This is a genomic window from Pseudomonas ulcerans (assembly GCF_036324125.1).
Lineage (GTDB): Bacteria > Pseudomonadota > Gammaproteobacteria > Pseudomonadales > Pseudomonadaceae > Aquipseudomonas > Aquipseudomonas ulcerans.
In genome coordinates this window covers 1-57,671 of record NZ_JAZDQN010000033.1, presented here as the reverse complement: position 1 = coordinate 57,671, position 57,671 = coordinate 1, and the positions used below count along the sequence as shown (strand labels likewise).

Sequence of the window (57,671 nt, the reverse complement as noted above, 5' to 3'; positions counted from 1 at the left end):
CTGCGCACTCAGTTTCTTCACCCTGTCGCATGTCGACAGCGCCCTCGCCGTCGACGCCAGCGCGGGCACCTTCACCCTTTCGCAGCAGTGCGAAGCCTTCCAGTCGTTCAAGAACAGGACCAACCCCGACCAGCGCTCGGTCACGCCCGGGCAGGCCTTCGCCATCGCCGAGGTCAACCGCCAGCCGTACCAGTGGGTGCGGGTCGATGTCGGACGCGGCAAGAAGGACCTGCGCTGGATTGCCGCCGACTGCGGCAAGGTCGACGGGCTGGTGGTCGTCGAGGCCGGCAGCCAGGTCTGCCGCATGCCCGACCAGTACGATAGCCACGTCCTGGCGGTGACCTGGCAGCCCGGTTTCTGCGAACACGACCGCGGCGGCCCGGCCAAGCCGGAGTGCCAGGCGATGAAACAGGGCGAACTGACGGTCAACCACTTCACCCTCCACGGGCTATGGCCGAACCGCAAGGAATGCGGGATCGACTATGGCAAGTGCCAGGGCCCCGCACTGGACCTGAGCGCCGCCACCGTCGACTACATCAAGCCGTGGATGCCGAACTTCGGCTACAGCACCCAGTTCGGCAATCACGAGTGGAAGAAACACGGGGTGTGCCAGACGGCCATGGCCGATGACGACTACTTCCGCTTCGCCGTGGACCTGGTGAAGTCCTTCAACGACTCCTCGGCCGGCACCTATGTCCGCGATAACGCCGGTGGCGAGGTGTCGAAGACGCGCTTCTACGAGCACCTGGCCGACGACTTCGGCAGCAAGGCCGTGCAGAACAACGTGCTGCTGATCTGCAGCGGCGAATACCTGAAGGAAGTGCGGGTGGCGTTGCCTAAGGATTTCAAGGGGGAACGCTCGATCAAGGGGGTGATCGGCCAGGAGTTTCTGTCCAGCCGGGCCAGCGATCGCAGTGAGTGTCGTGGTGAGCGGATCCGGGTCGAGGCTAGCGGGTCGTAACGGAGCACTTCATAGCTAACTGATTCAACAAATATTTATTGAGCGACGCGGACCTTGTGGGAGCTGGCTTGCCAGCGATAGCCCCAGGTATCTACACAAACTACCCACGCAGCGCAGTCCAGGTAGGAGCTGCGTTAGCTGCGAAGGAGCGCGCAGCGGTCCCAACACCATCCCGCACGAGCCTCTTAACAAGCCGCATCATGGATTCACGGTGCCCGATCTGCCGCATTTCTCCAGGCTCATTGGATAGACAGTATCCGGGACCGCTGCGCGCTCCTTCGCAGCTAACGCAGCTCCTACCCTGACCGCGTCGACCATCGCGATAGCAGTGTTGAATTCACCGACGTAATCGCTGCGGTTCGGCGCCCCGACAAGCCAGCTCCCACAGGTTCTACGGCAGTCTCAGAATCTGTTCGCTACGCGGCAGCGCCGCGTGAGCGGCCGGCCGCTTCTCACCTAACCCGCCACCGGCACCCGATTCAACGCCGCATCCCCGGCTCCCCGAGCCCCACGAGAAAACAGGAGGGGATCGAAGAGCTGGATGCCTTGCAGAGAGCGAACTCGCTGGACAATTACCTTGCCGTCAACATATTCGATATCCACCAATACCTTGCTGCCTTTCTTCAATGCAGGTTGACGCGACTTCAGTGCTTGCCTTGAGCGCAGGAAAGGTTCAAGTTCACCTTCATCCATGATGACAAGGTGATGGCATGTTCGGTTTCCTGCGTAAACTGACCAGTCGAAAGAAACACAAGGAGGTTCGCCCTCCTGCCGCCGCGCCGGTGCAGCCGGCTGTGGTTGCGCCACCGGCACCGGCCGTTGCTCCTGCACCTGTGGCCCCGACCTTCGTCTTCACCCTCCCGCTGATGCGCCAGCTGTTCCGCAGCGTCCCCGAACCGCGCCATGCAGCTCTGGCGGAGATCGCCGCCGAACTCAATGCCCACCTGGCCTTCTACAAGCTCGACACACCGTTGCGGCGCACCCACTTCTTCGCCCAGATCCTCCAGGAAACCGGCGAACACCTGAAGATCGAGGAAGGCTTCCACTATTCCGCCACCCGTCTCACGCAGACCTACCGCTTTTTCCGCGACAACCCGGACAAGGCCGCCGCCCATGGCTACAAGGTCCAGCAAGGTGGGCTGAAGGCGGACGGCTGCGCCATGTGCCGCACGGACTACCAGGCGATCGCCAATTTCGCCTATGGCGGGCGGATGAACAACGGCCCGGCCGCCAGCGGTGATGGCTGGAAATATCGTGGACGCGGGCTCAAGCAACTGACCGGAAAAGCCAACTACCAGGACCTGCAGAAATGGCACGAGCTCAACCAGGCGCAATGGCCCGATGACCGTCACGACTTCCTCGAACAGCCCGACCTGCTATTGAGCATGAAGTACGCGGCACGCTCGGCGGCTTATTTCTGGCTGGTGAACGGGATGCACAAGATTGCCGACCAGGGCGAGCAACCCGAGGTGGTGGACAAGATCACGCGGGTGATCAACAAGATGACCGACAGTGATTCGAAGCGCCGGGAGCATTTCGAGCGTTTGTGGAAGGGGCAGATGCTCAAGTGAGCAACACGGTCGTGGGAACGGCTTGAGCCGCCCCCACACCGACAGCATCGCCTACCCCGCCGCCGGCACCCGATTCAACGCCGCATCCCCCGGCTCGCCCAGCACGCACGACGTCCCCCCCGGCGTATACATCATCGCCACGCAGCGATTGCACGCCGTGCACTTGTTGCTGCGCCCCTCGCCGTTGGCCAGCTTGTTCACATACCCCGGTTCGGCGATCAGCGCCCGCCCCATGGCGACCAGCTCGAAGCCTTCGCTCATCACCTGCTCGACACTGGCCAGGCTCTGCGCCCCGCCGAGGTAGGCCAGGGGCATCTGCACCGCCGCGCGCACCTTGCGCGCATGTTCCAGCAGGTACAGCTCACGGAATTGCACCACCGGGTCGGTCATGCGCTGGATGGCCATGGCCAGGGCGATCACCGGGTTCTTCTGCTGCACGCGGTTCTCCTTGGGGAACGACGAGCCGAACATGGTGGTGATGGACTCGGCGTTCATCCCGGCACTCAGCACCAGCAGGTGCGCGCCCTCCTCCTCCAGCATCCGCGCGATCCTGGCGCCGTCGTCCGAGCTGTTCCCGGCGCGGGTGCCCTCGGTGATGCTGTACTTGCAGATCACCGCCATCTCCTGCCCCACCGCGTCCAGCACCGCGCGCAGCACCCGGCGCGGGAAGCGCAGGCGGTTTTCCAGGCTGCCGCCGTATTGGTCGCGACGCTTGTTGTACAGCGGCGAGATGAACTGGCTGAGCAGGTAGCCATGGCCCATGTGGATCTCCACCGCATCGAAGCCGGCCTCGCGGGCCAGGCGCGCGCCCTGGGCGAAGTCGCAGACCACCTGCTGCATGTCCGCCTCGGTCATGGCCTGCTTGAAGAACATGCCGCTCATCATGCCGATCTTGTTGAAGCCGCCACTGGCGGACATCGGCCGCTTGGTCGAACGCTCGCGGATGAAGGTGAAGCAGCCGCCATGGGTGATCTGCGCGCTGGCCAGCCCACCGTTGGCGTGCACGGCATCGGTCAGCGCCTTGAAGTGCGGCAGGCTGGCCGGTTCCAGGATCAACTGGTTGGGCAAGGTGCGGCCATCCTTGCTCACCGCGCAATAGGCCACGGTGGTCAGGGCCACGCCGCCGCCCGCAAGGTTGCCGTGCAGTTGCGCCAGCTGCTTCGACGGTACGCCGCCGGCGCTCATGCCCTCGTTGGTGGCGGCCTTGATAAAGCGGTTTCTCAGGGTCAGCGGGCCGATGCGGACCGGGCTGAAAGGCGATTGGGTGGATTGCATGACAGGCCTCGACGGTATGGGCAAGGAATCCGGCCACGTCGGGAGGACGCGGCCGGTCTGCCTCAGAAGGTGTATTTGGCGTTGAACGACAGGTAGTCACGGTCGGCCATCAGCCGCCCCTGGGCGACATCCGGCGAACTCAGGTAGGCGACGTAGGTCAGGCCGACCTGGAAGTTGCCCAGGTACTTGAAGTCGCCGCCGACGGTCAGGCGCTTCTCGTCACGGCCAAGGCCCTGGTAGGCGCTGCCATCGACGTTCTGCGTCCAGACCACCTTGGTGGTCAGGTCCAGGCCGTTGGCGATGGACGGGTAGTCCATGTAGGCGCCGATGCCCAGCAGGGTCGAGCCGCGGGTCTGGGTCTTCGATTCGAAGTTGTCGTAGACCCCGTCCACGCCAGGCCCGCCGCCCGTCACCACGAGCTTGTCGACATCCTGGATGCGCTGGTGCACCACCTCGCCCATGAAGGTGGTCTGCTGGGCCAGGAAGCTCGGGCCGAGGATGTACGACGCGTTGAGGTTGCCCTGCCAGATCTTGCCGCGGGTCGGCGCGCCGTTGTCCAGGTATACCGAGGCACCGTCGCGCAGGCTGAGGTCGCCGGCGTATTGCACCGAATCGCCGACCTTGGAACTGAAGCTGATGCCGGTGAGCTTGACGTCCTCGAAGTAGCCGAGGCGGTACTGCGGCGCGGCATCCGCCGTGCTGTGCCGGGCCAGGCGCGGCAACGACGAGTACTGGGTGCTGCCGCTGAAGTCGAAGAACAGCGAGCCGATGCGCTCGTGATAGCGGTAGTGGAACAGGCCGACCTCGGTGTTCTCGGTGATCCGGTAGCGCACGCCGAGGCCCCACTGGCCGCTGTCCCGCGGTTTCAGCTCACCGGCGTAGTTGACGGCGGTGAAGCTCTGGTCCGGCAGGTTGGCGATCACCCCCGGTGCAAGGCGATAGAACTCGGCGCCGGGGCCGAAGGTGTCGCTGCCGAAGTAGTCGCCCACCGGGTTGAGCTGGGTCTTTTCCCACTCGTACTGGTAGTAGCCGACCAGGGCCAGGTCTTCGTTCAGCGACCACGACGCCGAGACCTGCCCCACCGGCAGGTAGGAATCCTTGGCCTCGGTGCCGGGCACGTTGAACTTGGTCGCGTCCACCGGGGCCTGGCCCTGGCTGATGTTGGCCCAGAACAGGCTCTCGCCCCAGGCCACCAGGTGGCGGCCGGCCTTGACCGAGAGGTACTGGGTCTCGCCGACATCGAAGTTGCCGTAGACATAGGCATCCAGCAGCCGCGCCTTGCTGCCGCTGAGGCGCCGGGTATCGTCGCTGAAACCGTCGGCGCGGCCGATCTTGTTTACCGTCCCGGGCGAATCGTTGTCGTTGCGCTGGTGATAGACGTCGTCGTAGAAGTGGCTGCCGCGCAGCACCGCGCCGAGGTTGTCGTGCTTGAGCAGCAGTTCACCGAACAGGCTGACGCGGTTGTTGATCAGCGCGCCGCGCTTGAAGTTGCGCGTGCCGTCGTCGTTGTTGAGGTCACCGAGGTACTGGTGAGCGGGCTTGGCGGTACGCATCGAGGCGGTGTAGTTGACCGTCAGCGAGGTATCCAGGGTGGTGTCTTCCCCTAGCTCGAAGCTCGGCCCGGCGCTGGCCGTGCCACTGGCCAGGGTGACGGCCAGGGCCAACGGCGTGTGGCGGGCGATCCGATGATGCAATGACATGCTCCTCTCCTTTCTTGTTGTTGTCCGGACTTGCCAGCGCAGAGTGGAACAGCGCTGGCAAGGGCACATCGTCCGTTTGGTGAAACTCAGCCGTTGGCCACCACGGCCCGCAGTTCGTTCTTCGCCACCTTGCTCGATGCGTTCAGGGGCAAGGCCGCGAACAGCCGCACCCGCCGCGGTACCTTGTAGTTGGCCATGCGCTCGCGGCTCCAGGCGATCAGCTCGCCCTCCTCCAGCGCCCGTCCTTCGCGCAGCACCACGCAGGCGCAGCCCACCTCGCCCATGCGCGCGTCGGGAATGCCGATCACCGCGACCTGGGCAATGGCCGGATGGGCGATGAGCGCCGCCTCGATCTCCGCCGGGTAGCAGTTGAAACCGCCGACGATGTACATGTCCTTGAGGCGGTCGGTGATCACCAGGTTGCCGTGCCCGTCGAGGCGACCGACGTCGCCGGTGTGCAGCCAGCCGTCGGCGTCGATGGCCTCGGCGGTGGCCTCGGGGTTCTCGAAGTAACCGCCCATGACGTGGAAGCCGCGCAGGCAGATTTCCCCGGTTTCACCGCCAGGCAAGGCATGGTTGTGCGGATCGCGGATGCTCACTTCGGTGCCCGGCAGCGGGCGACCGCTGGTCCCGGCGATGATTTCTGCAGAGTCTTCCGGGTCGCAGATGGTCGCCAGACCGCCGCATTCGGTCAGGCCGTAGGCGGTGGTGACCACGCTGAAGCCCAGCTCGTTGCGCATGCGCTCGATCAGGCTCGGCGGGATGCTCGCCGAGCCGGTGACGGCGATGCGCAGGCTGGACAGGTCGGTCTGCGCCAGGCGCGGATGGGACAGCAGCGACAGGTACAGGGTCGGCGCCCCCGGCAGCACGCTGATGCGCTCGCGGGCGATGCGCTGGAACACCGCCTCGGCATCGAACACCGCATGGGGCAGGATGGTCGCCCCGGCGATCAGGCAGGTCAGCCAGCCGGCCTTGTAGCCGAAGGCATGGAAGAACGGATTGACGATCAGGTAGCGGTCCCCGGGGCCCAGGCCGATCACCTTCACATACTCGCTGAACGCCCGCAGGTTCTGGCCGTGGGCGCTCATCACGCCCTTGGGCTTGCCGGTGGTGCCGGAGGTGAACAGCAGGTCGCACATCGCCTCGGGCCCGATGGACAGGGCACGGCGCTCGGCAGTGAGTTTCTCGATGGTCAGGGCGCCGGTGAGGAACTGGCGGTAGCCGAGGTCACGGGTGTCAGTGGCGCTGTCGGCATCGAGGATCACCTGGTGCTCCAGGCTGGCCGGCCGGTGCGGCTGCAGCAACTCGACATAGTCGACATCGAGAAAGCGGCGCTGCACGAACAGCACGCGGCAACCGCTGCGTTCGAGGATATCGGCGGCCTCCTGGCCCTTCATCCGCGTGTTCACCGGCACCAGCACGGCGCCGGCACAGTGGATGCCCAGCGCGGCGAGGATCCACTGGCGGCTGTTCGGCGCCCACAGGCCGACCCGGTCGCCGGCCTGGATGCCCAGGGCCATCAGGCCACGGGTGATGGTCATGACCTGCTCGGGCAGATCGGCGTAGTCCAGGCGCTGGCCATCTTCCTCGATAGCGGCATGTCCGGCGAAACGGCGGGCGCTGGCAAACAGCAGGCGGGCGATGCTGCCGGGCACTTCGGTGTGATTCAGGCTCGGATCGATCATGGGCTCGTTCATCATTCGGGGAAGCGGATACGCAGTTGCGCGCTGGTGGGCACGGCCTGGCAGGCAAGGATCCAGCCTTCGGCCAGCTCATCGGCGTCCAGGGCGTCGTTGATCAGCAACTCGACCTCGCCGCTTTCCAGGGTGCACATGCACGAGGCGCAGCCACCGACGCGGCAGGCGCTGGGCGGATTGAGGCCGGCGCGGTGGAGGGCGTCGAGCACGGTTTCGCCGCTGTCGACGGGCAGCACGTGGTCCTCGCCGTCGAGGCGTACGGCCAGTTGCGCGGCCACCGCCGCCTCGCTGGCCACCTGGGGCAATACGTCGCCTTCGCCCGGCAGGGACACGAAGCGTTCGACATGGACCCGGCCATGGGGCATGCCGAGGCTCTTCAGCGCGTCCACCGCAGCGTCCATGAACGGCCCCGGGCCGCAGATGAAGGCCTGGGCATCGACGAAGGGCCGTGCCAGTTCGGCCAGTTGCGCACTGGACGGCACGCCCTGGATCGCATCCAGCCAGTGGATCACCTGCAGGCGCCGGGGATGGGCGCTGGCCAGCTGGCGCAGCTCGTCACGGAAGATCACCGAGCGTTCGTCGCGGTTGGCGTACACCAGCAGGATCCGGCCCTGCCCGGCCAGCAGCGCCGAGCGCAGGATCGACAGCACCGGGGTCACGCCACTGCCGCCGCCGAACAGCAGCAGGTCGTCGTCCAGCGAGCGCGGGACGAACACGCCCGCTGGCGGCAGCACGTCCAGCTGCTGGCCTTCCTGCAGGTCCTCGCACAGCCAGTTGGACGCACGGCCATCGCGCACGCGCTTGACCGTCACCCGCAGCGGTTCGTCCAGCAGCGGCGTGCTCGACAGCGAATAGCAGCGCGGCAGCCAGCCGCCCTCGAAGGGCACGCGCAGGGTCAGGAACTGGCCCGGTCGATAGCGAAAGCGCTCGGCGAGATGCTCGGGCACCTCGAACACCAGCGAACGGGCATCGGCGGTTTCCTCGATCACCCGCGCCACGCGCAGGGCAAGATAGTCATTCATGGTTCGGTACTCGGTGCGGCCTGCCCGCGGCGACACCGGCAGGCGGATGGGCTCAGACGAACGGGTCCGGGTTGGGCAGGCCCAGTTGCACCGCGCCGAAGCTGCGCCCGTAGGCCATGAAGTTGTTGGCGATATGCCCGCGGGCCTGGTGCAGGTCACGGAAGATCCGCGCCACCGGGTTGCTGTTGTACAGACCGGAAGCAGCCATGCTGCGCAGCAGGTCGTTGACCCGGTCGGCGCAGACATTGGTCACGTAGGACGACTGGTAGCGGTACAGCAGGCGGGTCTCGGTGTCCGGGTATTCGCCGTTGCGGGCCAGGCTCATCAGGTGCTCGTAGTTGCGTTCCAGCACCAGCCTCAGGGCGTCGACGGTGATGGCCGCCTCGGCCACGGCGATCTGCGCCACCGGATCGTCGGCGGTGCGGGCGCCGTGCTTGCCGATATGCGCGGCGGCGTTGGCACGGAACTCGTTGATCGCTCCTTGCAAGGCACCGATGGCCGAGGTGGACACGGCGCGGGAGAATACCTGGGCGAAGGGAATGGCGTAGATCGGGTTGGTGTTGACCAGGCGACCCGGGGTGGCCTCGATGCGCCAGTTGTTGGTGCGCTGCACGCGGTGGGCCGGGACGAAGACATCGTCGACGACGATGTCGTGGCTGCCGGTGCCGCGCAGGCCGAGGACGTCCCAGTTGCGTTCGATGGTGTAGTCGCTGCGTGGCAGGAGGAAGGTACCGTGTTCGCTGGCGAAATCGCCGTCGGCCGGGAGGATGCCGCCGAGGAACACCCACTGGCAGTGCTCGCTGCCGCTGGAGAAGCCCCAGCGCCCGCTGATGCGGTAGCCGCCCTCGACCACGCTGACCTTGGCCGCCGGCATGTAGGTAGACGCGATCAGCGCGCCGTGGTCATTGGCCCAGACCTCGCGTTGTGCCTCGATCGGATAGCGCGCCAGTTGCCAGGGGTGGACGCCCATCACGCCGTAGATCCAGGCGGTGGACATGCAGCCCTCGGCGAGGGTCATCTGGATCTCGAAGAAGGTTCGCGGGTCCACTTCGTAGCCGCCGAAGGCGCGGGGTTGCAGGGCGCGCAAGAGGCCTGCGGCCTGCAGCTCGATGATGCTTTCATCCGGCACCCGCTGGTCGCGTTCGGCCTGGGCGGCGCGCTCCTTGAGCAACGGCACCAGGCGCCGGGCGCGTTCGAGCAGCTCGATTTCTTCTTCGTTCTTGTCGCGGGTGCTGTACATCGTCGGATTCTCCGGATTCGGTTGCAGGCTGGGGAGAATCATCGGGGCGGTGGTGGGGGGAATCATCGTCAAAGCGGACTAGGGCGTTTGCTGCAACGGCCTCATCGATGCAGGGGTATCTACACGCCTCAGCGAAGTTGAGAAACCAGAGGTTGAAAGAGCGACGCGCGCCTTGTGGGGGGCTTGCCAGCGATGAGGCCACCAGCCACACCACAGCCCGGACGGCTAGTCCATTGAGACGATGCCCCACCCGCCCCCGCCCGGCCATAGTGGTCCAACGCCCAACGGACCAAGGACACCCCCATGAGCATCCTCGAACGCTTCCACCTCGACGGCAGTGTCGCCCTCGTCACCGGCAGCGGCCGCGGTATCGGCCGGGCAATCGCCCTGGCCTATGCCGACGCCGGCGCCGATGTGGTCTGTTCCGCCCGTTCCCTGGCCGAGGTCGAGGCCGTCGCCGAGGAAGTCCGCGCCCGTGGCCGACGGGCCCTGGCCATCGCTTGCGACGTCACCGACAGCCAGCAACGCCGGGCCCTGGTCGAACAGAGCCGCGAACACATGGGCCGCCTCACCCACCTGGTCAACAACGTCGGCGGCGGTGGCCCCAACGATCCGTTGCAGATGTCGCCGGAGCAGTTCGACGAGATCCTGCGCTTCAACGTCTCCACCGCCTACGCCTTCTGCCAGCTCTCCGTCCCGCTGATGCGCGAGGCCGGCGGCGGCAATATCGTCAACGTAAGCTCGGTGGCCGCGCGCTACTCGCAGCGCCATTTCAGCGCCTACGGCAGCGCCAAGGCCGCCCTCAGCCACCTGACCCGCCTGCTGGCCCAGGACTTCGCCCCGCAGGTGCGGGTCAACGCGGTCGCCCCCGGCCCGACCCTGACCGACGCCCTCGCCGGGGTCATGCCGGCGGCCATGCGCCAGAGCATGGAGGCCAACACACCGCTGAAATGCCTCGGCACCCCGGAAGACATCGCCGCCGCCGCGCTGTACCTGGCCAGCCCCGCCTCGGCCTGGGTCAGCGGCAAGATCATCGACGTCGACGGCGGCGCCGACTCCACCGTGTGGGTCGGCTGACACTCGCTTCTCACCTTTGGCCGGCAACCTTGCGAACCCGTTGGGACCGGCCGTTTTTTTCCCAGCAAGAGCCCGTATCCCATGGACGCCACCCTGATCGATGCCCTCGGCGCCGAGCTGTTCCACGCCCTGCGCAGCCGCAAGACCCTCGCCCCGCTCAGCGAGCGCTACCCGCATATCACCCTGGACGACGCCTACCGCATCTCCCTGCGTTTCCTGCAACGCCGCGAAGCCCTGGGCGAGCGCGTGGTAGGCAAGAAGATCGGCGTCACCAGCCGTGCCGTGCAGGAAATGCTCGACGTGCACCAGCCGGACTTCGGTTTTCTCACCGACGCCATGCAGGTAGCCGACGCCAGCGAAGTCAGCCTGGCCCGCTACAACCTGATCCAGCCCCGCGCCGAAGGCGAGATCGCCTTCATCCTCGGCGAAGACCTGCAAGGCCCGGGCATCACCGCCGGCGACGTGCTGGCCGCCAGCGAGGCGGTGGTGCCCTGTTTCGAGATCGTCGATTCACGCATCGACGCCTGGAAGATCCGCATCCAGGACACCGTGGCCGACAACGCCTCCTGCGGCGTGTTCGCCCTCGGCACGCAGCGCGTCGACCCGCGCGAGCTGGACCTGGCCCGGGTCGAGATGCACCTGCTGAAGAACGGCGAGCCCGCCGGCAGCGGCCTGGGCTCGGCGGTGCAGGGTCATCCCTGTGCGGCAGTGGCCTGGCTGGCCAACACCCTGGGCGAGCTGGGCATTCCGTTCCGCCGCGGCGAAATCATCCTCTCCGGCGCCCTCGCCCCCCTGGTACCGGTGGGCCCGGGCGACCGCATCAGCCTTTCCATGAGCGGGCTGGGCCAGTCCAGCCTGCGTTTCGTGCCCTGAGCACAGCACTTTTCCGGAGTAACCGAGCATGAACAAGAAGATCCGCTGTGCGCTGATCGGGCCGGGCAACATCGGCACCGACCTGCTCTACAAGCTCAAGCGCAGCGAGGTGCTGGAGCCGGTGTGGATGGTCGGCATCGACGCCACCTCCGAAGGCCTGGCGCGGGCCCGCGAGCTGGGCCTGAAGACCACCGCCGACGGCGTCGACGGCCTGCTCCCGCATGTCCTCGAAGACCGCATCCAGATCGCCTTCGACGCCACTTCCGCCTACGTTCACGCCGAGAACAGCCGCAAGCTCAACGAACTGAGCGTGCTGATGATCGACCTGACCCCGGCAGCCATCGGCCCGTACTGCGTACCCCCGGTGAACCTCAAGGCCAACCTCGGCCTCGGCGCGATGAACGTCAACATGGTCACCTGCGGCGGCCAGGCCACCATCCCGCTGGTGGCCGCCGTCGCCAGCGTGCAGCCGGTGGACTACGCCGAGATCATCGCCACCGCCGCCTCGAAATCCGTGGGCCCGGGCACGCGCAAGAACATCGACGAGTTCACCCGCACCACCGCCAGCGCCATCGAGCAGGTCGGCGGGGCCAGGCAAGGCAAGGCGATCATCGTCATCAACCCTGCCGAGCCACCGCTGATCATGCGCGACACCGTGCACTGCCTGACGGCCGACGAGCCGGACCAGGACGCCATCCGCCGCGCCATCGACGCGATGATCGCCGAAGTGCAGCGCTACGTGCCCGGCTACCGCCTGGTCAACGGCCCGGTGTTCGACGGCAAGCGGGTGTCGGTGTTCATGGAGGTGGAAGGCCTGGGCGACTACCTGCCCAAGTACGCCGGCAACCTCGACATCATGACCGCCGCCGCCGCGCGTACCGCCGAGATGTACGCCGAGGCCATCCTCAAGGGCGAGCTGCAGCCGCGCCCGGTCACCGGCCAGCCCGCCCACGTTTAAGGAGTCGACCATGGACCTTCGCGGCCAACGCATCACCGTTCACGACATGTGCCTGCGCGACGGCATGCACCCCAAGCGCCATCAGATCAGCCTGCAGCAGATGCAGGACATCGCCTGCGGCCTGGACGCCGCCGGGGTGCCGCTGATCGAGGTCACCCACGGCGATGGCCTGGGCGGCAGCTCGGTGAACTACGGCTTCCCCGCCCATAGCGACGAGCAATACCTGGCGGCGGTGATTCCCTTGATGAAGCAGGCCCGGGTCTCGGCCTTGCTGCTGCCCGGCATCGGCACCGTCGATCACCTGCGCATGGCCCACGAACTGGGGGTCTCGACCCTGCGCGTGGCCACCCACTGCACCGAGGCCGATGTCAGCGAGCAGCACATCAGCCAGGCGCGCAAGCTGGGCATGGACACCGTCGGCTTCCTGATGATGGCCCATATGAACAGCCCCCAGGGCCTGGCCGAGCAAGGCCGGCTGATGGAAAGCTACGGCGCCCACTGCATCTACCTGACCGACTCGGCCGGCTACCTGCTGCCGGAGGACGTCGCCGTGCGCGTCGCCACCCTGCGCGCGGCGCTGAAGCCGGAGACCGAGATCGGCTTCCACGGCCACCACAACCTGTCCATGGGCGTGGCCAACTCCATCGCCGCCATCGGCGCCGGCGCCACGCGCATCGATGCCGCCTGTGCCGGGCTCGGCGCCGGGGCCGGCAATACGCCGATGGAGGTACTGGTGGCGGTGTGCGAGCGCATGGGCATCGACACCGGGGTCAACCTGTTCCAGATCCAGGACGTGGCCGAGGACCTGGTGGTGCCGATCATGGACTTCCCCATCCGCAGCGACCGCGACGCCCTGACCATGGGTTTTGCCGGGGTCTACGGCTCGTTCCTGCTGTTCGCCAAGCGCGCGGAGAAGAAGTACGGCGTGTCGGCACGGGAGATCCTGGTGGAGATGGGTCGGCGCGGGATGGTCGGCGGGCAGGAGGACATGATCGAGGATACGGCGATGACGCTGGCGCGGCAGCGGGCCTGAGGAATTGTCACCCAGGGGCGCGAGGCCCCTGGGTGGCAGGCAAGGTCAGGGGAACAGCTTCTCGCGGCCTGGCATCGGTCCTGCGACGATCGAGACCGAGTCGGTCTGGCTCACTTGCTTGGGGTGCGCCATCTCAAACGCCACGACGGGACCGGAATACCAGTCCAGAATGGCGCCTAGGTAACCGACAAGCGAATCGTCGAACCCACCCTTGAACAGGTTCTTGATGCTTCCCGTCACGCCCGAAGCAGTCGGGATGCTCAAGGTGACGCCATTGGCAACACTGCCTTCAGGATTGAAATACCGAGCCTTGAACGCCTCGTAGGTACCCGCAGCCTTGGCGTCATCGGCGCCCTGGATCAGTTGAGCCAGCGCGTTGCTGCGCACCTGCTGGGCCACCCGCAGCTCACTGGCGGTTATCGGCCACTTGACCGGATAAGTCAGGGCACACTGAGGACCGCCGCGGGTTTTGAGCAGCGAGCCAAGCTTCGGAAAGTTCCCCATGCTTCGGAAGCTCGCGGCGATCCCGCCGAACGCGCCGAACATGCCGAATACCTTGCCCCAGGCTTCCAGCGTGCGGGACAGTTGCGGATCGCTCTTCTCGATGATCAGCGCCGCGATGTCGAACGAGAACGTCAGCGCCGCCAGGGTCGTGGTCGCCACGGCCAGCAGTATCGAGGTACCTGCGCTAAAGGGTGCCATCAACAATCCTATCGCTCCCACGGTCACGCGAAATGCCGTGCTGGTCGTCACCGGGCTGGCGCCCCAGCGCTGGTATTGCGCGATGACCTGATGACCACTAGGGTCGGCGTGGTTGACGGGGTCGCCGTTGCCGAACACATAGGCTGCGGCACCGCCGACGCCGAAGGGGCTGCAGTCGTCGGGAGCCAGGAAGCGCCCCCAGACCGGGTCGTACAGGCGGTAGCCATTGCCCAGGTGGTAGAGCCCCACGCGATTCAGCGGTTCGCCCTTGAAGCCAAGCCAGCTCGTCGCTTTTTCTCCTTCGAACCGCTCGCCATAGGGCCGGTAGCGGAAATGGGTGATGGCTTTCGTCTCCAGATCGATGCTGGCGATGACCGAGCCATTGGCATCGCGCAACTCGAAGGAGCGGCTGGTCTTGTCGTCACTGATGGCATCCTGCATCAGGCAGGCCTGGCTGTCGTTGCGCAGCACCAGGGTGCGCTTGGCGAAGCCCTGGCTCTTGGCTTCATCGCCCTGCACCAGGGCGTAGACGCGCTCGCCACGGTAGTGATAGGTGTCGCTCAGCTTGCCAATGCTGCCGCCGCGCACCCGCCCCTCGCTGTCGTAGCTGAAGCTGTACTGGGTCTTGTTGCCGTCGAGTGAACAGCTCTTGACCTGCCCGTTGCCGTGGTAGGCCAGCTTGCGATCGCCGCTGGAAGTCAGGCGTCCTGCGTCATCATGGGTCGGGTGACATTCGATGGGGGCTTTCACCGGCAGGTCATCGACCAGGACACCCACGTAGTCGGTCACCTGCCCCAGCTTCGCGGCATCGTAGGAGAACGTGCCCGAATAACGGACCATAGCCTTCGAGTCCTGCATTTTGGTGATGTTGCCCAGCGCATCGTAGACCCAGGTGTCCCAGATGCGGTTGATGTCTGCGCTGCGGCGACTGTCGGTCCATTTCTTCAAGCGCAGGGATGCATCGTATTCATAGCTGTCACTGCAAAGTTCCTTCTCCGTCACCTTGCCTGCCGCCGTCTTCGCTGACTTCAGCGTGCTCTTGCCCAACCGCCCGTCCGCCAGCAGGGTCCGCTCCAGGGTCAGGGTCTCGATCCCCTCGCAGGTGAAGACGCGGCGGGTTTCCTGCCCCAGGGCGTCGTAGCTGTAGCTGACCTTCATGGTCAGGTTGCCGGCCTTCAGCGCCTTGATGCTTTCGCTGGCCAGAAGGCCGTTGTCGGCATAGGTGAAGGTGCAGACGCACTGGTCGTTGCTGGAGCCGACCACCCGGTCGAAGAAATCGTATTCGTAGGTGGTGACCGTGCCGGTCAGGTCGGTGAAGGTCTGGACCCGGCCGCCGGTGGTGAAGACCAGGGTCGAGCTCTGCTTGTCCAGGGTCTGGACATGGCTGCGCTTGGCCTTGTCCATCGAGCTGCTGTAGCCGGTCAATGCCGTGGGCGTCGTGCCCGGCGTCTTCAACGTCGCGCAGGTGGATGCGCCGGTGTAGCTGAACTCGGTTTTGCAGCCGTTGACGCTCTGGCTGCTGGCCCTTCCGAACAGGTCCACGGTCTGCGTTCCCAGGCTCAGCGCGCTACCGCTGCCGGCCTTGACATGACTTTCCTTGGCTACGGCAGCGAGGCTGGCGGGGTCATAGGTGTTGCTGAGCACTACACCATCACGGCTGGTGCTCAACAGGCGACCGGCGCTGTCGTGGCTGTAGGTCGATGCTGCCCCCAGTCTGGGCGCCACCTTGCTTAACTGGCCATGGGCGTCGTAGCTGTAGTCGATCCTGTCGTGTTCGCTTTCCTTGCCGGACGCGTCGACCACAAGGTAGCGCACTGACTTCAGCAGCCCTTCGATGCCAAGCTTGCGTTCGATCCTGCAGGCGCCGCTGCCGGACGTCACGTAGTGCTCGGTGAGCGTCTTTTTTTCGACATCGAACTGGCAAGTGCTGGTGAAGTTGCCCTGGACAACACGCGCGCCGCGCACGCTCGGAGTGCGGACCTGGGTGCTTTTCTTCAGGTCCTTGCCATCGGCGCCCTTGAGCACATGGGCCTGGGTAACTGCCCCGGTCAGTTCGTCGTAGCTCCATGTGGTCCGGCGCTGTGCGGCCTTCTTGTTGTCCTTGCCGTAGTCGGTTTCCTGTTGGGTGGCGATACGGCCTTGCGGATCGTAGGTCCAACTGTGCAACTCCAGCCAGGTGCTGGCGCTTTTCATTTTCAGAGACTGCTTGCGGCCCAGCATGTCGCGGACCATACGGGTGGTGCTGCCATCCTCGACCATGTCGTAGACAAACACCGGCCCCCGGTCCACGGTGACAGTGGTTTCCCGCAGGGTGGTGGTGCCCTGGCTGACCTTCTCGCTTTTCAGATTGCCCTGCGGGTCATGGCTCCACACGGTTTTGACGCCTTCGCTGTCGGTGCTTTCCAACAACCTGCCGGTGTTGCGCGAGCGCGTCTGGCTGGACTCGACGCTGGTGGCGCCAGTGCGGGAGATAGTGGTCTTGATGGTCAGGCGGCGGCTGTCCTTGGCGTCCACGCTGTACTCGAAGCTGGTCTTGCGGCGCGAGGTTTCGATGGTCTTGCCCTGGTCATCCAGCAACACCGTTTCCACCGACTTCAAGGTGCCGTAGCCCGGCAGCTTGCTGTCGGTGTGATACTCGAAGGTCTCCAGCGACATGGACCCCGGCTTCCAGCTTCCCAGCTTGAAGCCCTCGCCATTGACCTTGCTCTGTTCCTTCAGGCTGTGGTCGAGGTCTGACAGCGTTTGCTTGAAGCTGGTCTGCTCGGCCCCACTTGTCGCCTTGATCTGCTTGTTCAGGCTGTCGGTGAGTTGCTTGGCGGCAGCCTGGGCAACTTTCAGCTGCTGGTCGACAACATTGACCCGGGTGCAGTCGGGCTGGAGGATGACCAGCTTCTGCCTCGGCCGCAGCACGTCGTCGACGACTTCATAACCGAAGAAGGTCAGGCGCTGAGGCACCTCCTTGCCATCGATGCGCTGACAGACCAGTTCCGACTCCACATCACTGGAAAGCGGCCGATGACTGCCTGTATGGGTGATGGCCACCGGCAGGTTGAAGGCGTCCTTGGCGTAGTCGTTCTTCGCCGGCAACATCTCGACCTTGGTATCTATCTGCGTACCCCAGCTCATGCCGCCCGAGCCGCCGATCACGAAGCCGAGACCGATGGGATTGACGTAGTCGACCAGCTTGAACAGGAAGCCGAAGAAGCTCCAGTCCTCCACCCGCTTGGCGGTTTCCGTCACCTTGTACTGCTGGTAGTTGTTGTAGTAGGTCCAGTAGGTGATCGTATCGTCCTCGCGACGGCTGACCGGGTTGCCCACGGCATCGACCGTCAGGCCCTGCTGCTCGACGGCGACCTCGCCCTCCCAACTCTTGCTTTGCGACACCAGGCACTTCTGGGTCTGGTCGAGCGCATGGCTGGATTGCCTGCACAGGGGTACCGCTGCGCTGCCGTACTCTTCGAAGAACGACTGCCCGCCGGAGAAACGATAGGTGCGCACGAACGCGGTTCTCGGCTGTTGGGTCCTGAAATAGCCGGTGAGGCGGGTGCTGTCGCTGGCATAGGTGTAGTCGTGGACCAGGTCGTCGAAACCCAGGGCGATGACATGCCGGTCGACCTTGCCGTCGACGGTGTAGGCCAGTGTTTCACGGTGCACGAAGCTGTCGGTCACGGTCTTGCCGCTCTCGGTGAAGTCGTGTTGCTGGGTGATCTGCAGACTGCTCAGCCGCCCTTCGCGGTCCTGCGTGACCGTGCAGCACTGTTTTCCCGAAGCGCCGAAACCGTCGAGTTCGAAGACGGTCTGCAGACTGCCCTCCTGTTTCTGGGTGAAGGTGTAGGTTTTCCTGGCCTCATTGTCATTGGGAAAAACGACCATCGACTTCAATTCCGCAGTAGGTACTTCCACCCTGGGCGTCGACATGAATATTTTTGTGAACCATTCGAACCTGGCCAGTGTGTCCCTGCCGTTCTTTATCTCCGTCACCCGGCCCAGGTCATATATGAGTTCCAGGGCATTGCCGGAAGGCAGGATCACTTTTTTCAAGCGAACAACTACATTGCCGGACAATTTCCCCTGAGTGAACGTGTAATCCTCACGCACCCCATCCTTGTAGTTGACCGTGAAGTCATAACCGAAAGTGTTCTTGCGCTCTTCCGTTGAATGAACATCCAGCCTGAAATCATCGCCATTGAATGACTTCGTGGCGAGGTCAACCTGAAGGCTCCTGCCACTCCTCAAGGTAATCACGTTGTGGTCCTGCAGATGACGAACCCCACCGTTCAGATGCAGGTGAACACCCTCCTCGGCGTCATATGACAGGCTCACCTTCAACGGATGAGTGAAGCCATCATCGGCGAACAGCTCCGCGACGGGGATATTCAGGTCCGCCTGCCCGGTCCGGGTATCCACGAAAATGTGCTTGCGCGACTCCGCGTACTTGTCGAACAGCTCCTTCGTTTCACTGGTCATCCCCGGCACATCGTAGGGAATCCCGGAAATGATCTGCGACTCGACCACCAGCCCCGAGCCCTTGGGAATCCAGAAGAAGTTCGCATCCTGCTTGTGCATCGGCTCCATCAGATGCGTCGTGGTGTTTTCCTGCCCGCCACGGATGAAACGGCAGCGTGCATTGATCTGGTTGCAAAAGTCCTTGGGCCAGAGGGTTTTCGAGAAACGCCCCGGGATGGGCCTGAACAGCAGGCTTTCGAAGATCCGCCCGCTCTTGCCGCCCTTGACGATCAGCACCACCTGCTCGTCCTCGCGCAGGTCGCGCGGGCCGATTCGCTGGCCCTTGTCCCAGTTCTTCAGGCTCATCAGGGTGGTGAAGGCCCTGACGTTCTTGGCACAAGCCCACAGTTTGTTGCGGTAACCGCTGCCGAGAGGCGCGGGCTTTTCGTCGGCGACCTTCTCCCCAGCAGCGATCAGCTGGGTCATGCTGTTGATCCGTACAGCAAGGTCCCTGGAGGCCTGGTACATGCCATTGCGTTTGTCCACCGGCCTGAAGTTGATCTCGCGCAGGATCTCCTCCGTCGTGTCGTTGAGCACGAACACCTTGCAGGTCTCGCTTCCGGCCATGTCCCGCTCCAGCGACAGGTAGCCGATCTCCTTCAGTTCGCTGGTTTCCCAGCTCACCTTCAGCCCCGAGTCCTTGGGCAGCCAGACCAGGTTGGCCTTGGCGTCCTCCTTGGGCGCGATGGTCTTCTTCGTGGTGTCCTTGACCCCGGCCTTGAGGTAGCGGCTGTGCTGGTTCAGGTGCGCGGCCAGGTCCTTGGCCCACTGCGCCGCCTTGAGCCGGGCCGGATCGGGGGTGAAGGTCAGTTCTTCGCAGAAGTTGCCCTTCTTGGTCGTCGACACCATGACCACGATGCGCTGGGCCGCTGTCAGATCGGCCTTGGCTTCCAGGGTGGCGCCCTGGACCCAGTTATCCAGATGCAGCGCGGTGGTAAAGGTACGCAGCTCGGCGTAACGCTCGAAGATCAGGTTGCTGCTGGCGTCGTCTTTCGGCGTGTAGCTGGCGGTGCTGCCCGCGCCCGCCCGGGCATGGCTGGATGACGCATTGATCTGCTTGGCCAGGTCCGCCGGCCATTGCTCCTGCTTCAAACGGTTCTTGTCTGTCCGGGCGATCAGGGTGATGCGGTCCAGTGGCCGATCGGCGATGTCGTCGAACACATGCAGGGAGATCTGCTCCTGGTCCAGTGCGGCGCGATCAGAGAGGATCTTGCCCGCCTCGCGCAGGCCGTTGAAGCTCCAGCTCACCGAGAGGCCCGAGTCCTTGGGTATCCAGATGTAGTTCGAGTTGCCTTCCCAATAGGGCTCGATCAGGTTGCCGCTCTCGCGCCCGGCGCGCACCAGCTGGCTGGTGTTGTTGATCTGGATCGCCAGGTCCTTGGTCCACAGGCCCGGAGTCAGGCGTCCGGCGCTGGGTGTGAAGTTGATGGTTTCCAGCAGTTCCCCGGTAGCGCTGCGCACCTGCACGCGAATGCTGGTGTTGGTGGACGACAGGGTCTTGGTCGAGTGCAGCGCCACCCGCTCGTCGCTGCTCCAGTTGATCTGCCGCGGCAGCGTGGCAACCAGTTGCAGCTCCCGCGAGGTGATGTTCCAGAAGTGATTCAGGTAGCTGCTTTCGAGCACCTCCCACTCGCCGCTGGCGGTTTCCAGGCCAGCGCGAACCAGGGCCGAACGGGTGTTGATCTCCCGGCAGAAATCCGCCGCCCAGACCTTCTGAGCGGTCTGCTGGCGGCTGGGGCGGAAGGTGATCTGTTCGAGCAGGGTCTTGAGCGACTTGTCGAACACATTCAAGGTGACCCGCTCACCCTCTGCGAGGTCGCGGCCCGAGAGTACTTCGCCCAGATCTTTCCAGTTACGTGCCATGGCGCATGCTCCTCGACAAGCATCGGATCACGAGTGCGCGGGCACCGTTTAACCGACGCGACAATCACAGGTTGGGGACAAGGGAGAGATGGAGATAACGGTAGTGAGGCAGGACATCTCGGACAACTGACAGAAATATCAGGTGGCTGGGTATCCAGTGGTCGCAGCAGAACGGCGAGGGCCGCCAGACAGCCCTCGCCCGCTTGCACTACGGGAACAGCTTCTCGCGTCCGGCGATGGGGCCGGCGACGATGGAGACAATGGTGGTTTCCCCCGGCGGTGGAGAGAGGAATTTCTGCACCAGGGTGTTCGGACCGGCATGCAGATCCAGCAAAGTTCCTAGCGCGTCCGCCACCGAAGCGTCGACCTGGGTGATTATCCCCGTGACCAGGTTTTTCGCCGTATTGCCGGCACGCTGGGTCAGCCGCGTACCGCTGCCACCCGCCGGCACCGACGCATTCACCGAGCCGGGCTCTGGGTGGAAGTACCTGGCCTTGAACACATCGTAGGTACCGGCAGCCTTGGCTTCTTCGGCACCGCGGATCAATCCGGACAGCGCTTTGGAACGGACCTGCTGGGCATGACGCAGCTCGGCGGGCGCTCTTATCAGCTTTGTCGGCTGGGGCCCCGGCAGGCCACCACGCACCTTGAGCATATTGCGCGGCACTCCCTTGATGCTGTTCAAGCTCATGGAGATCCCCGCCGCTGCGCTGGCGATGGCGAAAGCCTGACCCCAGGTTTCCAGGGTGCGGGCCAGCTCGGGGTCGCTTTCCGAAAGGATGATCGAGGCCACGTCGAGGGCAAAGGAGACGGCTGCCAGCGCCGTGGTAGCGACCGCCAGCAGGATCGATGTCCCGGCGGTAAAGGGTGCCAGCAGTACACCGAGCGCCCCGACCGTGATGCGGAAGGCGGTGGTATGGATGAAGGGGGTGGTGCCCCAGCGTTCGTATTGGGCAACGGTCTGATGGCCGCTGGGGTCGTGGTTATTGATCGGGTCGCCGTTGCAGTAGACGTAGCCTGCGGCGCCGCCAACGCCGAAGGGGCTCAGGCTGTCTCGCGTCAGGAAGCGCCCCCAGGCCGGGTCGTAGGCACGGTAGCCGTTGCCCAGGTAATAGAAGCCCAGGCTGTTCAATGGCTCGCCCTTGAAGCCGAGCCAGTTCTCGGGCTTGTATCCGGCGTAACGCCTGCCGTAGGGAGAATAGCGAAACAGCACGATGGCTTTCGAAGCAAGATCGACACTCGCGAAGACCGTACCGTTGGCATCACGCAACTCGAAGGAGCGACTGGACTTACCGTCGGTTTCAGAATCCTGCAGCAAGCAGGCCCGGCTTTCGTTACGCAAGATCATGGTGCGCTTGGCGAAACCTTCGGTCTTTGCACTGTCGCTTTGCTTCAGCGCGTACACGCACTCGCCGCGATAGAAATAGGTGTCGCTCTTCTTGCCTATGGTTCCGCCGCGCACGCGACCTTCACTGTCATAGCTGAAGGTGTAGGGGGTGGGGTCGTTGTTACGAGAATAGGTATCGATCTGACCGTTGCCGTGATAGCTGATCTTGCGCTTGCCATCGTCGGTCAGACGCCCGGACGCATCGTGGCTATTGGGTGTGTATACAGTTCCGACGGGCCGCTGGGTACCTACCGGAATATCCTTCACGGTGCCCAGCAAGCCAGTGCCTTCGTCATACCAGAACGCCCGGGAGTCCCCATTGATCATGTTACCCAGCATGTCGTAAGCAAACCGGTCGTGCTCTGGACCACCGCTGGCCTCCTTCAAACGCAGGCACTCATCGTATTCGTAGGAATCCGAGAACTGGTCCTTACCCGCCTTCTTCAAGGTGCTCTTGGCGAGCCGGCCGTCGGCGCGCAACGCTCTTTCAAGACTCAGAGTATCCACTCCCTCGCAGGTGAAGGTGCGCTTGATCTCCTGGCCCAGTTCGTCGTAGCTGTAGGCAACCTTCATGATAAGGTTGCCGGCCTTCAGCGCCTTGATGCTTTCACTGCTCAACAGTCCGTTGTCGCCATAGGTGAAATGGCACTCGCAATGGTCACTGGTCGAGCGAATCACACGATTGAAGAAGTCGTATTCATACGCGGTGGTGGATCCGCTCAGATCCTTGAATGACAGCAGCCGACCGCTGGTGCTGAAAACCAGTGTCGATGCCAGTTCAGTACTGTCCACGGTGACCGTCTGCGTATGAGTACGAGTCTTTTCGTCCGCGCTGCTGCTATATCCCTTGAGGGCCTTGGGCGCGCTGCCCGGGCTCTTCAGGGTGGATCGCCTGGAGCCTCCGGTGTAACTGAATTGCGTAGCTGACTTGTTCACGGTCTGACTGCTGACCCGGCCCAGCATGTCGACGGTTTGCTGACCCAGCACCAATGGGAAGGTGCCGCCGTTGACCTGACCAGTGCTTGCAACCGGTGCCAGGGATGCAGGGTCGTAGCCATTGCGCAGGGTCACTCCCTCGCGGGTGGTGGAGACAAGGCGACCCACGCAGTCGTAGGTATAGGAGGATTCCGCACCCTGTTTCGGGCTGGCTTTGCTCAGTTGTGCATATTGGTCGTACTCGTAAGTGACCTTGTCGTGCTCGGTTTCCTTGCCGGACTTGTCGATCTTCAGATAGCGCACCGATTTCAGCAGACCGTCGTCGGCCACCGTGCGTTCGATCTTGCAACTGTTCTCCGAGCCGTTCCTGTAATGCTCGATGAGATAACTGCGATTGGGGTTGAACTGGCGGTCCACGCTGAACGTGCCCTGGCTGAAGGTCTCTCCGCGGATATTCGGGGTCAGTGTCTGGGACGTCTTCTTCAATTCCTTGCCGGTGCCGTCCTTGAGCACATTGCTGATCGAGACCCTACCGTTCAGCTCGTCGTAGGACCAGCTGGTGTAGCGCTCCGAGATCTTCTTGTTGTCCTTGCCGTAGTCGGTTTCGACGCTCTTGCTCGCGCGTCCGACCTTGTCGTACTCCCAGTGCTGAATTTCCAGGAAGCCCGTGGCACCAGAGGGCTTGAGCAACAGGGTCTTGCGGCGCCCGTGCACATCCTGGAGCAGCCGCGAGGTGACCCCGTTTTCCACCAGGTCGTACTGGCATTCCAGCTTGCTCACCAGCGTGCAGGTGGTCTTGCGTTGCTCGGTTTTGTCCTTGCTGACCGTCTCGCTGGTCAGGTTGCCTTCGGGGTCGTAGGTAAAGACGGTCTTGATTCCCTCGCTGTCGACGCTTTCATACAGCCTGCCGGTCAGCCGCGAGCGGGTCTGGCTGGAGACGATATCGGTCTCGCCGGTGCGCGAGACCGTGGTCTTGATCACCAGCCGGTTGGTATCGGCGCTGTCCTCGGTGTAGTCGTAGGTCGTGGTCCTGGCGGAGTTGGCGATCACCTTGCCGTCCTTGGACAACAGCTCGGTCTTGAGCGACTTCAGCGTGCCGAAACCCGGTTGCTTGTCGTCGGTGTGGTACTCCAGGGTTTCGACGAACATCGACGCGGCTTTCCAGGTCTGCAGCTTGTAGCCTTCCTTGTTTTCCTTGCTTTGTGCGACAAGGCTCTTGAGCAGGGACGCCTTGGTTTGCTCATAGGCTTTCTTCTCGTCACCGGAGGCCTTCCCGGCCTGCTTGTCCAGGCTGTCGAGGAAGGGCTTGGCAGCGGCCTTGGCCGTCGCCAGCTGTTCCGCTTCGACATCGGCCTTGATCGAATCGGGCTGCAGGACCGTGAGCTTCTTCGTCACCCGCACGCGCCCGCTGACCATGGCATAGCCGAAGTAGGTCAGCCGCTGTGCATGCTCCGCGCCATTGACCCGGCGGGTGACCAGTTCGGATTCGACATCGCCGGAGAAGGTGCCGTCACTGCCGCAGTGGACGATATCCACCGGCAGGTTGAAGGCCTTTTTCGCATAGTCATTAGTGGCGGGCAGCATGTTCACGGTGGTCTTGATGTAGGTGCCCCAGGTCACGCCGCCGGAACCCGCCGCGAGCAAACCCCAGCCGATCGGATTCACATAATCGAACGCGCCGAAGATGATACCGAACAGCCCCTTGTCCTGGACCTTCTCCTCGACCTCGATGACTTCGAACTGCTGGTAGTTGTTGTAATAGGTGTAGTAGCGGGTTTCACCATTGTCGGTACGACTGATGGGGTTGCCGATGCCATCGATGCTCATGCTCTGGTCCTCGACCAGGACGTCCCCCTCCCAGACCTTGGTCCTGGATACCAGGCACTTGTTTTTCTCGTCGAACTCGTGGCTGTGCTTGCGACAGATCGGCACCCGGGTGCTGCCGTAATCCTCGAGACTGGAGTGCTGGCCGTCGAAGCGGTGATAGCGTTCGAAGGCAGTGCGCGGCGCGACTGTACGGAAGTAACCCGTCAATCGGGATACGTTATTGGCATAGGTCCATTCGTGTACAAGGTCGTCGATACCTGAACCCGGGCAAATGTCGTGGCGCTTGACCTTGCCGTCGGCTCCATATTGCAAAGTTTCCTTATACAGCGCTTTCTCCATGGACTTGGCAGTTCCGGCGGTGACTTCAAGCTGGCGCTCGACATCAATCCCCATCATTCTGCCACCTCTGTCTTGAACAATGGTGTAAAGCACATTTCCTGCGCTTGAAAAGCCATCTCTCTGAAACTTTATGATCAAATCACTTTTTACTCTCTTCGTGAAGGTATACGTGAGCTTCTCACCATTACCGTCTGGAAAGACAACCAGGCTTTTCAATATATATTCATAAATCTGAGCACCTGCCAGATCCAGCATAACATCGATTTTGAACCAATCGACTTGAAGGACAGTACCCTGCCCTGTTACTACTTTTTCGAGCTGACCTGAAACACCATAAACAAGCTCGAGAAATTTCCCATCAGGCAATTTACAGCGACTCAAGCGCAGTATCTCCCTGGTCTGTCCGCTTATAACTTCGGACGCGAACCTAAACTCCTCCACGAATCCATCTTCATAAATAACGGAGAACCCAACGGTACCTAACTCCTTGAAAAATTCGTTCCATTCGACGATCAATTCAACTTTGAAATCACCGCCATTAATCGCACCCATAGCACTATTGACTTTCAACTTTCGACCATCGCGCAGGGTAATCAGGAATTCTTGCTCCGAAAATTTATCCGGCCGCGGCAGGCGCCTGTTCTCCTTCCCTATCTGGAGCCTGACTCCATGCTCCGGATCGTTGACCAAAGCCACATTGAGCGAATCACTCAAACTGTCATCCGCAAACAACTCCGCCACCGGAATCTGCAACGTCGGCAACCCCGTCCGCGCATCCACGGTAATCAGCCGCTGCGCCTGGGCATGCTGGTCGAACAGCTGCCTGGCCTCGCTGGTCATTCCCGGCAGCACCTGGGCGATGCCGGAGATGATCTCCAGTTCCACTTCCAGGCCGGCCCCCTTCGGCGTCCACAGATGGTTGCCGGTCATGCTGAACGCCGGCTCCATCAGGAACAGTTCCGGCTTTTCCTCACCCGCGCGGATGAACCGGCTGCGGGCATTGATCTGCTTCGACAGGTCCAGCGTCCAGGATTGCACGCCATAGCGCCCCGCCGTCGGCCAGAACACCATGCTCTCGAAGATGCGCCCGGTCTTGCTGCCCTTGACCCGCACGATCACCTGCTCGTTGACCTTCAGGTCGCGCTTGCCCAGTTGCGCGCCCTTGTCCCAGTTGCCCAAGGTCAGCAGTGTGGTAAAGGCGCGCACATTCTTGTGACAGGCATAGATCTGGTTTTCCTTGTCCCAGGTCGGGTCCGGCGCGGCATCGCCACTGACGTACCCGGCCGCTACCAGCTGCGTCTGCGCATTGATGCGCAGCGCCAGGTCCTTGGGACCGAGATTGCTGCCGGTTCGCTTGCTGGACGGAACGAAACCGATATCGCGCAGGATGTCTTCCGTGGTGTCGTCAAGCACGTACACCCGGCAGGCCTCGCCGTCCTTCATGTCACGCTCCATCTTCAGCGAGACGAGCCGGGTCGGTGCGACCATCTCGTAGGTCACCTTCAGCTTCGCGCCCTTGGGCGCCCAGATCACGTTGGTATCTGCCGTTTCCTGGGGGACGATGGTCTTCTTCGCGGTGTCCTTGACGCCCGCCTTGAGGTAGAGGCTGTGCTGGTTGATATAGGCCGCCAGGTCCTTCGGCCATTGTGTGCTCTTGAGCCGTTCCGGGTCGGGTGCGAAGGTCAGGGCCTCGCAGAAATTGCCTTTGTCGCTGGTGGATACGGTGACCGACATCCGCCACTTGGCGAGCAGATCGTAGCGAGCGTGGAGCGTGGCCTGCTCCTCCCAGTTGTCCAGGTGCAGGGCCGTGGTGAAGGTGCGCAATTCGGCGTAGCGATGGCTGATGACGTTGTCGCTGGCGCTGTCCTTGGGCGTGAAGGTGGTTCCCGAGCTCACGCCCGCGCCGGCATGCCCCGACGAGGCATTGATCTGCCGTGCCAGGTCCGCCGGCCATTGGGCCTTGCCCAGGCGCTTCTTGCTGGCGCTGGCGGTCAGGGTGATGCGATCCAGCGGCTTGTCGGCGATATCGTCGAAGGCGAAGAAGGAGATGCGCTCGCCGTCCAGCGCATCGCGGTCAGCCTGGATCTTGCCGGCATCGGTGAGGCTGTCCTTGGACCAGGTGACGCTGAGGAACTCGCCGTTGAACGGCATCCAGATCCAGTTGCTGTTGTCTTCCCAGTGGGGCTCCAGGAGGTGGTTGTTCTGGCGCCCGGCCCTGACGTAGTGGCTGGTGTTGTTGATCTGGATGCAGAAGTCCTTGGTCCACAGGCCCGAGGTCAGGCGCTTGGGATCGGCTGCCGTGAAGGACACGGTTTCCAGCAGGTCCCCGGAGCTGGTGCGCACGTTCATGCGCAGCTTCGTACCCAGCGCCAGCTTCTCGGTGGAATGCATCGCCACCCGCCGTGACGTCGCCCAGTTGTTGCTGCGCGGCACCGTGGTCAACACCACCAGGTCGCGGGAGGTGATGTTCCAGTACTTGTTGCGGTAGCCACTTTCGAGGATGTCCCATTCGCCGCTGTCATCCTCGACCCCGGCGCGAATCAGCGCCGAGCGATCGTTGATATGCCGGCAGAAATCCACCACCCAGACCATCTGCGGCCGGTGCTCGTCGCGCTCGGGACGAAAGTTGATCTGTTCCAGCAGCACGTTCAGCGACTTGTCGAACACGCTTACCGTGACCCGTTCGCCTTCCTGCAGATCGCGCCCCGACCAGACTTCGCCCAAGTCTTTCCAGCTGCGTTTCATCCGTGTGCTCCTTCGGCCGGATCGGTCGACGAAGCCCATTGCCATCGTCGAGTCGACGCAACAGCCGCATGGTTGAGAGTGGATACGTCAACCACGGTAAAGAGCGACGGCGACCCGCACAACTGACAGAAATATCAGGTGGCGGGTCGTGACAAAGCGTGCTTCACGGCTGGGACGGAGCCCACAGGCCCATTTCCCGGGCCAGGCCCTGGGCAGCGATGGTGCGTTTCTGCCAGGCCGGCGCGTGGGGATTGGTGGCCAGCCAGAGCATCACCGCTGCCGGCACTTCCGGCGGTGCGCTGCCGGCGCGCAGGGCGATCACGCCCTGGTCGCCGATGGTCGCCTTGAGCGCCTCGGTGGTCACCACGCCGGGGTTGAGGGTGTAGGCCTGTATCCCGGCCTCGCCCAGCTCGGTGGCGATGATCCCGGACAGGCGCGACACCGCCGCCTTGCCCGCGCCATAGGCATAGCCCCAGCCACCTTTCTCCGCCGCCACCGGCGGATCGCTTTCGCCAGCGCCGGAGGTGACGTTGATCACCACGCCGCCGCCCTGCTCCAGCATGCTTTCGGCCACTGCCCGGGTGAGCAGGAACGGGTTGAGGATATAGCCCTGGAACATGCGTTCCAGGGTTTCGGGCTGCAACTTCAGAAAGTCGGCGTTGAGGTCGCTGCCCTGGTAGATGGCGTTGTTGACCAGCACGTCGATGCGGCCGAACCCGGCCAGCACCGTCTTGCACGCGGCCAGGACCGAGTCGCTGTCGAGCAGGTCCATGGGCACCACCAGCACCCGCCCGCCAAGGTCGCGGATCGCTGCCGCGGTGCCATTGAGGCTGCCGGCCAGCGGTGCGCCGCTGGGGTCGCGCAGGGAATGCGGGTGTCGCTCGCCCTCCTCCAGCGTGCGCGCGCTGATCGCCACGTCGAAGCCGGCCCGGGCAAAGGCCAGTGCCGCCGCGCGCCCGATGCCGCGACTGGCGCCGGTGATGAATGCAACCTTGTTCATGGGCAACTCCTCAGACCCGTTGCGGGCGGACCATGGCGTCCATGCCGCCATCGATGTACATGACGCCACCGTGGATGAAACCGGCCTGCTTCGATTGCAGGAAGGCGATCAGCGCGGCGATTTCCTCCGGGTGGCCATTGCGCCCCAGCGGCGCCACGAAATCGCGCACCGCCTGGCCGAAGCGCGGGTCGTTGCGCGAGGCATCGTGCAGCGGGGTTTCCACCGCGCCGGGGGCGACCACGTTGAGGCGGATGCCCTTGCGCCCCCAGGCTGCGGCCAGGCGGCGGGCGTGGTGGGTGATGGCGTATTTCGAGCAGGCGTAGGCGATCTGCGGTTCGGCCAGGGTGTCGGCGAGCTCGCGGGCGCTGGCTTCGTCGTTGTCGAGCATGGCCTGGGTCATGGCCTCGTTTTCCGCGCCGGGACGGATCGCGGCGACCGAGCCGATAACCAGGGCGGCGGGATCGTCGCCCTGGGCCAGGGCGCCTTCGAGGCCGGCAAGCAGTTGGCTGACGCCGAAATGGTTGATCGCCACGATCAGGCCGCAGGACGGCGCGGTGACGCCGACGCCGGCACAGCAGACCAGGCCGTCGAGCACGCCGTCGCTGAGCTGCAGGACCTGGGTGATGGCGGCTTCGCGGCCTTCGGGGGTGGAGAGGTCGGCAATGACTTCGGCGTTGGCCCGGTCTATACCGATGACCTGGTGGCCGGCGGCGCGCAGGGCAGTGGCGACGGCGGCGCCGATGCCGGAGGCGGAACCGGTGATGACGGTGGTAGGCATGGGGTATTCCCTGAAAGAGGTGGTGGATTCATCGCTGGCAAGCCAGAACACCGCCCCTGTGGGAGCGGGTTCACCCGCGATTGCGATAGTGAATCCACCGACGCCATCGCGGGTGAACCCGCTCCCACAGGGGCGGTGTTCTGCCGCCCCCCCTCATGATCGAAGACCGGACAGGCCAGAACATCCCCCAGCCGGACTAGAAATCAGGCCCGCCTGGCCACCGCCAGTTGCGGCGGCGGCACCTTGACCTTGCCCGGCGCTTTCAAGGGCATCTTCGGCTTGCCCAGGGCCACCACGCTGTTCAGCAGGATCCGCACCAGCTCGGTCTGCCGCCGGACCCCGGTCTTGGAGAAGATCGAACGCAGGTGCGCCCGCGCCGTGTTGCGCCGGATATTCAGTTCCTCCGCCGCCTCTTCCAGCGACAGCCCGTTGGCCAGTTCCATGGCCAGCGCCGTCTCGGCCTTGGTCAGGTTGAACAGCTGCTTGGTCACCAGCTCGCTGGCCAGCGACTTGCTCGCCGCATCCCGGATGTACACCAGCGCCGCCGGCTGGCCCTTCTCTTCCGCCCAGTCCAGCGACGGGATCGGCTCCACCACCAGGCCCAGGTTGACCTGCCCGGACGGCCGGGTCACCGACATGGCCTCGGCGCTCTTCGGCGCATCCGGGGAGAAGGCGGTACGGATCAGCCGTTGCAGCTCGCGGTTGTCGCTGGGGTAGGTCGCTTCCAGGCGCCCGCCCACCAGCTTCAGGCCATCGGCCTGGGCCAGCAGGTCCTGGGCCACCGGGTTGACCCGCAGCACGCTGCCGCTTTCGTCGAGGACCAGGGTCGCCACCGAAAGGCGGCTGATGGCCTGGGAATACAGCTCGCTCAAGGACTCGCTGCGGTCCCGCAGGTTGTGCATCTGCATGCCGCGGCGCAGGTGCGGCAGGAACATCGCGCACAGCGCCCGGTCATGCCGGCTGAACGCCGGGGCGCGTTTGGGCCGGGTGATGCGCAGGCGCAGCTTGCCGCCGTCGGGGGTGGAGATGTCGGCGCCCATCACGTGGTAGACGTCCTGCGGACCGCAGAACATCTTGAAGTAGGCCGAATGCTCCCATTGCTCCGGGCTGAGCACGTCGTCCACGGTGAACACGTAGTCCTGGGGCAGGTTGGTGAAGGGGGTCTGGGTCTGCGGGTAGGTCATGTAGCTGACTTCGCCGGCGCCCTCGATATCGCCGACGATGATCATCAGGCCCATGTCCGGCTGGTCCGGCACGCGCAGGATCAGGGTGACGTAGTTGGCGCCGTAGAGATCGCGAAAGCTGGTGAGGGCCTTGGCCATGCGCCGTGGATCGATGGCGCCGTCGTAGACCTCGCTGACCAGGCGATCGTAGTGGGCCAGGTCGAGACCCAGCGCGTCCAGGCCTGCCTGGGTAAGTACAGGATTCTCCACAGTCTTGTCCTCGCTCGGGTAAGGCCGTGGCCTCCCCTTGTTGTTTTTATGAGTTCGGCTGCTGCTTTGTTGCAAGGCTGGGCTCCAGGGGAGCCGCGCCACAGTCTCGCTGTCTCGCGGAACGCCCACAATAGGGCGCTCCCCTATTTTTCGACGATGGGCGCGGCCGGCTGTCGCTTCGGCCGGAACTCCCCCCGCAGGACCTCGATGGAATGCGCCTCCCGGGCTACCAGCGGCCGCCCGCGATTGAACCAGGCGGCCAGGGCCGGCAGCAGGAAGATCGCGCCGAGCACGTTGACCAGGAACATGAACGACAGCAGCACGCCCATGTCGGCCTGGAACTTCAGCGGCGCGAAGGCCCAGGTACAGACACCGATGGACATGGTCAGCGCGGTGAACACCGCCGCCGTGCCGCGTTGGCACATGGCCTGGTAGAAGGCCTCGCGCAGGTTCGCGCCGGCGGCCATCTCGTGCTGGATACGCTCGTACAGGTAGATGCCGTAGTCCACGCCGACCCCGACGCCCAGGGCCATCACCGGCAGGGTCGCGACCTTGAGGCCGATGCCGAGCATGGCCATCAGCGCATTGCACAGGATCGCCACGATCGCCAGCGGCACCAGGATGCACAGCACCGCGCGCATGGACAGGAAGGTCAGCCAGCAGAACAGCGCCACCGAGCCGAACAGCGCGGCCAGCATGATCACCTCGGCGCGCTTCACCGCTTCGTTGGAGGCCGCCATGACCCCGACGTTGCCGCCGGCCAGGAGGAATTCCACGTGGGGCGTGGCGACGTCGGCGATGATCCGTTTCGCCTCGTTGATCGCGTGGCTGATGGTTGCGCCCTCATGGTCGGCGAGGAACACCAGGATCTGCATCTGCTGGCAGCCATCGGTGACCAGGCCGTCGTCCGGCATGTAGGCGCGGGCGCCCTGGCTCAGGCCGCGGGACGACCCGGGAATCGCCGCCCAGCGCGGGTTGCCCTCGTTGTTGCCGGCGATCACCCGCTTGCCCATGCCGGCCACGCTCTGCACCGACTGCACGCCCTGCACCGCGCGCATGCGGAAATCGAAGCCTTCCACGGCGCGCATCACCTCGGGGTTCAGGCAGCCCTCCTCCACGCCGTGGGCCTGGACGAACACCGCCAGCACATCGAGGCCGATGGAGTAGCTACCGATGATCCGCGCGTTGTCCTGGTTGTAGCGCGAGTCCGCGCGCAGCTCGGGGGCGCCGGCGCCGATATCGCCCACGGCCAGGTCACGGGCCTTCCAGGCGCCGGCCGCCAGCAGCAACAGGCTCAGGCCGAACACCGCCAGGGCCGGCTTTGGCTCGGCCAGCGCGGACAGGCGCCACCACAGGGCATGGCGGACGCTGGCGTCGGCCTGTTCCTTGCGCAGCAGGCCCTTTTCCAGCGGCAGCCAGGAAATGATGATCGGCAACATCAGCTTGTTGGTGACGATCATCAGCATCACGCCGATGCAGGCCGTCACCCCCAGTTCGTGGACGATGGGGATGTCGATCAGCATGATCACCGCAAAGCCCAGGGCGTTCATCAGCAGCGCCAGGGAGCCTGGGATGAAGATCTTGCAGAAAGCCGTGCGCGCCGCCTGCAGCGAGGTGGCGCCGGCCACCACGTCCTGTTTCCAGGCGTTGGTCATCTGCACCGCGTGGGACACGCCGATGGAGAAGATAAGGAACGGCACCAGGATCGACATCGGGTCGATGCCCAGCCCCAGCAGCGGCAGCAGGCCCAGCAGCCAGACCACCGGCAGCAGCGCCACCAGCAAGGCCACCACGGTCAGGCGCAGCGAGCGCGAGTACAGCCACAGCAGCAGGCCGGTGATGACGAAGGCGACGGCGAAGAAGCCGATCACCGTGGTCAGGCCCTCCACCACGTCGCCCACCAGCTTGGCGAAGCCGACGATGTTGATCTCGATCTTGTCGCTGGAATACTTGTGCCGCACCTCTTCCAGCTTCTGCGCGATCTGCGCGTAGTCCACCGGCTTGCCGCTGCGCGGATCGAGGTCCTGCAGGTCGGCGCGAACCATTGCCGACTTCAGGTCGTTGGCGATCAGCCGGCCGACCTGGCCGGAGGCGGCGGCGTTGCTGCGCACCTGGGCCAGGTCCTCGGGGGTGCCGCTGAAGCGCGGCGGCACCACCACGTCGCCGAAGAAGCCTTCCTCGGTGATCTCGATGTAGCGCACGTTGGCGGTGAACAGCGAGGTCACGCTGGGGCGGCTGACGCCGGAGATGAAGAAGACGTCGTCGGTGACCTTGCGCAGGGTGTCGAGGAATTCCGGGTTGTAGATATCGCCCTCGCCCTTCCAGTGCACGCTGACCAGGAAGCGGTTGGCACCGGTGAAGTACTGGCTGAACTTGAGGAAGTTGACCATCCAGGCGTGGCGCACCGGGATCTGCTTGTTGAAGCCGGGGTCCAGCTGCGTGTTCAGGGCGCTGTAGCCCAGCCCCAGGCTGAGCAGCACGAACAGCGCCAGCAGCCCTTTGCGCCAGGCCATCAGCCAGTCCGCGATGACCTCGACGCTATGCGTCACCCATTGTTTGACCTGATTCATCAACCCGTCTCTCGTTGGTCTTTGACCGGATAGTCGGGCGCGAGGGGGTCGGGGGCATCGTCCAAACGGGTTAGGGCCGGGCTATTGCTCCACCCGCGCCATCGCTGCCTGCTCATAGCGCGGATACAGGTGGGTCACGCTGCGGATCAGCTCGTACTTGCTCAGGTTCACCGCCGCGAACCGTTCGGGGATCGGCGTGGCGATCACCTCGTTCATGTCCAGCCCGTTGGCCGCGCTGTCGCGCAGCAGGTCATCCAGCCAGCCCAGGTAATCGACCATCTGGTCGAACGGCCCGCGGTCGCGGCTCACCGGCCCGTGGCCCGGCACCAGCACCTGCCAGGGCAAGCCCTGCAAGCGCTGCAGGTCGTCGACCCACTGCGCCAGTCCAGGACTGTGCGGCGTGGTCAGGGCACGCTGGTAGAACAGCAGGTCGCCGGCGAACAGCACGCCGGTCTTCTCGTCCAGCACCGCCAGGTCCGCGCCGCTGTGCCCGCTGAAGGCCAGCAGGCGCAACGGATGCGAACCGAAGGTCTTCACCCCCGGCTCCAGTTCCTGCCCGGGCAGGCGCACCTCGGTGCCACGCATCCAGTCGCCGACCATGCGGTACATGTTCTCCGCCAGGGCATCGCCCTCCTTCGCCAACTGCTCGCGGGTGCCCGCCAGGGCGCCGATCGGCACGTCGGCGAAGGCCTGGTTGCCCAGGGCATGGTCGGGGTGATGATGGGTGATCAGCACCTGCACCACCGGCTTGTCGGTGACCTTGGCGATGGCCTCGCGCAGGGCCTGGCCGTAGCGCAGCGAAGGGCCGCTGTCGATCACCACGACGCCGTCCTCGCTGACGATGAACCCGGTGTTGACGATATTGCCGCCATTGTCCCGGGAGAAATTCTCGGTGCTGCCCTCCAGCACCCAGGTGTCCGCCGCCACCTGGCGCGGCTGCAGGTGATAATCCAGCGCCGCCAGGCTCGGCAGGCTGACAAGACTCAACAGGCACAGCAAAGCACGCATCCGGGACCTCATTCGATGGCGGCGTCGAAGGCATTGCCGTTGTTGTCGCGCAGGCTCAGGCGTACCGGGCCCGGACGGCGCAGGTCGAACGACAGGCTGGGGTTCTCGCTCACGGCGGGGAACAGTTCGAGGGTCGCCAGGGACTGGCCCGCGGCGTCGAACAGTTCGGCGTGTTCGATGAAGAATTCCGGGATTCCGGCCAGCAGGCCGTTGTCCATGGGATGGGAGACCGACAGGCGCAGGCGGCTGTAGTCCTCGCGCGGGTAGCGCCCGCCCAGCACCTGGCCGAGGCGCTCTTCCCAGCCGGGCTGGCTGCGCACCACGCTGGGCGCGGTACAGCCACCGCCGGCGGCGTCGATCAGGGTCGAGCCGACATGCCAGACGCCATCCTCGGTCTGCACGGCGGCACGCAGCGGCGTGGCCTGCTCGATGCGGATACGCACCGCCAGCCAGGGCAGCACGTCGGGGCCCGGGGCGAAATCGACGATGCGTGGCAGCGGGTTGAGCTCGGCCCAGACCAGCATGCGCCTGACGGTGCCCGGCAATTCGCGGGCATCCACCTGCAGCGGCACTTGCCGGGCATCCTCGGCGAACGGCGGCGCGACGACCTTGACCCGCTGGTCGAAGCGGTAGGGTTCGTCGCCAATCCATTGTTTACGGTAGAACTCCCACATCACCGAGGGCACCGGGTCGGGGCCCGGATCCAGGGCGTATGCCGGGGCGCCCAGACACAGCGCCATCAGCAACAACGGCACCCGGCCCATGGCCTCACTCCTCGACGTGGACGCTGTCCAGGTAAGTACGGATGGCCCAGAGCGCTTCCTGGCTCAGGTAGTCGGCCATCTTCGGCATGTACACGCGGCCATCGCGCACCGAACCGTGGCGCACCCGCTCGACGAACCATTCGTCACCGCTGGCACCCTCGTCGAGCATGCGCAGGTCCGGAGCGATGCCGCCGGACTTGGCTTCCAGGCCATGGCAGGCGGCGCAGTTCATGTTGTAGGCCGAGGCACCGATGCTCAGGGCTTCATCGTGGTTCTTGCCGGTGCGATAAGGGTTCTCGGTGCGCCATTCCTCGCCGAGCTTTTCCAGGTTGCCGATATTGACCGCGCTCGGCGTCACGTTGCCGTGGGCCATGACCGCCCCGGTGCTGGCCAGGCCGGCCATGAACAGGGTGCCCAGCAAGGCGTTCTTCACTCTTGTCATTGTTTTGCCCTCGACTACTTCAGGTTGCACGATTTGCACGCGAAAACCTCTCTGGCGAAAGGTTCTGCCGGCCATCTTAGGAAGCACCCGGGGGCGTCCCCATGCTGCTTTGGTGGTCGCGCCCTCGTCCGTTGGTAGTAGGGCTTGTGGGGCAGTGCCAAATCATGCCCGGCCTGGGAAGTTTTCCCGGCAAGGGCGGGAGTTTTTCCGTATCTCGGGAGGGCCTGGCGTTCCAGTCTATGCAGGCCAAAACCTCCATTGGGAAACACCAACATGACAATAAGATCGTTACCCGCCGCTCTCTCTCCACTGTCCCTGGCCGTACTGCTGGTGGGAACCTTCGGCCTGGCCCAGGCCCAGGCCAAGCCCGTGACCTGGGAAGACATCGCCGACGACCACAAGACCACCAACAACGTGCTGCAGTACGGCATGGGCACCAACGCCCAGCGCTGGAGCCCGCTGGCTGCGGTCAACGACAAGAACGTGTTCAAGCTGACCCCGGCCTGGTCGTTCTCCTTCGGTGACGAGAAGCAGCGTGGACAGGAGTCGCAAGCGATCATCAGCGACGGCGTGGTCTACGTCACCGGTTCCTACTCGCGGGTATTCGCCCTCGACGCCAAGACCGGCAAGCGCCTGTGGACCTACAACCATCGCCTGCCGGACAACATTCGCCCTTGCTGCGACGTGGTCAACCGCGGCGCGGCGATCTTCGGCGACAAGATCTTCTTCGGCACCCTCGATGCCCAGGTCGTCGCCCTGAACAAGGACACCGGCAAGGTGGTGTGGAAGAAGAAGTTCGGCGATCACTCCGCCGGCTACACCATGACCGGCGCCCCGACCCTGATCAAGGACCAGAAGACCGGCAAGGTCCTGCTGATCCACGGCAGCTCCGGTGACGAATTCGGCGTGGTCGGCCAGCTGTATGCCCGCGACCCGGACACCGGTGAAGAAGTGTGGATGCGTCCGTTCGTGGAAGGCCACATGGGCCGCCTCAACGGCAAGGACAGCACCCCGACCGGCGACGTCAAGGCGCCGTCCTGGCCGAACGACCCGACCACCGAGACCGGCAAGGTCGAGGCCTGGAGCCACGGCGGCGGTGCCCCTTGGCAGAGCGCCAGCTTCGATGCCGAGACCAACACCATCATCGTCGGCGCCGGCAACCCTGGCCCGTGGAACACCTGGGCACGGACCTCGAAGGACGGCAACCCGCACGACTACGACAGCCTCTACACCTCCGGCCAGGTCGGCGTCGACCCGAGCACCGGCGAGGTCAAGTGGTTCTACCAGCACACCCCGAATGATGCCTGGGACTTCTCCGGCAACAACGAACTGGTGCTGTTCGACTACAAGGACAAGGACGGCAAGCAGTACAAGGCCACCGCCCACGCCGACCGCAACGGCTTCTTCTATGTGGTCGACCGTACCAACGGCAAGCTGAAGAACGCCTTCCCGTTCGCCGACAACATTACCTGGGCCAGCCATATCGACCTGAAGACCGGTCGCCCGGTGGAAAACGAAGGCCAGCGTCCGCCGAAACCCGAGCCAGGCCAGACCAAGGGCAAGCCGGTGGAAGTCTCGCCACCCTTCCTCGGCGGCAAGAACTGGAACCCGATGGCCTACAGCCAGGACACCGGCCTGTTCTACGTACCGTCGAACCAGTGGAAAGAGGAATACTGGACCGAGGAAGTCAACTACAAGAAAGGCTCCGCCTACCTGGGCATGGGCTTCCGCATCAAGCGCATGTATGAAGACCACGTAGGCTCGCTGCGCGCCATGGACCCGACCACCGGCAAGATGGTCTGGGAACACAAGGAGCGCCTGCCGCTCTGGGCCGGCGTACTGGCGACCAAGGGCAACCTGGTGTTCACCGGTACCGGCGACGGCTACTTCAAGGCCTTCAACGCCAAGACCGGCGAGGAGCTGTGGAAATTCCAGACCGGCAGCGGCATCGTCTCCCCGCCCATCACCTGGGACCAGGACGGCGAGCAGTACATCGGCGTGACCGTCGGCTACGGCGGTGCCGTTCCGCTGTGGGGCGGCGACATGGCCGAGCTGACCAAGCCGGTGGCACAGGGTGGTTCGTTCTGGGTGTTCAAGATCCCGAGCTGGGATTCCAAGACCGCACAGCGCTGATCTGAGCCGTGCAAAGGGGGCCTGAGCGCCCCCTTTGCTGCCTGAAAAGCGACACCATCCCCGGTGGGAGCGGGTTCACCCGCGATTGCGATGTTGGGTTCACTACTGTCATCGCGGGTAAACCCGCTCCCACAGGGTCTGCGTTACGCATCCATGAAGGAGCTATCCATGAAATACCTCCCGCTACTGCTCACCCTCGCCATTACTCCCGCCTTCGCCGTCATTGCCGACGATGGCGACGACCAGCCGCTGGTCATCAACGGCTGCGTGATCCAGCCGGAAAGCCAGTGCCCGGGCGCCAACCTCGAAGGCGCCGACCTGAACAACCAGGACATGCACAAGATGAACCTGGCCGGCGCCAACCTGAAGAACGCCGACCTGCGCCATGCCAACCTCGACCTGGCCAACCTGGAGAAAGCCCAGCTGCAGGGCGCCAACCTCAACCGTGCCAGCCTGCAGCAGAGCAACCTGCGCATCGCCGACCTCACCGGCGCCAGCCTGATCGCCACCCAGGCCTGGGGCCTGTTCGCCCAGGGGGCGAAGTTCAACGACGCCAATCTCAGTGGCGCGTACCTTGAATTCGCACGTCTGTCCGGAGCCAAGCTGCACAACAGCAACCTGCAGGCCGCCGACCTGGAGATGACCTGGCTCAGCCGTGCCGACCTGCTCGGGGCCAACCTGTCGGATGCCAACCTGCAGGAAGCCAAGTTCGGCGAGAGCAATCTGGAGAAGGCCAACCTGCGCGGTACACGCGTGCATTATGCGAATTTCCAGGATGCCAATATGGAAGGCTGCCAGGGGTGCCCGAAGACCTGGGATTGATGGTGTATGCCGCAAACCCTGTGGGAGCGGGTTCACCCGCGATTGCGATGGCGAATGCACCGACGCCATCGCGGGTGAACCCGCTCCCACAGGGTCCGCGTGGCGTTCTCGGCTCCGGCATCCAGCTCGGAACCAAAGGAATCAGGCAGCGATCCGCAACAGCCCGGCTTCGATCGCCAGGTGCACCAGCTCCGCATGGGAACTCACCTGCAACTTGCTCTTGAGCACCGTCAGGTAGTTCGACACGGTCTTGCCACTCAGGCACAGATGCTCGGCAATCATGCGCATCGACGTGCCCTTGGCCAGCATCAGGAAGATTTCCGTCTCGCGCTGGGTCAACCCGGTCAGCCGCGCGTGCTGCGGCTGGGTCGCCAGTTGCGTGGCCAGGGCCTGCTCGATATAGGCATGCCCGGCCAGCACCCGGCGCACCGCTTCCAGCAGGGTCGCCGGGGCCACCGCCTTGGACAGGTACCCGCACGCCCCCGCATCGAGCGCCTGGCGCACCAGCCCCAGCTCGGTATGTTCGCTGAAGAACAGCACGCGCAACTGCGGCAGGCGCTGGCGCAGGCGGCGGGTGGTTTCCAGGCCGCTGATCCCGGGCAGGTCGAAGTCCATCAGGACCAGTCCTGGCACCTGTTCCTGCACCCGCAACAAGGCTTCTTCACCGCAGGCGGCTTCACGCACGGGCAGTTCGGCGCTGAGCACCGCACCGAGTCCCAGGCGCAGCATGGGGTGGTCGTCGACCAGCAGGATATCCATCGGCGTGGTTCCTTGTTGTTATCGCCATGCCCCATGCTAGAGCGCTCCCCGGCCCCGCCGCCTACTACTTTGGTAGCGTTTTTGCTGTCGATGGTCGCATTCACAAAGCCGTGCGACTGACCTGTAATGACGGCATAACAAAAATGAGACTGCCGACCATGCTGCCTCGCGTCCTGCCCACCCTCCTCGGCCTGGCCCTGTCCGGCCTGCTCGCCAGCCCTGCCCTGGCCGATGGCCCGCTGTTCTCCGCCGACGGCTACCGTACCGGCCTGTATCGCAGCCCGACGCCCGCCAGCGCCGAGGTCGCGCAGACCGTCGACACCGCCCAGGTGCAGGCCCTGGCCAAGGAAAACGCCCTGCTGATCGACGTGTACAAACGCCCCTGGCTCAACGGCCGCTTCATCGACAGCGAGGCCCACGCCAACCTGCCGCACAGCCATTGGCTGCCCAACACCGGCGACGGCCAGCTGGACGGCCAATGGGCCACCTATTTCAGTCGTCACCTCGACCGCCTCAGCGCCGGCGATCGCGCCCGCCCCATCGTCTTCTACTGCCGCTCCGACTGCTGGCTGAGCTGGAACGCCGTGCGCCGCGCCACCGCGCTGGGCTACTCGCGGCTGTACTGGTACCGTGATGGCCTGGATGCCTGGGAGGCCGCCGGCCTGCCGGTGGTCGCCGCCACGCCCGAGGTGTTCCCCTGACAAACGCTGTTCCTGCGGTCTTCGCCAAAAACAATAAGGTGCAAAGCCATGTACAAGATTCTGATCGCCGACGACCATCCGCTGTTTCGCGAAGCCATCCACAACGTCATCAGCGACGGTTTCCCCGGCAGTGAAGTGATGGAAACCGCCGACCTGGACAGCGCCCTGGCGCTGACCGGCGAGCACGACGATCTCGACCTGATCCTGCTCGACCTGAACATGCCCGGCATGCACGGCCTCGGTGGCCTGATCAACCTGCGCAACGAAGCGCCGACCATCCCGGTGGTGATCGTCTCCGCCGAGCAGGACAAGCAGATCGTCCTGCAGGCCATCACCTACGGCGCCGTGGGTTTCATCACCAAATCCTCGCCGCGCTCGCAGATGACCGAGGCCATCGAGCAGATCCTCAACGGCAACGTCTACCTGCCTCCGGACATCATCCGTACCCAGAAGAGCGGCAGCCGCCGCAGCCAGAGCGAACCCCAGGGCTTCGCCCCGGAGCTGCTGCAGGCCCTGACCCGCAAGCAGCTGCTGGTGCTGGAGCGCATGACCAAGGGTGAATCCAACAAGCAGATCGCCTACAACCTGGACATCGCCGAGACCACGGTGAAGGCCCACGTCTCGGCGATCCTGCGCAAGCTCAACGTGCACAACCGCGTGCAGGCGATCCTCAGTGCCGGGGATATCGACTTCACCGCCTACCTGCGCCGGTAGGCTTTGTACGAAAAGTGCCTGCGCGACGATCAGGCTGCGTTGAAAACAGGCTCGGAATGCTCATTGACAACCAGTCAACTCCGCTTCCTCGCCTGTTTTCGCCTTGCCTGATCGCCGCTCGGCGACTTTTCGTACAAACCCTGGAAAAATTGATCGTTTCGATTGAAATCATTTCTTGAAACACGTCGTTACGCTGAAGTAAGCTCGAACGCATTCAACAGGAGCACACCATGCACCACGCCTCTCACATCCACGCACAACGCACCGCACGCCTCGCGCGCGCCGTGGCCTGCGTGGCTGTTCGCGGCGCAAGCGCTCCGTATTACTTCGGGTATTGGTTTAGCCACAGGCGCCGCTGATACCCACACCGGCGCCCATCAACAGGGCCGCCGCGCACGAGAACTCTCGAACCCCCGGACGGCCCAGCCCTCCGGGGGTTTTGTTTTGGGCCCGAAAACACCGACATCACTGAGGAATCGACACATGAACCATGCCACCTATTACCGCTACCAAAGCTCTGCCTGGCGATTTAGCCACTGCCTGTCGGGCCAGCCTGCCGCCTCCGACCGGTCCGCAACAGGTGGCGATGACGCACTCACACGAATCTGTCGAACACATCGATAGGGCCGAAGGCGCGGGACAGAAAACCCGCCTTCCGCCCAGGGAATCCGAACATGCAAGCGAACACCCAGGCACTGCCACTGAACACCACCGCCGCAGCCAACACCGCCGTCAGCCTGCGTCTGCCCAGCCCCGTGCAACTCAAGCAGCAGTTGCCCCTTTCCACGGCCCTCACGGCCCAGGTCCAGCAACACCGCCAGGCGGTGAAGAATATCCTCGAAGGTCGAGACCCGCGCCTGCTGGTGGTGGTCGGCCCTTGCTCCCTGCACGATCCCCGTTCCGCCCTGGAATACGCCGAGCGCCTGGCCGAGCTGTCGCAGCGCGTGGGCGACCAGCTGTTGCTGGTGATGCGCGCCTACGTCGAAAAACCCCGCACCACCGTCGGCTGGAAAGGCCTGGCCTACGACCCGCACCTGGATGGCAGCGACGACATGCACGGCGGCCTGCGCCTGTCCCGGCAACTGATGCTGGACATGCTGCGCCTCGGTCTGCCGGTGGCCACCGAGCTGCTGCAGCCCATGGCGGCCGGCTACTTCGACGATGTGCTGAGCTGGGCAGCGATCGGTGCGCGCACCACCGAATCGCAGATCCACCGCGAGATGGTCAGCGGCCTCGGCCTGCCCGTGGGCTTCAAGAACGGCACCGACGGCGGTGTCGGCATCGCCTGCGATGCGATCCGCAGCGCGGCCCATCCGCATCGGCATTTCGGCATCGATGCGCAAGGGCATCCGGCGATCGTCGAGACCCTGGGCAATGCGGATACCCACCTGGTCCTGCGCGGCGGGCACAAGGGCCCGAACTACGATGCCGCCAGTGTCGAGCAGGCACGCCAGGGGCTGGCCAAGGCCGGGATCGCGGCGCGGATCATGGTGGATTGCAGCCATGCCAACAGTGGCAAGGATCCGCTGAAGCAACCGGCGGTGTTCGCCGATGTGCTGGAGCAGCGCCTGGCGGGTGACCGGTCGCTGGTGGGGGTGATGATCGAGAGTCATCTGTTCGATGGTTGCCAGGCGCTGGGCAAAGGGGCGCTGGAATACGGTGTTTCGATCACCGATGGCTGCCTGGGCTGGGACGGCACCGAGGCGATGTTGCGCAAGGCGGCTTGCGAGCTGCGCAAGCAGCGCGCGTTGGGCTGATCTCGATCAAGTGAAACGCGGTCCCTGTAGGAGCGGGTTTACCCGCGATGACGATGCCGGCTTGACCGCCGTCATCGCGGGTGAACCCGCTCCTACAGGTTATGCGTGCGCCGCAGACAGCCTGTAAGCCTCCGTTGGGGAAACAGCCCACAAGGTTTCAGAAGAAATCACCCTCCAATTGCGGTAGGCTCTGGCTTTTCATTTATCAGGAGTTTCCCCATGGCCCGAGCCACCGCCCGCCACATCCTCGTCAGCAGCGAAGACAAGTGCAACGAACTGAAGGCGCAGATCGAAGCCGGTGCCGACTTCGCCGAAGTCGCCAAAGCCAACTCCACCTGCCCGTCCAGCCGCCAGGGCGGTGACCTGGGCTCCTTCGGTCCGGGCCAGATGGTCAAGGAATTCGATACCGTGGTGTTCAGCGCGCCGCTGAATGTGGTGCAAGGCCCGGTGAAGACCCAGTTCGGCTATCACCTGCTGGAAGTGACCAGTCGCCAGGACTGATCGGTTTTGCTTCGTAAGGCCCGCATGGCCTTGGGGGACCGCTTCGCGGTCCTTCGCGAGCAAGCTCGCTCCCACGGGACAGTCGTGTGCCTTGCCCTTCTCTGTTCATGGCAAAGCGCGCAAGCCGCACCGACCCACGCCCTCACCGTCTACGGTGAAGCCCCGCGCTATGGCGCCGCTTTCCAGCATTTTGCCTACACCAATCCCGATGCCCCCAAGGGCGGCAGCCTGCGTCGCTCGGCCATCGAGATCGGTCAGTTCGACCACATCCTTCCTTATATCGACAAGGGCATCGGCGTCAGCGAGATCGACGGCTGGCTGTATTCGCCCCTGGCCGTGCGCTCGCTGGACGAGCCCTACACCGTGTATGGCCTGGTGGCCCGGCGCATGGAGCGGGCCGACGATGGCCTGTGGCTGCGCTTCTACCTCGACCCGAAGGCGCGCTTCGCCGACGGCAAGCCGATCCGCGCCGAGGACGTGCGTTTCACCTACGACCTGCTGCTGCGCGACGGCAACCTGAAATACCGCACCCAGTTCGCCGATGTCGCCGATGTGGTGGTGGAGTCGCCCACCCAGGTGCGCTTCGACTTCAAGACCAACCAGAACCGCACCCTGGCCCTTGACCTGGCCTTGCTGCCGGTCTTCCCCGAACACTGGTGGAAAGGTCGCGACTTCGCCAACGGCGGCGGCTTCGAGGCACCGCTGGGCAGCGGCCCGTACAAGGTGGCGCGGATCGATAACGGGCGCAGCATCACCTTCGAACGCAACCGCGACTGGTGGGGCAAGGACCTGCCGGTCAACCGCGGCCGCTACAACTTCGACCAGCTGCGCATCGAGTACTTCGGCGATACCGACGTGGCGCGCCAGGTCCTACGCGGTGGCGGCTACGACTACAACCGCGAGTTCTCCGCCACCGGCTACACCATCGGCTACGCGGGCCCGGCCCTGGATGACGGACGCCTGCAGCGCGCGCACCTGGCCAGGGAAGCCCCGCAGAATGCCCAGGGCTACGTGTTCAACCTGCAGCGCCCGGTCTTCCAGGACCGCCGCGTGCGCCAGGCCATCGCCCTGCTCTGGGACTTCGAGTGGAGCAACCGGCGGATGATGCGCGACATGTATATCCGCCAGCAGAGCTATTTCGCCAACAGCCCGCTGGCAGCCCGGGCACTGCCGGATGCCGAGGAACTGAAGCTGCTGGAACCGCTGCGCGGGCAGATCCCCGACGAGGTCTTCAGCCAGGTATTCGAGGCCCCAAAAACCGACGGCTCGGGGATCATCCGCGACAAGCAGCTGCAAGCCCTGGCCCTGTTGCAGGCGGCCGGCTGGCACCCGGATGGCGATCGCCTGGTCAATGAGCAGGGCGAGCCGCTGAGCTTCACCTTCCTCAACGGCCAGAACGGCATGGAACGCCTGCTGCTGCCGTGGAAGCGCACCCTGGCGCAGATAGGCATCGACATGCAGATCCGCCGCGTCGACTCGGCGCAGTACGTCAACCGCCTGATGGCCCGCGACTACGACATGATCGTCACCGGCTACCCGGTCACCACCTCGCCAGGCCTTGAGCTGTACAGCTACTTCGGCTCGGCGTCGGCCAACGACCCGGGCTCGAACAACTTCATGGCCCTGAAGAATCCGGCGGTGGACAGCCTGATCGACGGCCTGGTGCGCGCCAGCACCCAGGCCGACATGCAGCGCCACGCCCATGCCCTCGACCGGGTGCTGCAATGGAACTACTACTGGATTCCCAACTACTACCCGCCGGGCACCTCCAGCGTCTGGTGGAACCGCTTCGGCCTGCCCAGGGTGCCGGCGGCCAATGACCCGGCGCTGGACACCTGGTGGGAAGTCAGCCCCACTGCCCTGACCAACGCCGAGATGGCCGCCCGCCAAGGACGCCAACCGTGACCGCCTATATCCTGCGGCGCCTGCTGCTGATCATCCCGACCTTGCTGGTGATCCTGCTGGTCAACTTCGTCATCGTCCAGGCCGCGCCCGGCGGTCCGGTGGAGCAGGCCGTGGCCCGCCTGCAGGGCATCGGCGGCGGCGCGCCGGGCGCCGGCTCGGTGCAGCTGGACTCGCGGGCCAGCCGCGGCCTCGATCCGGCCCTGCTGGAAACCATCAAGAAGCAGTACGGCTTCGACAAGTCGGCACCGGAACGCCTGTGGCTGATGCTGGGCAACTACGCCCGGCTGGACTTCGGCGAGAGTTTCTTCCGCGGTGCCAAGGTCACCGACCTGATCCTCGACAAGATGCCGGTGACCCTGTCCCTGGGCTTCTGGGCCACCCTGATCACCTACCTGGTGTCGATCCCCCTCGGCATCCGCAAGGCGGTGCGCCATGGCAGCGTGTTCGACGCCTGGAGCAGCAGCCTGATCGTGATCGGCTACGCCCTGCCCTCGTTCCTCTTCGCCCTGCTGCTGATCGTGCTGTTCGCCGGTGGCACCTCGCTGAACTGGTTCCCGGTGCGCGGCCTGGTCTCGGAGAACTTCGCCGAACTGAGCCTGATCGGCAAGGTCGCCGACTACTTCTGGCACCTGGTGCTGCCGGTGGGCGCCCTGGTGATCGGCGGCTTCGCCACCCTGACCCTGCTGACCAAGAACGCCTTCCTCAACGAGATCACCCGCCAGTACGTGATCACCGCCAAGGCCAAGGGCCTCACCGAACGCCGCGTGCTCTACGGCCATGTGTTCCGCAACGCCATCCTGCTGGTGGTGGCCGGCCTGCCCCAGGCGCTGATCACGGTGTTCTTCGCCGGCTCCTTGATGATCGAGGTGATCTTTTCCCTCGATGGCCTCGGACGCATGAGCTACGACGCCGCGGTGAGCCGCGACTACCCGGTGGTGTTCGGCTCGCTGTTCATCTTTACCCTGTTCGGCCTGCTGATCCGCCTGGTGGGGGATATCTGCTACACCTTCGTCGATCCACGCATCGACTTTGCCGCGAGGGCGCATTGATGTTCTGCCTGTCGCCCGTCAGCCAGCGCCGCTGGCAGCGCTTTCGCAGCAACCGCCGTGGCTGGTTCTCGCTGTGGGCCTTCGCCGCGCTGCTGACCCTGAGCCTGGGGGCCGAGCTGATCGCCAACGACAAGCCGCTGGTCCTCGGCTACCAGGGCAGCCTGTATTTCCCGGCCTTCAAGCGCTACACCGAGCAGGAGTTCGGCGGCCAACTGCCGTTCCAGCCGGACTACCGCAGCCAGTACGTGCGCGAGCTGATCGAGGCCAAGGGCGGCTGGATGCTGTTTGCCCCGGTGCCGTTCAGTGCCGACACGCCCAACTACGACCTGCAGGTACCGGCGCCAAGCCCGCCGACGGCGAGCAACTGGCTGGGCACCGACGACCAGGCCCGCGACGTGCTGGCGCGGGTGCTGTATGGCACCCGGGTATCGATCCTCTTTGCCCTGGCGCTGACCCTGGTCAGCACGCTGATCGGCGTTGCCGCCGGCGCCCTGCAGGGCTACCACGGTGGCTGGGTCGACCTGATCGGCCAGCGCTTGCTGGAGGTCTGGTCGGGGCTGCCGGTGCTGTACCTGCTGATCATCCTCAGCGGCTTCGTCGAGCCGAATTTCTGGTGGCTGCTGGGGATCATGGCGCTGTTCTCCTGGCTGGCCCTGGTGGACGTGGTGCGCGCCGAGTTCCTCCGTGGGCGCAACCTGGAATACGTGCAGGCGGCGCGCGCCCTGGGCCTGCCGGATCGCCTGGTGATCCTGCGGCATATCCTGCCCAACGCGATGAATGCCACCCTCACCTACCTGCCCTTTATCCTCACCGGGGCAATCTCGACCCTGACCGCCCTGGATTTCCTCGGTTTCGGCATGCCCGCCGGCAGCGCCTCCCTGGGCGAACTGGTCAACCAGGGCAAGCAGAACCTGCAGGCGCCCTGGCTGGGCTTCACCGCTTTCTTCGCCCTGGCGCTGATCCTCACCCTGCTGGTGTTCATCGGCGATGCCCTGCGCGAAGCCTTCGATCCCCGCGCCTGAACACGGACCTGCCATGCACGACAGCGACAACCTCAAGGACTACCAGCGAGTCCGCCGCCTGGCGATCAAGTCGCTGTTCGAGATCATCGAGCAGTCCAGCGAAGGCACGGTGATCGTCGATCGCGATGCACGCATCGTGTGGATGAACGAGCGCTATGCGCGGCGTTTTGGCCTTAGCGATGCCAGTGCCGCCATCGGCCAGCCCTGCGAGCAGGTGATCCCCGGCAGCCTGATGCGCGAGGTGGTGACCCAAGGTCGCCCGGCCCTGCTGGACATGCTCGACACGCCGAAGGAGCCGCTGGTGGTGATGCGCCTGCCGATCCACGATGCCGGCGGCGAGGTGATCGGTGCCATCGGCTTTGCCCTGTTCGACGAACTGCGCAGCCTGTCGCCGCTGCTCAAGCGCTATTCCAGCATGCAGCAGGAGCTGGCCTCGACCCGCTCGCTGCTGCGCGCGCGCCAGGCCAAGTACAGCTTCAACCAGTTCATCGGCACCAGCGCGGCCAGCCTGGAAGTGAAGCGTCGGGCGCGGCGCGGGGCGAGCAGCGACTCGCCGGTGCTGCTGCTCGGCGAAACCGGCACCGGCAAGGAGTTGCTGGCCCACGCCATCCACGCCGCCTCGCCACGGGCGCACATGGCCTTCGTCAGCATCAACAGCGCAGCGATTCCCGAGACGCTGCTGGAGGCTGAATTCTTCGGCACCGCCCCGGGCGCCTTCACCGGCGCCGAGCGCAAGGGCCGCGCCGGCAAGCTGCAACTGGCCGAGGGCGGCACCCTGTTCCTCGACGAGATCGGCGACATGCCCCTGCCGCTGCAGAGCAAGCTGCTGCGGGTGTTGCAGGAGAAGGAATACGAGCCGGTGGGCTCGAACCAGATGCTGCACAGCGATGTGCGGGTAATCGCCGCCACCTCCCGCGACCTGCAGGCGGCCATGGCCCGGGGCGAGTTTCGTGCCGACCTGTATTACCGCCTGAACGTGCTGCCCATCGAGGTGCCGGCGCTGCGCGAGCGGATCGAGGACCTGCCGGCGTTGAGCGAGGCGATTCTCGAAGATTTGGGCAGCCGGCATGAACTGGAGGACGGGGCGCTGGCCTTGCTGGCGCGGCATGCCTGGCCAGGGAATATCCGCGAGCTGCGCAATGTGCTGGAGCGGGCGACATTGCTGGCGGACCGGGCGTTGCTTGGAGTGGCGGATATCGAGTCGGCGCTGGGGAAACTGATGCCGCGCTCGGTGGATGAGCCGGTGCAGGAGTATCGCGAGGCGTGCGAGGGGTTCGAACGGGAATTGCTGCAGAAGGCCTTGGCGCGCTGTGCGGGGAATGTGCAGGAGGCTGCAAGACAGCTGGGGCTGGGGCGTTCGACCTTGTACAAGAAACTGGTGGCGTTGGGGATTCAGTCTCAATAAAGAGACTTTGATCTCATTAAAGAGACAAGAACACGGATCCTGTGGGAGCGGGTTTACCCGCGATTGCAATGGTGATTTCGCTGACGTAATCGCGGGTGAACCCGCCCCCACAGGGTCTGCGGCGCACTCAGCAATCTCAAAATAGAGACAAAATCACCAAGAACAGTCAGGAAAAATATTTTCTACCTTTTAAATCAATAACTTACATACCTGGCACAGTCCCTGCTATCTCCTTGCCACCAACAAAAACAAGATCCACCAAGGAGACACCCGATGAGCGTAATCATCGCCCTCGCAGCGCTCGCGCTGCTGATGCTGGCGGCCTATCGCGGCTACAGCGTCATTCTCTTCGCCCCCATCGCCGCCCTCGGCGCCGTCCTGCTCACCGACCCGTCCGCCGTGGCGCCCGCCTTTACCGGGGTGTTCATGGAAAAGATGGTCGGCTTCATCAAGCTGTACTTCCCGGTGTTCCTGCTCGGCGCGGTATTCGGCAAGCTGATCGAGCTATCCGGCTTCTCCCGTTCCATCGTCGCCGCCGCCATCCGCCTGCTCGGCACGCGCCAGGCCATGCTGGTGATCGTGCTGGTCTGCGCCCTGCTCACCTACGGCGGCGTGTCGCTGTTCGTGGTGGTGTTCGCGGTCTATCCCTTCGCCGCCGAGATGTTCCGCCAGAGCAACATCCCCAAGCGCCTGATCCCGGCGACCATCGCTCTCGGCGCGTTTTCCTTCACCATGGACGCCCTGCCCGGCACCCCGCAGATCCAGAACATCATCCCCAGCACCTTCTTCAACACCACCGCCTGGGCGGCGCCGTGGCTGGGGCTGATCGGCACCCTGTTCGTGTTCTGCAGCGGCATGCTCTACCTGCAACGCCAGCGCAACAAGGCCCTGCGCGCCGGCGAAGGCTACGGCAGCGAGCTGCGCAACGAGCCGGAAACCGCCGACGACCTGAAGCTGCCCAACCCGCTTCTGGCCCTGTCGCCGCTACTGCTGGTGGGCATCATGAACCTGCTGTTCACCCGCTGGATCCCTGAGTGGTACGGCAAGAGCCACAGCCTGCAACTGCCGGGCATGGCCGCCCCGGTGCAGACCGATATCGCCAAGCTCACGGCCATCTGGGCCGTGGAAGCGGCGCTGCTGCTGGGCATCCTGCTGGTACTGGTCAGTGGCTTCAAGGCGATCAAGAGCCGCCTGGCCGAGGGCACCAAGAGCGCAGTGGGCGGTGCCCTGCTGGCGGCGATGAACACCGCTTCGGAATACGGCTTCGGCGCGGTGATCGCCTCGTTGCCGGGCTTCCTGGTGCTGGCCGATGCACTCAAGGCCATTCCGAACCCGCTGGTCAACGAGGCGATTACCGTGACCTTGCTGGCCGGGATCACCGGTTCGGCCTCCGGCGGCATGAGCATCGCCCTGGCCGCGATGTCCGACAGTTTCATCGCGGCCGCCAATGCCGCCAATATCCCGCTGGAAGTCCTGCACCGGGTCGCCGCCATGGCCAGCGGCGGCATGGACACCCTGCCGCACAACGGCGCGGTGATCACCTTGCTCGCAGTCACCGGACTGACCCACCGCGAAGCCTACAAGGACATCTTCGGCATTACCCTGATCAAGACCCTGGCGGTGTTCGTCGTGATCGCCACCTTCTACGCCACCGGCATCGTTTGAGGACCTGACTTCATGAAGCTTTCCGGAAAAACCGCACTGGTCACCGGCTCCACCAGTGGTATCGGCCTGGGCATCGCCCGGGTCCTGGCCGAGGCCGGCGCCGATATTCTGCTCAACGGCTTCGGCGATCCGGCGGCGGCGCTGGCCGAAGTCGGCCGGTTCGGCACCCGGGTCCGCCATCATCCTGCCGACCTCGGCGATGTCGCCCAGCTGGAGGCGCTGTTCGGCTTTGCCCAACGGGAGTTCGGCGGCGTCGATATCCTCGTCAACAACGCGGGCATCCAGCATGTGGCACCGGTGGACGAATTCCCGGTGGAGCGCTGGGACGCGATCATCGCGGTCAATCTTTCCGCGGTGTTCCATTGCACCCGCCTGGCCCTGCCGGGCATGCGCGCGCGGGGCTGGGGGCGGATCGTCAATGTCGCCTCGGTACACGGCCAGGTGGGTTCGGTGGGCAAGGCGGCCTATGTGGCGGCCAAGCATGGGGTGATCGGCCTGACTAAGGTGGTCGGGCTGGAAACGGCGACCACGGCGATTACCTGCAATGCCATCTGCCCGGGCTGGGTACTGACGCCGCTGGTGCAGAAGCAGATCGATGATCGTGCGGCGGCGGGTGTGGATCCGCAGCAGGCGCAACATGACCTGCTGGCGGAGAAGCAGCCGTCGCTGGCGTTCGTCACGCCGGAGCATCTGGGGGAGTTGACGCTGTTCCTGTGCAGCGAGGCCGGCAGCCAGGTGCGGGGCGCGGCCTGGAATGTGGATGGTGGCTGGCTGGCGCAGTAGGCCTGTGTGATTGACTCGGGCCTCATCGATCACGAAACGACAGGGCGCCGTGTACCTGTGGGAGCGGCTTCAGCCGCGATCGGCGGCGCAGCCGTCGTAAAACCTGAGTCCCAAGTCTGCCTGACACACCGAGGGCACAGGTTTTATGGCCGCTTCGCGGCCAATCGCGGCTAAAGCCGCTCCCACAAGGTCCGCGTCGAGCACAGACACTGTGGCTGGCCTGGAACCCTGTGGGGTGCTGAGGCCGGAAGTGGCAAGACCAGTGTTCAGGCTAGACTCAGGGCAATGACAGACCACCAGGAAACACCGACATGAACGAAGTGCTCTGGCGCCCGGACGCGGCGCGTATTCAGGCAAGCCGGATGGACCGTTTCCGGCGCGACATCAATCAACGCTTCAACCTGGAACTGGCGGACTACGCCGACCTGCATCGCTGGAGCGTCGAACAGCGCGCGGATTTCTGGGAAACCCTGGCCGAGACCTTCGCCGTGCGCTGGCACCACAGCCCGATGAAGGTCCTCGACGAAGGCCCGGCGATGCCCGACGCACGCTGGTTCCCCGGCGCCACGCTGAACTTCGCCGAGCACCTGCTGCGCCGCCGCGATGACGCTACCGCACTGGTGTCAGTGCGTGAGGATGGCCAGCGGATCGCCTTGAGCTACGCCGAACTGGCCGCCCAGGTGGCGGGCCTGCAACGAACCTTCAAGGCCGCCGGCATCGGGGTCGGTGACCGGGTCGCAGCGTGCATGCCGAACACCTGGCAGACCGTCGTCGCCATGCTCGCCGCCACCAGCCTCGGCGCAGTCTGGTCCAGTTCCTCGCCGGAGTTCGGTACCCAGGGCATCGTCGAGCGCTTCGGCCAGATCGAGCCGAAGCTGCTGCTGGTCTGCGCCGGCTACCAGTACGCCGGCAAAAGCCTGTCCCAGGTAGACAAGATCAACGAGGTGCTGGCCGCCCTGCCCGGCCTCGAACAGTTGCTGGTGGTGCCCTACTGCAACACCGAGGCTGGCCTGGACGCCTTCGTCACCCCGGCCACAACCAGCCTCTGGGACGACTTCTACCGGCCCGGCGGCGAACCCGCTTTCGTCCGCCTGCCGTTCGACCACCCGCTGTACATCCTCTATTCCAGCGGCACCACCGGCGTGCCCAAGTGCATCGTCCACAGCGCCGGCGGCGTGCTGCTGCAGCACCTCAAGGAACACGGCCTGCACAACGACCTCGGCGACCAGGACTGCCTGTTCTACTACACCACCTGCGGCTGGATGATGTGGAACTGGCTGGTCAGCGGCCTGGCCCTGGGCGCGACCCTGGTGCTGTATGACGGCTCGCCCTTCCATCCCGGCCCCGAGCGCCTGCTGGACCTGATCGACGCCGAGGGCATCAGCGTGTTCGGCACCAGCGCCAAGTACCTTGCGGCGCTGGAGCAGGCCGGCCTGCAGCCGCGCACCAGCCATCGCCTGGAGCGCCTGCGCCTGTTGCTGTCCACCGGCTCGCCGCTGTCGCCCCACAGCTACGACTATGTCTACCGCGAGGTGAAAACCGATATCTGCCTGACCTCGATGTCCGGCGGCACCGATATCGTTTCCTGCTTCGTGCTCGGCAACCCGACCCTGCCGGTGCGCCGCGGCGAAATCCCGTGCAAGGGCCTGGGCATGGCCGTCGAGGTATGGAACGAACAGGGCCTGGCGGTGCTGGAGGAAAAAGGCGAGCTGGTGTGCACCCGGCATTTCCCGGCGATGCCCTTGGGTTTCTGGAATGACCCGGAGGGCGAGCGCTTCAAGGCGGCCTATTTCAGCCAGTTTCCCGGCGTCTGGTGCCAGGGCGACTACGCCGAGGAATTCCGCGACGGCGGGCTGGCTATCCATGGTCGCTCGGATGCGGTGCTCAACCCCGGCGGCGTGCGCATCGGCACGGCGGAAATCTACCGGCAGGTGGAAAAGGTCGAGCAAGTGCTGGACAGCGTCGCCATCGGCCAGCAATGGCAGCATGACGTGCGCGTGGTGCTGTTCGTCCGCCTGGTCGACGGCCTGACCCTGGACGACGCCCTGCAGGCACGGATCCGCAAGGTCATCCGCGACAGCACCAGCGCCCGTCATGTGCCGGCGGTGATCGTCCAGGTGGCGGACATCCCGCGCACCATCAGCGGCAAGATCGTCGAGCTGGCGGTGCGCAACGTGGTGCACGGCCTGCCGGTGAAAAACACCGACGCCCTGGCCAACCCGCAGGCGCTGGAGCATTTTCGTGACCGCATCGAGCTGCGCGATCAGGCATAATCGCCGGCTTTTACCCGCAACCCCGAGGCACCCGCATCATGAAAGCACAGGCCCGCCACATCCTGGTCAAGACCGCCGAAGAAGCCGAGCAGCTCAAGCAACGCATCGCCAAGGGCGAGGCCTTCGACGTGCTGGCGAAGAAACACTCGATCTGCCCGTCGGGCAAGCGCGGCGGCGACCTGGGCGAGATTCGCCCGGGCCAGATGGTGGGTGCAATCGACCAGGTGATCTTCAAGAAACCCCTGCGCACGGTGCATGGGCCGATCAAGAGCAAGTTCGGCTATCACCTGGTGCAGACGTTCTACAGGGACTAACTGGCGTCGCGCAGTGGCACCCGGCTCTGCTGGTCCAGCAGGTCGCAGCGCATGCGGCTTACCAGGCTGACAATGGCCCGGCTGCTGTCCAGTTGCTCGGGGCGGATGCCGGTGACTTGCAGGTCGTAGTGCTGGGAACCGTGATTGAACAGCTGCACGGTGAGGGAATGATCAGCCGCCTGGGTGCAGCGGCAACGGACGGGCAAGAAACTCTTCTCGACGATATCGCGCAGTTCCAGCGTAGATAGCATTTCCATGTCTCCCGGGCAGTTGAAGGACCGCAGCTCCGTGCTTGCAGTGCGTTCTCAATCGTAGGCCAACGGATTGGATCCGGTCAGATTATTTCCCGATAAGGCGCCGGGTTTACTGCGTCGATGGTTTATCATCCCGCCCCGGGGTCAGGCCAAAGGCCATGAGCCACGATTCAAGGGATGAAGAGAGCCGTCATGGGGAAAGCGACACACAACGCGCGACTGCGGGCATTGATCAAGAGCGTCGAAGGCGCCATCGGTCCGAGCAGCAACAAGGACGAACTGCTGGGTGCGATACAGCAGGTTCGCGACTTCAACGAACCCCTGCAGTTCGACAATTCCACCCCGAAAACCCTTGCCTTGGGCAGCCTCGCGCTCATCGCCGCGTTCATCGCGTTCGGCCAGTGGGCCCCGTTCGAGGCCAAGGCCTGGCTCACCCGGCTGTTCGGCATGCAGTACGGCGAAGCGCTGAGCCTGGCCGGCATCGTCGCGCTGGTGTTGATGATCGCCAGCTTCGTCTTCATGCGCGTGCGCTCGAACCGGTTGCACAAGGTGTCCGAGGACATCGCCCGCTACTCATCATGGGACACCATCGGTCTCTACAGCATCGATACCCCGGCAGCGGCCCTGCTGCAGCGCCTGTCCCAGGACTTCGGCGATTACGAGCGCGGCAACTACAGCCGCGAGATCACCTCTGCCTCGCAAGCCGTGTATCCCGGCGCAGTCCATGAACTGCCCTACGCCTATTACCAGTTGCACTACGTCAACAAGCGCATCGTCACCACCACCGAATCCGACGGCAAGGGTGGCACCCGCACGGTCACCAAGACCGTCTACGATCACTACGACCGCTATAGCCTGGTCATCGATTTCCCCTGGGTCGAGGGCATCACCGCGCGCACCGGCGGCGGGCGCAACCTGGACTTCGAACATCGTCACGACACCGCGTCGAGCGAATTCAACAAGGCCTTCACCCTGAGCGGCGGCACGCGCATGGCCTGTGCCAAGTTCGCCAAGCCGGTCACCGTCCTGCACTTGCTGAGCATGCACAAGCACTTTCGCGGGATGAACCTGGAGTTCTCCTGGAACGGCCAGTTGTGCCTGAGTTTCGAAGACAGCAACACCCTCGACTTCGACATGCGCTGCGACCTGTCCACCCCGGATGAATTCCACGCCTGGATCGACGAAGGCGTGCGCCTGCCCCACCTGGAAAACGCCCTGGCCATGGTCCACACCCTGGCCGAGCAGCACGACGACAACTTCAACCTGCCGAACACGGCGGCCCATCAAAAGGAATATTGAGTCATGAGTTCGACCCTGGTCACCTTGCTGGTCATCGCCGCGGTTGTCGCGATCGTGGTGATTTCCCTCTACAACGCCATCGTCGGTGGTGCCAACCGCGCGCAGCGCGCCTGGTCCGACGTGCTCACCTACGAGCGGCAGAAGACCCGCGTGCTCGACGCCCTGCAGCAGCAGGTCGGCAGCTACAAGGAATACGAGCAGAAGATCCTCACCGACATCACCCGCCTGCGCAGCGCCATCCATGGCCTGCCGGACCAGGCCAACGGCCAGTCGCTGGTGGGTTCGCAGCAGGCCACCCGTGAACTGCTCAACGACCTGCGCGTGGTCTTCGAAGCCTACCCGGACCTGAAGGCCGCCGAGGTGGTCAACAACCTGATGCGCGAAATCGCCGAACAGCAGGAAAACGTCGGCGCCGCGGTGGTGATCTTCAATGGCGAGGTGGAGCGGTTCAACAACACCATCCAGATGTTCCCGGGGTCGCTGGTGAACGGGATGCTGAACAAGAAGAGTGCGATCGTGCCGTTTTCCGATTCCGAGGCTTCGCGCAGTTTCGAGTACAAGCCGAACTTCTGATGCTTGCAACGGACCGGCCTCGACCAGAGGCCTGTCCGTCTCCCCGCGGCCATCAGCTCTTCGGCTTCGGTTTCGCCTTCAACCAGCCCACCATCCCTTCAAGCTGCATGCTGTGGTCGAACAGCTCCCTGGCGTCATACCAGCGCTCATCGGCCGGCACCTGCCATTCGGGGCCCCAGCTGCTGCGCAGTTTCAGGCCGGTATAGCACTTCTTCACATCGCACAGTTCCGCATAGCCGTAGGCCACCAGCGAGTGGTTGTCGTCGCACTTGCCGTTCTTCTTTTTCGCCGAGAGGCAGATGCCTTCGAGGATGACCGGGTCGTCACGCTTGATCGCGTCGATGATGGCTTTGCGGTAGCCCGCGTAGGACAACGTCTTGGTGCCCGTTTTCGGCACGATTTCCATCGCATAGCGGTGCTTCTCGAAGAACGAGCGGTTCTTGGCCCGCGCGCATTCCGCCGGGATCGCCAGGCGGGTGAGGAAGCCGTCGAACGAGTCGCGCCGCGCGGCGTTGGCCAGTCCCCGGGCATCGGTGTGGTAACGGGGCAGTATCGCCGCCAGTTCCTCCAGTGCCCCGGCCGGACACTGCGGGTTGCAGGACTGCGCGTACTGTTTGTAGAACGCCTTGAGGCTTTCAAGGGTCTTGCCCTGGGACAGCACCACTTCATCGGCCACACCCTGGCCGGTATCCGGCACACCGATGAAAAAGCTTTCGTGAGGCGCGCACTGCTGCGAGGCGACTTCACCGACGAAGAGCGCCGCCTTCTCCAGGACGTAGAGCGCCGAACCACCTTCGATGCGAATGTTCGGATAGGAGCTGGAGTAGGTCATCTCGCCATCGTCCGCCGGTGGGGTGGCGAAGCGGGTCATATCCAGTGGCGAGGCCAGTTCCTTCCTCGAAATGCTGCTGCAGTCCTGGCCGAGCGCCTTGCACACGTAGTAGTTGTATACGGTCGCGGCGGCATGGGCGTAGCACAGCGGCAACGAGCCCTGGTCCGTCGGCGGCGGCAGGTTCTGGATGATGTGGGAGTGCTTGACGTCGAAGCCCTTCAGCGACGTGAAGGGCGACACGATTTCAGCGGCCTGGCCGCTACCCACGAAAAATGCCGGGACGCTCAGTGCCAGCAGGGTCAGAGAACGCTTGAACATGCTCACCCCCGCCGCGCCGCCAGCAGCCCCAGGCCCGCGCAACCGAGCAGTCCGGCACTGACCCGATTGAACAGGCGCCGCGGCCCCGGCTGCTCGAACCAGCGCTGCAGATACGCGCCAAGCCAGGCATAGATGGCGATCGCCAGCCACTCCAACGCCAGGAACATCGCCCCCAACCAGAGGAACTGCTCGCCGACCGGGGTGGCACTGTTCATCACCACGAACTGTGGCAGGAAGGCGGTGAAGATCAGGATGGCCTTGGGGTTTCCAGCCGCGACCAGAAACTCCTGCCGTGCCAGCCGCAGCACCCCGCCCTTGCGCTCGACCGCTGTCCCACCCTGCCCGACCGGCGCGCGCCACAGTTGCCAGGCGATATAGAACAGGTAGAACGCCCCCAGCACCTTGATCGCCAGGAACAGGTATTCGCTGGTGTGCAGCACCACGGCCAGGCCAAGAGCGGCGAGGACGATCATGCCGGCAAAGGCGAACAGTCGGCCGATCCCGGCAACGCAGGCGGTGCGCAGGCCGTAGCGGCTGGCGTTGTTCAGCGACAGCAGGTTGTTCGGCCCGGGGGCCATGTTGAGGGCGAAGCAGGCGGGGATGAACAGTGCGAGGGTGGAGAGGTCCATGGCGGGCTCCTTGGGTAAGGAGCAAGCTTCGTAGGTCCTGGAGACTGGCGTCAAGCGCAGCGGCGAGGTTGCCCTGGCGGCCTTGTCGCTGGCGTGGCCCGCGACAAGCATAGGTCTTCGAGCTGGATACCAGAGCCAACAAGGCAACGCGGACTCTGTAGGAGCGGGTTCACCCGCGATTACTGTAGTGAATTCACCATAGCAATCGCGGGTGAACCCGCTCCCACAGGGTCCCCGCCTCACCTGACCAACATTT

At 64.5% G+C, this 57,671-nt stretch carries 41 protein-coding genes (1 of these 41 running past the window's edge); 22 read left to right on the top strand and 19 right to left on the bottom strand.

Annotation, left to right across the window (positions count from 1 at the left end):
- On the top strand, nt 1-961 hold the 3' portion of the coding sequence (locus V0R59_RS23720) for a ribonuclease T2 family protein (protein WP_330077630.1). The gene continues 20 nt to the left of window position 1, outside the view; 961 of the gene's 981 nt are visible here — the last part of the coding sequence; the start codon falls outside the window, past its left edge; the stop codon is at nt 959-961.
- A 456-nt stretch (nt 962-1,417) separates the two neighbouring features.
- Here the strand turns inward: V0R59_RS23720 and V0R59_RS23715 are convergent, their stop codons facing one another.
- On the bottom strand, nt 1,418-1,654 hold the full coding sequence (locus V0R59_RS23715; protein WP_330077631.1) for a hypothetical protein: 237 nt from the start codon (nt 1,652-1,654) through the stop codon (nt 1,418-1,420).
- 17 nt (nt 1,655-1,671) lie between these two features.
- On the opposite strand from V0R59_RS23715, the gene V0R59_RS23710 reads away from it, so the two are divergent.
- Nucleotides 1,672-2,532, top strand: coding sequence for a glycoside hydrolase family 19 protein (locus tag V0R59_RS23710; RefSeq protein ID WP_330077632.1), 861 nt, complete (start codon nt 1,672-1,674; stop codon nt 2,530-2,532).
- A 51-nt stretch (nt 2,533-2,583) separates the two neighbouring features.
- Here the strand turns inward: V0R59_RS23710 and V0R59_RS23705 are convergent, their stop codons facing one another.
- From V0R59_RS23705 to V0R59_RS23685, 5 genes are all read right to left on the bottom strand, one after another.
- The gene (locus V0R59_RS23705; protein ID WP_330077633.1) at nt 2,584-3,807 is read right to left on the bottom strand and encodes an NADH:flavin oxidoreductase; all 1,224 of its coding nucleotides are present in this window, start codon (nt 3,805-3,807) and stop codon (nt 2,584-2,586) included.
- Nucleotides 3,808-3,869: 62 nt separating this feature from the next.
- Nucleotides 3,870-5,507 carry a DUF1302 domain-containing protein gene (locus V0R59_RS23700; RefSeq protein WP_330077634.1) on the bottom strand — a complete coding sequence of 546 codons (1,638 nt, stop codon included), beginning with the start codon at nt 5,505-5,507 and terminating at the stop codon, nt 3,870-3,872.
- A gap of 86 nt (nt 5,508-5,593) precedes the next feature.
- Nucleotides 5,594-7,192, bottom strand: coding sequence for a FadD3 family acyl-CoA ligase (locus V0R59_RS23695; RefSeq protein ID WP_330077635.1), 1,599 nt, complete (start codon nt 7,190-7,192; stop codon nt 5,594-5,596).
- Between the two features lie 11 nt (nt 7,193-7,203).
- Entirely contained in the window at nt 7,204-8,226 is a 1,023-nt protein-coding gene (locus V0R59_RS23690) for a ferredoxin--NADP reductase (protein WP_330077636.1), read from the bottom strand.
- Nucleotides 8,227-8,278: 52 nt separating this feature from the next.
- Nucleotides 8,279-9,466 carry an acyl-CoA dehydrogenase family protein gene (locus tag V0R59_RS23685; RefSeq protein ID WP_330077637.1) on the bottom strand — a complete coding sequence of 396 codons (1,188 nt, stop codon included), beginning with the start codon at nt 9,464-9,466 and terminating at the stop codon, nt 8,279-8,281.
- 303 nt (nt 9,467-9,769) lie between these two features.
- Here V0R59_RS23685 and V0R59_RS23680 point away from each other — a divergent pair, with 303 nt between their 5' ends.
- The 4 genes from V0R59_RS23680 to dmpG all read left to right on the top strand — a co-directional run bounded on the left by V0R59_RS23680 (nt 9,770) and on the right by dmpG (nt 13,407).
- Nucleotides 9,770-10,543, top strand: a complete 774-nt coding sequence (locus V0R59_RS23680) for a glucose 1-dehydrogenase (protein WP_330077638.1) — start codon at nt 9,770-9,772, stop codon at nt 10,541-10,543.
- 81 nt (nt 10,544-10,624) lie between these two features.
- Nucleotides 10,625-11,416, top strand: coding sequence for a fumarylacetoacetate hydrolase family protein (locus tag V0R59_RS23675; RefSeq protein ID WP_330077639.1), 792 nt, complete (start codon nt 10,625-10,627; stop codon nt 11,414-11,416).
- A gap of 28 nt (nt 11,417-11,444) precedes the next feature.
- Nucleotides 11,445-12,374, top strand: a complete 930-nt coding sequence (locus V0R59_RS23670) for an acetaldehyde dehydrogenase (acetylating) (RefSeq protein WP_330077640.1) — start codon at nt 11,445-11,447, stop codon at nt 12,372-12,374.
- Nucleotides 12,375-12,384: 10 nt separating this feature from the next.
- Nucleotides 12,385-13,407: a 4-hydroxy-2-oxovalerate aldolase gene (gene dmpG, locus V0R59_RS23665; protein ID WP_330077641.1), complete on the top strand. Its 1,023-nt coding sequence runs from the start codon at nt 12,385-12,387 to the stop codon at nt 13,405-13,407.
- Nucleotides 13,408-13,452: 45 nt separating this feature from the next.
- On the opposite strand, the gene V0R59_RS23660 is transcribed toward dmpG, so the two are convergent.
- From V0R59_RS23660 to pedF, 9 genes are all read right to left on the bottom strand, one after another.
- The gene (locus V0R59_RS23660) at nt 13,453-20,478 is read right to left on the bottom strand and encodes an RHS repeat-associated core domain-containing protein (RefSeq protein WP_330077642.1); all 7,026 of its coding nucleotides are present in this window, start codon (nt 20,476-20,478) and stop codon (nt 13,453-13,455) included.
- 208 nt (nt 20,479-20,686) lie between these two features.
- Entirely contained in the window at nt 20,687-27,712 is a 7,026-nt protein-coding gene (locus V0R59_RS23655) for an RHS repeat-associated core domain-containing protein (protein WP_330077643.1), read from the bottom strand.
- Between the two features lie 163 nt (nt 27,713-27,875).
- On the bottom strand, nt 27,876-28,712 hold the full coding sequence (locus V0R59_RS23650; protein ID WP_330077644.1) for an SDR family NAD(P)-dependent oxidoreductase: 837 nt from the start codon (nt 28,710-28,712) through the stop codon (nt 27,876-27,878).
- Between the two features lie 10 nt (nt 28,713-28,722).
- Entirely contained in the window at nt 28,723-29,490 is a 768-nt protein-coding gene (locus V0R59_RS23645) for an SDR family oxidoreductase (protein WP_330077645.1), read from the bottom strand.
- A gap of 203 nt (nt 29,491-29,693) precedes the next feature.
- Nucleotides 29,694-30,923: a helix-turn-helix transcriptional regulator gene (locus V0R59_RS23640; protein WP_330077646.1), complete on the bottom strand. Its 1,230-nt coding sequence runs from the start codon at nt 30,921-30,923 to the stop codon at nt 29,694-29,696.
- A gap of 143 nt (nt 30,924-31,066) precedes the next feature.
- Nucleotides 31,067-33,493, bottom strand: coding sequence for an efflux RND transporter permease subunit (locus V0R59_RS23635; RefSeq protein WP_330077647.1), 2,427 nt, complete (start codon nt 33,491-33,493; stop codon nt 31,067-31,069).
- 81 nt (nt 33,494-33,574) lie between these two features.
- Nucleotides 33,575-34,501: a quinoprotein relay system zinc metallohydrolase 1 gene (locus tag V0R59_RS23630; protein WP_330077648.1), complete on the bottom strand. Its 927-nt coding sequence runs from the start codon at nt 34,499-34,501 to the stop codon at nt 33,575-33,577.
- Nucleotides 34,502-34,509: 8 nt separating this feature from the next.
- The gene (locus V0R59_RS23625) at nt 34,510-35,265 is read right to left on the bottom strand and encodes a quinoprotein dehydrogenase-associated SoxYZ-like carrier (RefSeq protein WP_330077649.1); all 756 of its coding nucleotides are present in this window, start codon (nt 35,263-35,265) and stop codon (nt 34,510-34,512) included.
- Between the two features lie 4 nt (nt 35,266-35,269).
- Nucleotides 35,270-35,707, bottom strand: a complete 438-nt coding sequence (gene pedF / locus V0R59_RS23620) for a cytochrome c-550 PedF (protein ID WP_330077650.1) — start codon at nt 35,705-35,707, stop codon at nt 35,270-35,272.
- Nucleotides 35,708-35,980: 273 nt separating this feature from the next.
- Between pedF and exaA the strand changes: the two genes are divergently transcribed.
- Both exaA and V0R59_RS23610 read left to right on the top strand, forming a co-directional pair.
- Nucleotides 35,981-37,840: a quinoprotein ethanol dehydrogenase gene (exaA, locus tag V0R59_RS23615; protein WP_330077651.1), complete on the top strand. Its 1,860-nt coding sequence runs from the start codon at nt 35,981-35,983 to the stop codon at nt 37,838-37,840.
- A 168-nt stretch (nt 37,841-38,008) separates the two neighbouring features.
- Nucleotides 38,009-38,662 carry a pentapeptide repeat-containing protein gene (locus tag V0R59_RS23610; protein ID WP_330077652.1) on the top strand — a complete coding sequence of 218 codons (654 nt, stop codon included), beginning with the start codon at nt 38,009-38,011 and terminating at the stop codon, nt 38,660-38,662.
- 141 nt (nt 38,663-38,803) lie between these two features.
- On the opposite strand, the gene V0R59_RS23605 is transcribed toward V0R59_RS23610, so the two are convergent.
- A complete protein-coding gene (locus V0R59_RS23605) occupies nt 38,804-39,421 on the bottom strand; it encodes a response regulator transcription factor (protein WP_330078256.1) in 618 nt (205 codons plus the stop codon).
- 158 nt (nt 39,422-39,579) lie between these two features.
- Between V0R59_RS23605 and V0R59_RS23600 the strand changes: the two genes are divergently transcribed.
- The 12 genes from V0R59_RS23600 to V0R59_RS23545 all read left to right on the top strand — a co-directional run bounded on the left by V0R59_RS23600 (nt 39,580) and on the right by V0R59_RS23545 (nt 53,510).
- The gene (locus V0R59_RS23600) at nt 39,580-40,122 is read left to right on the top strand and encodes a PQQ-dependent catabolism-associated CXXCW motif protein (RefSeq protein WP_330078257.1); all 543 of its coding nucleotides are present in this window, start codon (nt 39,580-39,582) and stop codon (nt 40,120-40,122) included.
- A gap of 48 nt (nt 40,123-40,170) precedes the next feature.
- Complete coding sequence (locus tag V0R59_RS23595) at nt 40,171-40,836, top strand: response regulator transcription factor (RefSeq protein ID WP_316922604.1); 666 nt, start codon at nt 40,171-40,173, stop codon at nt 40,834-40,836.
- A gap of 674 nt (nt 40,837-41,510) precedes the next feature.
- Entirely contained in the window at nt 41,511-42,593 is a 1,083-nt protein-coding gene (locus V0R59_RS23590; RefSeq protein ID WP_330078258.1) for a 3-deoxy-7-phosphoheptulonate synthase, read from the top strand.
- Between the two features lie 219 nt (nt 42,594-42,812).
- Entirely contained in the window at nt 42,813-43,094 is a 282-nt protein-coding gene (locus tag V0R59_RS23585) for a peptidylprolyl isomerase (protein WP_042125162.1), read from the top strand.
- 24 nt (nt 43,095-43,118) lie between these two features.
- Entirely contained in the window at nt 43,119-44,999 is a 1,881-nt protein-coding gene (locus tag V0R59_RS23580; protein WP_330078270.1) for an extracellular solute-binding protein, read from the top strand.
- Nucleotides 44,996-46,048 (top strand): microcin C ABC transporter permease YejB, encoded by a 1,053-nt coding sequence (locus V0R59_RS23575; RefSeq protein ID WP_330078259.1) that lies wholly within the window; start codon nt 44,996-44,998, stop codon nt 46,046-46,048. The genes V0R59_RS23580 and V0R59_RS23575 overlap by 4 nt, the downstream gene beginning before the upstream one ends.
- Nucleotides 46,048-47,070 carry an ABC transporter permease gene (locus V0R59_RS23570; RefSeq protein ID WP_330078260.1) on the top strand — a complete coding sequence of 341 codons (1,023 nt, stop codon included), beginning with the start codon at nt 46,048-46,050 and terminating at the stop codon, nt 47,068-47,070. Before V0R59_RS23575 ends, V0R59_RS23570 begins: the two co-directional genes overlap by 1 nt.
- A 13-nt stretch (nt 47,071-47,083) precedes the next feature.
- Nucleotides 47,084-48,475 carry a sigma-54 interaction domain-containing protein gene (locus V0R59_RS23565; protein WP_330078261.1) on the top strand — a complete coding sequence of 464 codons (1,392 nt, stop codon included), beginning with the start codon at nt 47,084-47,086 and terminating at the stop codon, nt 48,473-48,475.
- 273 nt (nt 48,476-48,748) lie between these two features.
- On the top strand, nt 48,749-50,140 hold the full coding sequence (locus tag V0R59_RS23560) for a GntP family permease (protein ID WP_330078262.1): 1,392 nt from the start codon (nt 48,749-48,751) through the stop codon (nt 50,138-50,140).
- Between the two features lie 12 nt (nt 50,141-50,152).
- Nucleotides 50,153-50,923 (top strand): 3-hydroxybutyrate dehydrogenase, encoded by a 771-nt coding sequence (gene hbdH, locus V0R59_RS23555; protein WP_330078263.1) that lies wholly within the window; start codon nt 50,153-50,155, stop codon nt 50,921-50,923.
- A gap of 311 nt (nt 50,924-51,234) precedes the next feature.
- Nucleotides 51,235-53,196, top strand: a complete 1,962-nt coding sequence (locus tag V0R59_RS23550; RefSeq protein WP_330078264.1) for an acetoacetate--CoA ligase — start codon at nt 51,235-51,237, stop codon at nt 53,194-53,196.
- Nucleotides 53,197-53,234: 38 nt separating this feature from the next.
- On the top strand, nt 53,235-53,510 hold the full coding sequence (locus V0R59_RS23545) for a peptidylprolyl isomerase (RefSeq protein WP_316922615.1): 276 nt from the start codon (nt 53,235-53,237) through the stop codon (nt 53,508-53,510).
- Here V0R59_RS23545 and V0R59_RS23540 read toward each other — a convergent pair.
- Nucleotides 53,507-53,761: a DUF1652 domain-containing protein gene (locus V0R59_RS23540; protein WP_330078265.1), complete on the bottom strand. Its 255-nt coding sequence runs from the start codon at nt 53,759-53,761 to the stop codon at nt 53,507-53,509. The genes V0R59_RS23545 and V0R59_RS23540 overlap by 4 nt on opposite strands.
- Nucleotides 53,762-53,956: 195 nt before the next feature.
- On the opposite strand from V0R59_RS23540, the gene V0R59_RS23535 reads away from it, so the two are divergent.
- Nucleotides 53,957-55,063, top strand: coding sequence for a hypothetical protein (locus V0R59_RS23535; protein ID WP_330078266.1), 1,107 nt, complete (start codon nt 53,957-53,959; stop codon nt 55,061-55,063).
- A 3-nt stretch (nt 55,064-55,066) separates the two neighbouring features.
- On the top strand, nt 55,067-55,636 hold the full coding sequence (locus V0R59_RS23530) for a LemA family protein (RefSeq protein WP_330078267.1): 570 nt from the start codon (nt 55,067-55,069) through the stop codon (nt 55,634-55,636).
- Between the two features lie 52 nt (nt 55,637-55,688).
- On the opposite strand, the gene V0R59_RS23525 is transcribed toward V0R59_RS23530, so the two are convergent.
- Nucleotides 55,689-56,786: a hypothetical protein gene (locus tag V0R59_RS23525; RefSeq protein WP_330078268.1), complete on the bottom strand. Its 1,098-nt coding sequence runs from the start codon at nt 56,784-56,786 to the stop codon at nt 55,689-55,691.
- A 2-nt stretch (nt 56,787-56,788) separates the two neighbouring features.
- Complete coding sequence (locus V0R59_RS23520; protein ID WP_330078269.1) at nt 56,789-57,415, bottom strand: LysE family translocator; 627 nt, start codon at nt 57,413-57,415, stop codon at nt 56,789-56,791.
- Between the last annotated feature and the right edge of the window lie 256 nt (nt 57,416-57,671).

Bases quoted from the DNA above. Each gene is read 5' to 3' on its own strand.
- V0R59_RS23610 (WP_330077652.1), top strand. From the start codon at position 38,009: ATGAAATACCTCCCGCTACTGCTCACCCTCGCCATTACTCCCGCCTTC.
- V0R59_RS23630 (WP_330077648.1), bottom strand. From the start codon at position 34,501: ATGCGTGCTTTGCTGTGCCTGTTGAGTCTTGTCAGCCTGCCGAGCCTG.
- V0R59_RS23605 (WP_330078256.1), bottom strand. From the start codon at position 39,421: ATGGATATCCTGCTGGTCGACGACCACCCCATGCTGCGCCTGGGACTC.
- V0R59_RS23580 (WP_330078270.1), top strand. From the start codon at position 43,119: ATGGCCTTGGGGGACCGCTTCGCGGTCCTTCGCGAGCAAGCTCGCTCC.
- V0R59_RS23690 (WP_330077636.1), bottom strand. From the start codon at position 8,226: ATGAATGACTATCTTGCCCTGCGCGTGGCGCGGGTGATCGAGGAAACC.
- V0R59_RS23680 (WP_330077638.1), top strand. From the start codon at position 9,770: ATGAGCATCCTCGAACGCTTCCACCTCGACGGCAGTGTCGCCCTCGTC.
- V0R59_RS23560 (WP_330078262.1), top strand. From the start codon at position 48,749: ATGAGCGTAATCATCGCCCTCGCAGCGCTCGCGCTGCTGATGCTGGCG.
- V0R59_RS23670 (WP_330077640.1), top strand. From the start codon at position 11,445: ATGAACAAGAAGATCCGCTGTGCGCTGATCGGGCCGGGCAACATCGGC.
- V0R59_RS23710 (WP_330077632.1), top strand. From the start codon at position 1,672: ATGTTCGGTTTCCTGCGTAAACTGACCAGTCGAAAGAAACACAAGGAG.
- V0R59_RS23535 (WP_330078266.1), top strand. From the start codon at position 53,957: ATGGGGAAAGCGACACACAACGCGCGACTGCGGGCATTGATCAAGAGC.
- V0R59_RS23675 (WP_330077639.1), top strand. From the start codon at position 10,625: ATGGACGCCACCCTGATCGATGCCCTCGGCGCCGAGCTGTTCCACGCC.
- exaA (WP_330077651.1), top strand. From the start codon at position 35,981: ATGACAATAAGATCGTTACCCGCCGCTCTCTCTCCACTGTCCCTGGCC.
- V0R59_RS23645 (WP_330077645.1), bottom strand. From the start codon at position 29,490: ATGCCTACCACCGTCATCACCGGTTCCGCCTCCGGCATCGGCGCCGCC.
- V0R59_RS23600 (WP_330078257.1), top strand. From the start codon at position 39,580: ATGCTGCCTCGCGTCCTGCCCACCCTCCTCGGCCTGGCCCTGTCCGGC.
- V0R59_RS23530 (WP_330078267.1), top strand. From the start codon at position 55,067: ATGAGTTCGACCCTGGTCACCTTGCTGGTCATCGCCGCGGTTGTCGCG.
- V0R59_RS23525 (WP_330078268.1), bottom strand. From the start codon at position 56,786: ATGTTCAAGCGTTCTCTGACCCTGCTGGCACTGAGCGTCCCGGCATTT.
- V0R59_RS23540 (WP_330078265.1), bottom strand. From the start codon at position 53,761: ATGCTATCTACGCTGGAACTGCGCGATATCGTCGAGAAGAGTTTCTTG.
- V0R59_RS23700 (WP_330077634.1), bottom strand. From the start codon at position 5,507: ATGTCATTGCATCATCGGATCGCCCGCCACACGCCGTTGGCCCTGGCC.
- V0R59_RS23595 (WP_316922604.1), top strand. From the start codon at position 40,171: ATGTACAAGATTCTGATCGCCGACGACCATCCGCTGTTTCGCGAAGCC.
- V0R59_RS23685 (WP_330077637.1), bottom strand. From the start codon at position 9,466: ATGTACAGCACCCGCGACAAGAACGAAGAAGAAATCGAGCTGCTCGAA.
- V0R59_RS23650 (WP_330077644.1), bottom strand. From the start codon at position 28,712: ATGAACAAGGTTGCATTCATCACCGGCGCCAGTCGCGGCATCGGGCGC.
- V0R59_RS23660 (WP_330077642.1), bottom strand. From the start codon at position 20,478: ATGGCACGTAACTGGAAAGATCTGGGCGAAGTACTCTCGGGCCGCGAC.
- V0R59_RS23565 (WP_330078261.1), top strand. From the start codon at position 47,084: ATGCACGACAGCGACAACCTCAAGGACTACCAGCGAGTCCGCCGCCTG.
- V0R59_RS23545 (WP_316922615.1), top strand. From the start codon at position 53,235: ATGAAAGCACAGGCCCGCCACATCCTGGTCAAGACCGCCGAAGAAGCC.
- pedF (WP_330077650.1), bottom strand. From the start codon at position 35,707: ATGACAAGAGTGAAGAACGCCTTGCTGGGCACCCTGTTCATGGCCGGC.
- V0R59_RS23655 (WP_330077643.1), bottom strand. From the start codon at position 27,712: ATGAAACGCAGCTGGAAAGACTTGGGCGAAGTCTGGTCGGGGCGCGAT.
- V0R59_RS23635 (WP_330077647.1), bottom strand. From the start codon at position 33,493: ATGAATCAGGTCAAACAATGGGTGACGCATAGCGTCGAGGTCATCGCG.
- hbdH (WP_330078263.1), top strand. From the start codon at position 50,153: ATGAAGCTTTCCGGAAAAACCGCACTGGTCACCGGCTCCACCAGTGGT.
- dmpG (WP_330077641.1), top strand. From the start codon at position 12,385: ATGGACCTTCGCGGCCAACGCATCACCGTTCACGACATGTGCCTGCGC.
- V0R59_RS23520 (WP_330078269.1), bottom strand. From the start codon at position 57,415: ATGGACCTCTCCACCCTCGCACTGTTCATCCCCGCCTGCTTCGCCCTC.
- V0R59_RS23695 (WP_330077635.1), bottom strand. From the start codon at position 7,192: ATGATCGATCCGAGCCTGAATCACACCGAAGTGCCCGGCAGCATCGCC.
- V0R59_RS23715 (WP_330077631.1), bottom strand. From the start codon at position 1,654: ATGGATGAAGGTGAACTTGAACCTTTCCTGCGCTCAAGGCAAGCACTG.
- V0R59_RS23705 (WP_330077633.1), bottom strand. From the start codon at position 3,807: ATGCAATCCACCCAATCGCCTTTCAGCCCGGTCCGCATCGGCCCGCTG.
- V0R59_RS23625 (WP_330077649.1), bottom strand. From the start codon at position 35,265: ATGGGCCGGGTGCCGTTGTTGCTGATGGCGCTGTGTCTGGGCGCCCCG.
- V0R59_RS23550 (WP_330078264.1), top strand. From the start codon at position 51,235: ATGAACGAAGTGCTCTGGCGCCCGGACGCGGCGCGTATTCAGGCAAGC.
- V0R59_RS23590 (WP_330078258.1), top strand. From the start codon at position 41,511: ATGCAAGCGAACACCCAGGCACTGCCACTGAACACCACCGCCGCAGCC.
- V0R59_RS23570 (WP_330078260.1), top strand. From the start codon at position 46,048: ATGTTCTGCCTGTCGCCCGTCAGCCAGCGCCGCTGGCAGCGCTTTCGC.
- V0R59_RS23585 (WP_042125162.1), top strand. From the start codon at position 42,813: ATGGCCCGAGCCACCGCCCGCCACATCCTCGTCAGCAGCGAAGACAAG.